Here is a 57671-nt window from a genome sequence, read left to right on the forward strand (position 1 = left end):
CACCCGCCGGAGCCATACCGACAGGAGCCGTACCAGAAGGCGCCGTAACGGAAGGCGCTGTGCCGGGCGGTCCCGCGTCGGAAGGACCCGCGTCGGAAGGCGCCATGCCAGAAGGCGCCGGGTCGGGCGCGGGCGGTGTCGCGCGTGGGCGGTCGGCCGGGACCGCCACGTTGATCAGCGCGCCCCGCCGTCCGACCGGCGACGTCGGCGTGGGCATCCGGCTGCGGAACTGCAGGTCCCTCGTGCGGTAGCCGAGCAGGACGACGTAGAGCGACAGGATCAGGAACAGTGCCGCGGGACCGATGATCCACAGGTACAGGGTCAGGTCACCGATCATTCCAACGCTCCTCTCCGCGGGGTGCAGAGGGTGAACCCGATCAGGCCGTTGATCTGAGCCGATTCCTGGAAACTCCGATGATCGGCCCGGTACCATCAGACTCTTCAAGCCGTCTGGTTCAGCTCTCTCGGCTTCGGTCCTACTAAAGGTGTAACCCATATCAGGTAGGGCAAAACCCGATCGTTGGAACCAATCGCTCTGATTGCAATGAGAGGTCGCGATGGCGGACCGGATCCCCAAGTACGTCGAGATCGCGCAGGACCTCCGTGCCCAGATCGAGGACGGGACCCTCCCGCCCGCCGCCCAACTGCCGACGGAGAAGGAACTCGTCGAGCACTGGGGCGTCTCGGCCAACACCATCAAGAAGGCCGTCAACGAGCTGCGCCAGCAGGGCCTCGTCGAGACCGTCCCCCAGAAGGGGAGCTTCGTCGCCGAGCCGACCGCGCCGTTCGTCATCACGCTGAACCACACGGACCTGGGCGAGGAGAACCCGCCCGGACGCGGCTTCGGCGGCGGCGAGGGCAGGGCGTTCACGGCCGAGGCCGAGCGCCAGAACCACGCGGCCCACTCCTCGAAACCCGAGGTCAAGGTCGAGGACGCCGAGGAGCCGCAGATGAGGGCGCTCGGCATCGCGCCGGTCGCGCCCGGCCAGCCGAGGCCGCAGGTGGTCCGGCGCTCCCAGCAGCGGTTCGTCGACGGCAAGCCGAACTCGCTCCAGCACTCGTACTTCAAGCTGGAGCTCGCCATCCAGGCGCAGGCGCTCCTCAAGTCGGCCGACATCGAGGAGGGCACCGTCGCCTACCTGCAGAGCTGCGGCCACGTCCAGACCGGCTACGAGGACGTGTTCGACGCCCGGCAGCCGACGGAGGAGGAGCTCAGGTTCTTCGGGCTCTCCCGCGGCAGCCTCGCCGTGATCGAGCACCGGCGGACCGCGTACGACCAGCACGGCGAGCCGTTCCGCCTCACCGTCACCATTTACAAGCCGGGCACCAATAGGATCCGCTTCATCGCCGGAGAGGTGCCCGTCGAGGTGTGGGAACGCGGTTCCTGACGCACCACCGTCTTCGCCATCAACGACACCATTAACCGTAAAAGGACCGAGATGTCCATTTCTCGTATGCGCGCGCACACGCCCGCGCACCACCCGGACCCCGAAGTCGACGCCGCGCACGGCTACATCACCGCCGTCGTCGAGGCGCTCGGCGACCGCGGCATCCAGGTGGACCGGAGCTGGCTCGACCCCAAGGGCCCCGTCGACGCGACCGTCGTCACCGGCGACAAGGCCCTCGTCTGGGACGAGTGGACCGGCTGCACGTTCGGCCTCTACGTCTCGGGCCGCCAGGGCGAGCGGACCGTCCTCGCGGACGAGCGGCGCCTCGGCGGCGGCGTGCTGCTCCCGCCGGCCGTCCTCGCCCGGCTGGTCGAGACCGGTTCGGCCCTGCCGCCGGCCACCCGCGAGCCCGGCGCGCGCGACGGACTGTTCGACGCCCTGCGCGACCACTGACCCACCACAATGCCCCGGTTGTGGCCGGAGACGAACGGCCACGACCGGCCCGGCGGGCGGCCGCGCGTCCTAGGCGGTCACGGCGCCACCACGTCGCGGTAGTCGGGGTGGCGCTGGATCCAGCCCTTGATGAACGGGCAGAGCGGGATGACCGTCCGGTTCTGGGCGCGCAGGTCGTCCAGGACGCCGCGGGCCAGCGTCCCGCCGACCCCCTTGCCCTCGAAGGCGGGATCGACCTCGGTGTGGGTGAGGACGAGGATGTCGTTCTCGGCGGGCTCGTAGTCGGCGAAGCCCGCCAGCTCGCCGTCCAGCCTGATCTCGTAGCGCTTGCGCTCGGCGTTGTCGGTGATCTCGGTGCTCATGCCCCCGATAATGCCCAGCGAGCCGCGCCCATTCCCCGCCGGGTCGGCCCGGCGGGGCGCCGCGCGGCAGCGGGGCGGCGGGGCGGCACGCGGCGGCGCGGCGGCGGATCAGCCCGGCTCGTGGCCCGCGCGGAGCAGGCAGTAGGAGACGGCCTCCTCCAGCGCCTGCCAGGACGCGGCGATGACGTTGTCCTCGACGCCGACCGTGCCCCACTCGCGCTCGCCGTCCCCGGACTCGACGAGCACGCGCGTCCGGGCGTCGGTGCCGTGCGAGCCCTCCAGGATGCGGACCTTGTAGTCGACGAGCTCCAGCCGCGCCAGCTCCGGGTAGAGCCGTTCGAGCGCGAGGCGCAGGGCGTTGTCCAGCGCGTTGACCGGGCCGTTGCCCTCGCCCGTCGCGATGATCCGCTCGCCCTTGGCGTGCAGCTTGACGGTCGCCTCGCTGACCATGGAGCCGTCCGGGCGGCGCTCCACGATCGACCGCCACGACTCGACCTCGAAGTGCCGCTGCCGGACGCCGGTCAGCTCCTCGCGCAGCAGCAGCTCGAACGAGGCGTCCGCGGCCTCGAACGTGTAGCCGGTGGACTCCAGCTCCTTGACCTTGTCCACGACGGCCTTGGCCTTCTCGCCGGACAGGTCGTAGCCCAGCTCGCGCCCCTTCAGCTCGACGGACGCGCGTCCCGCCATGCTCGACACCAGCATCCGCATGTCGTTGCCCACGCGGGACGGGTCGATGTGCTGGTACAGGTCGGGGTCGACCTTGACGGCGGAGGCGTGCAGGCCCGCCTTGTGCGCGAACGCCGACAGTCCGACGTACGGCTGCTGCGAGCTGGGCGCGACGTTCGTGACCTCGGACACGGCGTGGGCGATCCGGGTCATCTCGGCGAGCTGGGCGTCCGAGACGAGGCTCATCCCGCGCTTGAGCTGCAGGTTCCCGACGACCGTGAACAGGTTGGCGTTGCCGCTGCGCTCCCCGTACCCGTTCGCGCACCCCTGGACGTGGGTGGCGCCCGCCTTCACCGCGGCGAGCGAGTTCGCCACCGCGCAGCCGGAGTCGTCGTGGCAGTGGATCCCGACGCGGACGCCGAGGGACGCCACCTCGTGGACGACGTCGGCCAGCTCGTCCGGGAGCATGCCGCCGTTGGTGTCGCAGAGCGCGACGACGTCGGCGCCCGCCTCGGCGGCGGCGCGGACGGCCTCCAGCGCGTACGCGCGGTTGGCCTTGTAGCCGTCGAAGAAGTGCTCGGCGTCCAGGAAGACGCGTTGGCCCTCCGCACGCAGGTGGGAGACCGTGTCGCGGATCATCGCGAGGTTCTCCTCCAGGGTGGTGCGGAGGGCCAGCTCGACGTGCCTGTCGTGACTCTTCGCAACGAGGGTCACGACGGGCGCGCCGGATTCGCGCAGCGCGGCGACCTGGGGGTCGTCGGCCGCCCGCACACCGGCCCGGCGGGTCGCGCCGAACGCGGTGAGCTGCGCGTACTTCAGGTCGAGCTCTGTTCGGGCCCGCCTGAAGAACTCGGTGTCCTTCGGATTGGCGCCGGGCCAGCCGCCCTCGATGAAGCCGACGCCGAGATCGTCGAGGTGCCGCGCGATGGCGAGCTTGTCGGGCACGGAGAGGTTGAGCCCCTCCTGCTGCGAGCCGTCGCGCAGGGTGGTGTCGTAGACGTGGAATGCGTCGCCTTGCGTAGATGGGCCGTGCATTGGTGTAACCCCCAAGGGGCTGCGCCAGGACACAAAAAAGACCCCTCACGGACGTGAGAGGTCTGCGCGCCGGCGCTGTCCCGTTAGCTGCTGCCGGCGCGCCTGCCGATAATCACGAGGCTGTGGCGCATGACGCGGACCAGTCTGCCACATGGTCCGTAAAGTTGGGACATCCGTCTCGGATGCCGAGACGGCACCGCCCCGGCGGGCCTGCCACCGGGGCCCGGCGACGTCGCGAACCCCCTGGTCGGAAGAGTCGACCGGGTCAGACGATCTTGTGGACCCAGCCGTACGGGTCGGGGCGCGTCCCGTACTGGATGCCGACCAGCTCCTGGCGCAGCCGCATCGAGACCTCGCCGGGCTCGCCGTCGCCGATCGTCCAGGCGCGGTCGGCGCCCTTGACCGACCCGACCGGGCTGATGATCGCGGCGGTGCCGCAGCCGAACACCTCGGTGATCTCGCCGGACCGGCAGCCCTCCTCCCACTCCTCGATGCTGATCTTGCCCTCCTCGGCGGGGACGCCGAGGTCGGGGGCGAGCTTCAGCATGGAGTCGCGGGTGACGCCGGCGAGCAGCGTCCCGGTCAGCGCGGGGGTGAGCAGCCGCGCCCGGGAGCCGGACCCGTAGACGAACATCAGGTTCATCGAGCCCACCTCCTCGACCCAGCGGTGCTCGACCGCGTCGAGCCAGACGACCTGGTCGCAGCCCTCCGCGACGGCCTGCTTCTGCCCGGCGAACGAGGCCGCGTAGTTGCCGCCGAACTTGGCCTCGCCGGTGCCGCCCGGCGCGGCGCGCGTGTAGTCCTGCGACAGCCAGACCGAGACGGGCTTGATCCCGCGCGGGTAGTACAGCCCGGACGGGGACGCGATGACCATGAACAGGAACTCGCTCGCCGGGCTGTTCACGCCGAGCGCGCGGGTCGTGGCGAACATGAACGGGCGGAGGTAGAGGCTGTGGCCCTCCGTGTCGGGCACCCAGTCCTTGTCGGTGCGGACGAGGAGCTCGACGGCGTCCACGAAGAGCTGCTCGGGGATCTCCGGCATCGCCATCCGGCGGGCGGACCGGTTCATCCGGGCCGCGTTCATGAACGGGCGGAAGGTGACGACCGAGCCGTCCGGCTGCTTGTACGCCTTGAGCCCCTCGAACAGCTCCTGGGCGTAGTGGAACACCTGGCTCGCCGGGTCCATGGGCAGCGGGCCGTACGGTTCGAGCTTCGCGTCGTGCCAGCCCCGCTCCTGCGAGTACCGGATCGTGATCATGTGATCGGTGAAGTACCGTCCGAAGCCGGGGTCGGCCAGGACGCGCGCGCGGTCCGCCGCGGTCGCCGGTCGCTCGGTGCGGGTGATCTCGAAGTCCAGGGTGTCGCTCATCGCGGTTCGTCCTCTCGCCGGATCGCCGGGGCGGCCCCATCGCCGCCGCGGCTTCCCTAGTCCCTATTGTCGTACTTCGTCCAGACCTACTCCCCCGGGAGGACGCGGCGCACGCGAAAACCGGGCGCGCCGCGCGGGCACGCCCGGAGTTCCCTGTACTGGCCAGAGAGGCGTGCCCCTAGCCGGATACTCGCTTCGCGATCGCGTCGCCGACCTGGGACGTGGACCGCTCGCCGAACGCGGCGCGCTCGGCGAGGTCGTCCGAGACGGCCCGCTCGACGCGGCGGGCGGCGTCGCCCTCGCCGATGTGGTCGAGCAGCATGGCGACAGACAGGATCGTGGCGGTCGGGTCGGCCTTGCCCTGCCCGGCGATGTCGGGCGCGCTGCCGTGCACCGGCTCGAACATCGACGGGGCGGTGCGGTCGGGGTTGACGTTGCCGGACGCGGCGAGCCCGATGCCCCCGGCGATCGCCGCGCCGAGGTCGGTGATGATGTCGCCGAACAGGTTGTCGGTGACGATTACGTCGAACCGGCCGGGATTGCTGACGAAGAACATCGTGGCCGCGTCGACATGGCAGTAGGCGGTCGTGACCTGCGGGTACTCCTCGGCGACGCGCTTCAGCACGCGCTGGTAGAGGTCGCCCGCGAAGGTGAGCACGTTGTCCTTGTGGACGAGCGTCAGGTGCCTGCGCGGCCGCGACGCCGCCACCTCGAAGGCGTACCGGACGACGCGCTCGACGCCGAACGCGGTGTTCACGCTCTCCTGCGTGGCGACCTCGTGCCGGGTGCCCTTGCGCAGGACGCCGCCGACGCCCGTGTACGGCCCCTCGGTGCCCTCGCGGACGACGACCATGTCGACGTCGTCGGCCGTCACGCCCGCCAGCGCGGTCGCGACGCCGGGGAACAGCTTCACCGGGCGCAGGTTGACGTAGTGGTCGAGCTCGAAGCGGGTGCGCAGGAGGAGGCCGCGTTCGAGCGTCCCGCTCGGGACGCTCGGGTCGCCGACGGCGCCGAGCAGGATGACGTCCTGCTCGCGCAGCTCGGCGAGGACCGAGTCGGGCAGGACCTCCCCGGTGCGGTGCCAGCGGGCGGCGCCGAGGTCGTAGGACGTCCGCTCGAACGCGAGATCACCGGACACGGCGTCGAGGACCTTGAGGCCCTCGGCGACCACCTCGGGGCCGATCCCGTCACCCGGGATCACGGCCAGACGAACACTGCGCGATGCCATGCGCGCACTCTACTGCAAACGTCTCATTGGTTGGGCATTTGTCTCACGTCTCGGAACGGCCGTCTCGTTCCCGCAGGCCGCAGTCACCGCACAGCCCGCCGCCCGGCACGCGGTAGTACAGGCAACAGTTGCGCCTGCGGAAGCCGCCGGGGCCCGGCGCCCACGTCCCGGCGAGCGGCGGGCGGCCGAGCAGTTCCGCGGCGATCGCGCGCCGCGCCGGGTCGGGCGGGCCGACGTTCAGGCCCCCGGCGAGCGCGGACGCGGCGTTGCCCCACAGCAGGCCGTCCGCGAGGGGGACGAAGGTCAGCATCGTCTCGCGCAGCGGCCGGAGCCGGTCGTCCACGACCATGGGGAGGATCAGGTCGGCGGCCCGCGCGGCGTCCGTCACCCGGTGCCCGCGCGGTTCGGTGAGCCGGAGGGCGATCGGCTCGCCGGGCGCGCCGCGCCACCGCAGGCCGGACAGGTCGGGGACGATCCCCCGCGCCGCCGCCGCGACGACCGGGGACCACAGCCGCGCCGCGAGCCCCTGGAAGAGCAGCGACGCGGCCACCCTGCGCTCGCCGGTGCCGAGCCGTTCGGCGTGGTCGGCGGTCAGCGCGGCGAGCGGGGCGGTGTCGCCGGGGAACGGGCGCCATCCGCCGTCCCCGGCCGGACCGGTGCCGATCTCGAAGTACGGCCCGAGCCGGGCCGTGTCGCGCAGCAGCCCGGCCACCTCGCCGGGCGGGACGTCGGGAGGCATGCGCCCCAGTCTCGCACCGCCCGGATTCGTGGACGGGTCAGGAACGGCCGCCGTTGTCGCGGCGGTCCAGGGCGGTCTGCAGGGCGCGGGCCGCCTCTTCCTGGGCGTCGTCGGCGGGAGTGGTGTCGCGGGTGTCGTTCATGATGGTTCGCTCCGATCGCTGTTTTTCTGGCCGGTGGGGCCGCCGGAGAAGGGCGTGGTTCGCACGGTCCGGCGAGAGAGGATCGGACTAACGGCCAGGCAGAGCCTCCGCAGCGGGTGCCGGCCTGCCGATGATCAGGCCCCGCTGCGGCAGCGAAGGATTACCACGAAGCGCCGCATGACTACCTGTGAGATTACCTCTGGTCAAGAGCGATTGTCCCGACCTGTGGCGGAAAATCTCACCATATGAGATGGCAAGCGTCCGCCACGGGCCCGGCGGACAAGCGTCGCGCTCAGCCGTCCAGGTCGACGCGGCGGCCCATGTCGGCGCCCACCTCGGCGGTGATCGCGTCGACGAGCTGCGGCGGGATGGCGGAGTCGACGGTCAGCGCGATCAGCGCGCGGCCGCCCTTGGCGTCCCGGCCGACCTGCATCCCGGCGATGTTGACCTCGGCGTCGCCGAGCAGCTTGCCGACCGCGCCGACGATCCCCGGCCGGTCGACGTAGGAGAAGAACGCCATGTGCTCGGTCGGGACGAGCTCCATGTTGTAGCCGTTGATCTCGATGAGCCGCTCGGCGTGCTTCGGGCCGGTGAGCGTGCCGGACACCGACACGACCTCGCCGCCCGACATCGTCCCGCGGACCTGCACGACGTTGCGCCAGTCGGGGCTGTCCTCGCTGGTGGTGAGGGTGACCTCGACGCCGCGGTCGCGGGCCAGCAGCGGGGCGTTGACGAACGTCACGGCCTCCTCGATCACGTCCACGAACACGCCCTTGAGCGCGGCGAGCTCCAGCACCTTGACGTCGTGCTCGGCGATCTCGCCGCGGACGACGACGTCCAGCCGGACGGGGACGCCGCCCGCGAGCGCGGTGAAGATGCGGCCGAGCTTCTCGGTGAGCGGCAGGCCGGGCTTCACGTCCTCGGCGACGGCGCCGCCCTGCACGTTCACGGCGTCCGGGACGAACTCGCCGGACAGCGCGAGCTTCACCGACCGGGCGACCTGCGTGCCCGCCTTCTCCTGCGCCTCGTGCGTGCTGGCGCCGAGGTGCGGGGTGACCACGACGTTGTCGTGGTGGAACAGCGGGCTGTCGGTCATCGGCTCGGAGGTGAACACGTCGAGGCCGGCGCCGGCGACGCGGCCGTCCTTCAGCGCGAGGTCGAGCGCCTCCTCGTCGACGATCCCGCCGCGGGCGGCGTTGACGATCCGCACCTCGGGCTTGACCAGGCGGAGCTCGCGGTCGCCGAGGAGGCCGAGCGTCTCCGGCGTCTTCGGCAGGTGGACGGTGATGAAGTCGCTCTCGGCGAGCAGCTCGTCGAGCGTGACGAGCTTCACGCCGAGCTGCGCCGCGCGGGCCGCCTGCACGTACGGGTCGTAGGCGATCACGTTCATGTCGAAGGCGGCGAGGCGCTGCGCGACGAGGACGCCGATGCGCCCGAGGCCGAGCACGCCGACCGTCTTGCCCTGCAGCTCGACGCCGGTGTACTTGGACCGCTTCCACTCGCCCTTCTTGAGCGCACCGTGCCCCTGCGGCACGTTCCGGGCGGTGGCGAGCAGCAGCGCGATCGCGTGCTCGGCGGCGGTGACGATGTTCGACGTGGGCGCGTTGACGACCATGACGCCGGCCTTGGTGGCGGCCTCCACGTCGACGTTGTCGAGGCCGACGCCCGCGCGGGCGACGACCCGCAGCTTCGAGGCGTGCTGGAACACCTCGGCGGTGACCTTGGTGGCGCTGCGGACGATCAGCGCGTCGACGTCGGCCACGGCGGGCAGCAGCTGGGCTTTGTCGCTGCCGTCGACGTGGCGGACCTCGAAGTCGGCCTCCAGCACGGCGATGCCGGCCGGGGAGAGTTCTTCAGCGACGAGGACGACGGGCATGCTCAAGGAAGACAGTCCTTCGGGATGTGGATGGAATGTGATCTCTGCAGGTGAAGTCGCGGGTCACCTCGTCGTGCCCTCGCCCCTCCGCGAGTCTATCTCCCGTGGAGTGGAGCGGTTCGCGGCAGGGAGACACCCACCGGTAAGTCCTGATTCGTCCGGCTCTGGACGCCGTCAGGCCGCGTTCGGCTCCGGCACCGCCGCCAGCACGGACGCGACCCGCTCCGCGTCGGCGACGTGGACGTGCGGGACGTCCACGTACACGCGCAGCGGCCCGGCGGGCAGCCCCAGCGCCTCGGCGACCTGGACCTGCACGTCGCGCAGCGGGATGTAGGTCAGGTACCCGCGGTGGACGTCCTGAGACCGGAACATCGCCGTCATGATCAGCCGGTAGCCGCGGATGCGGAACGACAGCGCCGTCAGGCACGGCAGCCCCTCCGCCGGCTCGCCGGGGATCGTGAGCGAGATCCACGCGCTGGTCGTCCACGGGCGGGCGCGCAGCAGGTCCACGACCCAGCGGATCTGGTCGTTGCCCTGGAGGTCGTGCAGCCGCGGCCAGTACCGCCCGCGGACCGGGCGGCGGGTGCGCTCCTGCGCCCGCCGGACGAGCCGCGCGCGGTCGCCGTGCTCGTGGAGGATCGGGTCCTCCCAGCTGAGCGACGCGATCTCGAACAGCAGCGGCGGGCCCTCGATGATGGGGCCGCCGTCCTCCAGCCCGGCCTCCCCGGCGGCCCAGACGTGCCGCAGGACGCCGATCCAGGCGTGCCCGCACGTCTCGAAGCGCCGGACGTCCTTCTCCTCCGCCGCCGGCACGTCACGGCTCCCGGCCGTTTTCACGGCGGTCATGTGGATTTCGCCCGCGGCAATTGCCCGGCCGCGCGATCGCCGCGCGGGAGGCGAATTCCGCCGTGCCGCCTGCTCTCGGCTCTTCGTCGTTCCCGACCTGCATCACACCACTCATGCGCCGCGCCCCTTTGCCGCTCCGGCGGCGGTCACACGAGGTTCAGCGCGGGGAGTCCCGCGTCGGCCGCGGCCGTCACGGCTTTCTTCAAGTATCAGGCAAAGTGCGCCAGAACTACAGAGGATTTTGTTCAAATCGCGCCTTCACCCGCTTTCTGACGGTCGGCGTGATGATCGGTCACCGGCCAATCCGTCCAAAATAGGGTGATCAGGGCTTACCAGGGGTCGGGGCCGGGGCGGTACAGGACGACGTACCCCTCCCGGCGGAACACCTCGCGGTATCCCTCGGCGGCCAGCTCCTCGACCCGGCGGCGCTGGTCGGCCACGCTCGCGAAGGGGAACTCCAGCCGTCCGACGCAGGCGACGACCCAGGGGGCGCCGCGGGAGCGCTCGTCCCACAGCAGGACCCGGGCGCGGGTCGTGAGCGCGGGGCCGACGCCGTTCGCCGCCTCGACCAGTGCGCCGTCCGGGACGCGCGCCGCCGCGGCGGCCGCCGCGCGGGCCCGCTCGTTCGGCCGCCACAGCGCCGGGTCGGCCAGGTGCCGGTAGGTGAAGAACGGGACGCAGACCAGCATCGCCGCCAGGATCGCGGCCCCCGGCAGGACGGCCGGCCACCCGCGCGCCCTCCGGATCCGGCCGCGCAGCCGGGCCGCCCCGTCCACCGCCGCCAGGACGAGCACCGCGATGATGAACGCGTTGTAGTGGTAGTGCGGCTCCCACCAGTTGCTGAACCGGCTGTTCAGCATCCGTTCGGCGAGCAGCGGCAGGACCGTCAGGGTCAGCGGCGAGACCAGCGGCAGCAGGAACAGCGGCAGGACGACCAGCGCCATCGTCAGGACCTTCTGCGGCGGGGTGCCGAGGACGGCGGCGGCGTCCCACGGATGGGTCAGCGCGTGCACGGCGGCGTGCGGCAGGTCGGGGCCGAGGGACCCGTACGCCCAGTAGTAGTCCTTGTCGCCGCCGAACGCGGCGGTGACGACGCGGGAGCAGATCCAGGTCGCGACGAGGCCGACGACGGCGTAGGCGAGGCCCGCGCGGCGGTCGTCCCGCGAGCCGCGGCGGGTGGCGAGGAACATGCCGAAGCCCACGAGCAGCAGGCCCATGTCCTCCTTGACCAGGAGCAGGGCGCACGCCGCCAGGGCAGCCTGGCCGCGCCGTCCCGCGTCGTGCCGCTCGACCATCAGCGCCGACAGCAGCGGGACGAACGCCACCTCGTGGAAGTCGAACGCGAGCGCCTCCGCGACCGGCCACGACAGCGCGTAGCCGCCGGCCGCGCAGTACGCCGCCGCCGCGCCGAGCCTGCGCTCGGTGAACCGGAAGACCGGCACGATCGCGAGCGCGAGCAGCACGGCCTGCGCGAGCAGCAGCGTCGCGGGCCCGTCGTGGATCCAGTACAGCGGGGCCAGCAGCGCGAGGATCGGCGAGAAGTGGTCGCCGAGGACGGCGAACCCGGGCCCGAACCCGTTGTGCACGCCCTTCACCATCGAGACCGGCGCCTCGAACCGGCTGTAGGAGCGGATCGCCTGGTCGAAGATGACGAGGTCGTAGCTGCCCGCCCGGAACGCGCGCAGCCGCAGCAGCGAGTACCCGCCGTAGAGCGCCGCGCCGCCCGCGACCATCGCCGCGAGCGCGGCGCGCCGCCGCCGGGACGGCCGCGGGGCCGGCGCGGCGCCGGCGCGTCCCCCCACCGCCACCGCCTCAGCCACGCGCCGGACGCTACCACCGCCTCCGGCGCGCGGCTGAACCGGTATGTGAACCGGCGCGGCCGGTCCGGCGAGGCGCGCCCCCTGGCCGGACCGGCGCGTCCCTACCCCGCCGCGCGGCGGGTCATCGGCAGCCGGCCGGCGGTGAACATCCCGGCGGCGAGCGCCGCGACGAGCGGGACGACGACCCCGATGGCGATCAGCAGCAGCCACGGCACGTCCAGGATCGCCCCGTGCGGCGGCACGCTGTCGTCGGACGCCTCGAGCTGCTCGGTGAGCGGGCGCGTCACGGCGAAGCCGGGGACGAGCCCGCCCGCGATGCCGATCCAGCAGCCGAATCCCGCGACGACCACGGCCTGGGCCATTGTCAGCACCCGCCGCGTCCGGGGCCGGGCGCCGACCGCGGCGAGGGTGGCGAGGTCGGGCCTGGCGTCGGCGGCGGCCAGCCCGGTCGAGATCAGCGCGCCGCCGAGGACCAGCGCGGCGGCGACGCCGGCGAGCAGCAGCAGGACGCCGTCGAGGGACTCGGTGAAGCCCCGCTCGACGTAGACCAGTTCGGACTCCTGGGTGAACCGGGAGATCGTCTTCTTCAGCCGGGACTCCTCGGCCTTGGTGACCCGGTGGTCGGCGCGGTCGACGCCGTACGCCTCCGTGTGCAGGGGGAGGCCGGTCCGCGCGGCGACGGCGGGCGGGATGATCGTCCGCACGTGCGGGTCCCCGGCGGCGGCGACGGCCGGGACGTCCCTGATGACGCGGCCCTTCCCCTGCCCCTCCTGGAAGGAGATCCTCATGGTCGTCATCCCGCTCGCGGGCGGCCGCGACCGGAACAGCACGACCTTGCCCGCGGTCAGCGCGGCGCTGACGGCCGGGTCGTCGCGGCCGAGCAGCAGGCGCGCCTCGCGGGGCCCGCCGACGACGTTGTCCAGGAGGGAGATCCGCATGCCGTCGTCGTCCTTGCCGGCGACGTGCACCGAGGGGCACCCGGGAGTGGCCTCCTCGTTGCAGGCCCCCTCCGCGTAGGGCAGGACCTTCAGGCTCTGGACGGGCACGCCGGGCAAGTCGCCGCGCACGGCCCGCTCGACCTCGTCCGCGCGCTCCGTCGGCGCGCGGACGAGGGTCGTCCCCATCGGCAGTTCCGGCCGGTACTCGATCTCCCGCTGGCGGAAGTCGCTGGCGCCCCCGATGGCCAGCGCGGTGACGGCGGCCACGGCGGCGGTGATCGCCGCGACGGCCGGGGCGGTGCGGGCGCGGTTGCGGGCGGCGTCCCGGACGGCGAGGCGCAGCGGCAGCGGGAGCCGGGACGCGACGCGCCCGGACGCCCCGACGACCGCCGGGCAGACCATCACCAGCCCGATGATGATCGCCGCCGCGCCGAGCGCCGCGCCGAACTCGCGCATGACCCGCACGCCGACCAGCGAGATCACGATGCCGGCGGCGACCAGCAGGCCGCCGAGCAGCGGCAGGCCGCGGCGGGCCCGGCCGGGCGGGTCGCGGCGGCCGGCGAGGGCGGACACGACGTCCATCCGGGCGGCCTGCCGGGCGGGGACCAGCGCGGCGAGGACGCCGCTGCCCGCCGCGACGAGCATCGTGACGAGGACGAGCCCCCACGGCACCCGGAACGGGCCGAGTCTCTCGTCGGTCACGGCCTCGATGACCGGCTTCGCGATCGCCGAGCCGACGATCCCGAGCGCCGCCCCGCCGAGCGCGGCGGCCCCGCCGATGACCAGGCCGCCCGCGAGGACGACGGCGCGCAGGTGCCGGGCCTCCCCGCCCGCCGCGGCGACGAGCGCGAGGTCGCGGCGGCGCCTGCGGACGTCCACGACGAACGACGGCCCGGCGAGCAGCACGACCTGGAGCACGATCATCGTGACGACCAGCGCGCCGATGGCGCTCTCGGCGGCGGCAGCGGCGCCGTCCGAGACGGGCTCGCCCTCCCCCGCGACCACCGCCTGCGTGGGCTCGCCCGTCCGCATCAGGACGGCCAGCATGACGATCAGGGTGGTGGGGAACCCGATCATCGCCAGCACCAGCGCGGTGCGCCCCTTGGACCGCGCCGCGTCCCGCGCCGCCATGCGCAGCGCGCAGAGATACTCGCTCACGGAGTCCCGCCTTTCCCGGGGAAGAACCCCAGGCCCCCGGAGCGGCGGTGCCATGATCCTCGCGTCGCGCCGGTCATGGCGCCTCCTGCAGGAGGCTCTCCGGACCGGTGGCGGCGGGCGTGGTGTCGACGATCCGGCCGTCGCGCAGGAAGACGACGCGGTCGGCCCAGGCGGCGTGCCGGGACTCGTGCGTCACCATCAGGCAGGACGCGCCCGCGTCGCAGCGCCCGCGCAGGACGCGCATGATGTCCTCGCCGGTGTTGCTGTCGAGCGCGCCGGTCGGCTCGTCGGCGAGGACGAGCCGCCGGTCGCCGACGAGCGCGCGGGCGATGGCGACGCGCTGCTGCTGGCCGCCGGACATCTCGTCCGGGTAGCGGTCGGCGAGCTCCTGGACGCCGACCTCGGTGAGCGCGTGCGCCGCCTCGCGGCGGGCCTGCCGGGCGCGGACGCCGTCCAGCTCGCGGGGCAGCATGACGTTCTCGGCGGCGGTCAGGCTCGGGATGAGGTTGAGGTCCTGGAAGATGTAGCCGACGCTGCGGCGGCGCAGCGCGGACCGTCCGGCCCGGCCGAGCGCGCCGAGGTCGGCGCCGTCCACGAAGACCTGCCCGGACGACGGCGTGTCGAGCCCGCCCGCGAGCGTCAGCAGGGTCGACTTGCCGGAGCCGGACGGCCCCATCACGGCGACGAACTCGCCGGGCGCGACGTCCAGCGTCACGCTCCGGAGGGCGTGCACGAGGCCGGGGCCGCTGCCGTGGTCGCGGGAGACCTCGCGGAGCGCGAGCAGGCTCATCGCCGCGCCTCCTCGTCCGCTTCCGCCGGGGCGTCGGCCGGGCCGGGGGCGGGGGCGCTCACCGCGGGCGGCCCGGCCTGCGCGATGAACGCCTCGCAGTGATCCAGCCAGCGCACCTCGGCCTCCGCCTGGAAGACCATCGACTCCAGGACGAGCCGCCACGCGCGGTCGCCCTGCTCGGCGGGCGCGGCGGGCGCCGAGACCTTGAGCCGGGTGAGCTCCTGGAGGCTGCGGAGCGTGGCGGTGCGCTGGGCCTGGACGACCCGCGCGACGTCCACGCCCGGCGTCGTCACGGCCATCGCCAGCTTGATCGCGAGCTCGTCGCGGGGCCGGTCGGTGCGGGTGATCGGGGTGCCGAACCAGCGCCGGACCTCCGCCTCCCCCGCCGGGGTGATCCGGTAGACGAAGCGGCCCTCGTCGTCGGCGCCGACGCGGGCGACGAGGTCGTCGCGTTCGAGCCGGGACAGCGTGGAGTACACCTGCCCGATGTTGAGGGGCCAGGTCGCGCCCGTGGACGACTCGAACTCGGCGCGGAGCTGGTAGCCGTAGCGGGGCCCCTGCGACAGCAGGGCCAGCAGGCCGTGACGTATGGACATGCCTACCAAGTATGCATACCGAGTATGCACATGGCAACACCGAGCGTGCACCGGTGTCCCGAAACGGCTGCGGCGTGTCACCCCGCCGGGGTGACACGCCGCGATGACCTGCCGCGATGGGAGGGGCTCAGTCGTTGAGCCAGCTCATCATCGGGCGCAGCTCCGCGCCCGTCTTCTCGATCGGGTGCTCGGCGAGCTCCTCGCGGTACCGGCCGAACTCCTTCTGGCCGCCCTCGAACTCGTCCACCAGCTCCTTGGCGTACTGCCCGGACTGGATCTCGCCGAGGATCTTCTTCATCGCGGCCTTGGTCTCCGGCGTGATCACGCGCGGGCCGCGGGTGTAGCCGCCGTACTCGGCGTTGTCCGACACCGACCAGTACATCTTCGAGATGCCGCCCTCGTAGATCAGGTCGATGATCAGCTTCAGCTCGTGCAGCACCTCGAAGTAGGCGACCTCGGGCTGGTAGCCCGCCTCGGTCAGCACCTCGAACCCGGTCTTGATCAGCTCGGAGACGCCGCCGCACAGCACCGTCTGCTCGCCGAACAGGTCGGTCTCGGTCTCCTCGGTGAACGTCGTCCTGATGCCGCCCGCGCGGAGCCCGCCGATCGCCTTCGCGTAGGACAGGGCCAGCGGCCAGGCGTTCCCGGACGCGTCCTTCTCCACCGCCACGATCACCGGCACGCCGCGCCCGGCGACGAACTGCCGCCGCACGAGGTGCCCCGGGCCCTTCGGCGCGACCATCGCCACGTCCACGCCCTCCGGCGGCTGGACGAGGTCGTACCGGATGCTGAACCCGTGGCCGAAGAACAGCGCGTCGCCCTCGACCAGCGCGGGCTTGACGTCCTTCTCGAAGATCTCCCGGTGGTGGTGGTCCGGGGCGAGAAGCATGATCAGGTCGGCCTCCTCGGCGGCCTCCGCCGGGGTGACGACGCGCAGCCCCTCGGCCTCCGCGAGCTCCCGGCTCGCCGACCCCTCGCGGAGCCCGACCCGCACGTCGACGCCGGAGTCGCGCAGCGACAGCGCGTGCGCGTGCCCCTGGCTCCCGTAACCGATGACCGCCACGTGCCGGCCCTGGATCACGCTCAGGTCGGCGGCGTCGTCGTAGAACATCTCAGCCACAGTGCTTGTTGCCTTTCGTGATTGTCACTGAATGGAAGGCCGTCCCCGCCGGGAGGCGGGGACGGCCGGAAGTCACGCGCTGCGCTCGATGGCCCGCAGCGAGCGGTCGGTGATCGACCGGGCGCCGCGGCCGATGGCCACCAGTCCCGACTGCACCAGCTCCTTGATGCCGAAGGGCTCCAGGACCTTGATGAACGCGTCCAGCTTGTCGCGGTTGCCGGTGGCCTCGATCGTGACGGCGTCGGGCGCGACGTCGACCACCTTGGCCCGGAAGAGCTGGACGGTCTCCAGCACCTGGGACCGGGTCTCGGCGTCCGCGCGCACCTTGACCAGCACCAGCTCCCGCTGGACGGACGCCGTCCGGTCCAGCTCGACGATCTTCAGCACGTTGATCAGCTTGTTCAGCTGCTTCGTGACCTGTTCGAGCGGCAGTTCCTCGACGTTGACCACGATCGTCATCCGGGAGATGTCCGGATGCTCGGTGGTGCCGACCGCGAGCGACTCGATGTTGAAGCCGCGCCGGGAGAACAGCGCCGCGACCCGGGCCAGGATGCCGGGCTTGTTCTCCACGAGCACCGACAGGGTGTGCAGGCTCATCGGGGTCAGTCTCCGTTCTCCCACTCGGGCGCCATGTCCCGCGCGATCTTGATGTCGTCGTTGGTGGTGCCCGCCGCGACCATCGGCCAGACCATGGCGTCCTTGTGGACGACGAAGTCGATCACGACCGGAGCGTCGTTGATCTCCATGGCCTTCGCGATGACCTCGTCGACGTCCTCGGCCTTCTCGCAGCGCAGGCCGACACAACCGTACGCCTCGGCGAGCTTGACGAAGTCGGGGATCCGCTTGGCCGCGTGCCCGGCCTGCGGCTGGAGCCCGGTGTTGGAGTAGCGCTCGTTGTAGAAGAGCGTCTGCCACTGCCGGACCATGCCCAGGTTGCCGTTGTTGATGATGGCGATCTTGACGGGGACGCCCTCGATCGCGCAGGTGGCGAGCTCCTGGTTGGTCATCTGGAAGCAGCCGTCGCCGTCGATCGCCCAGACCGTCGTGTCCGGCGCGCCGACCTTCGCGCCCATCGCCGCCGGGACGGCGTAGCCCATCGTCCCCGCGCCGCCCGAGTTCAGGAACGCGCCCGGCCGCTCGTACCTGATGAACTGCGCGGCCCACATCTGGTGCTGGCCGACGCCCGCGACGTAGTAGGCGTCGGGGCCGGCGAGGCGGCCGATCCGCTCGATCACGTACTGCGGAGACAGCGAGCCGTCCGACGGCGTGTCGTAGCCCAGCGGGTACGTGTCGCGCCACGCCTGGAGCTGCCGCCACCAGTCGCTGTAGTCGCCCTTGCGCCCGGCCTCGTGCTCCTTCTGCACCGCGACGATCAGGTCGGCGAGGACCTCGCGGGCGTCGCCGACGATCGGGACGTCCGCGTGCCGGTTCTTGGAGATCTCCGCCGGGTCGATGTCGGCGTGCACGACCTTGGCGTTCGGGGCGAAGCCGTCCAGCTTGCCGGTGACCCGGTCGTCGAACCGGGCGCCGAGCGCGACCAGCAGGTCGGACCGCTGCAGCGCGCCGACCGCGCCGACCGCGCCGTGCATGCCCGGCATGCCCATGTGCAGGGGGTGGCTGTCGGGCAGGGCGCCCTTCGCCATCAGCGTGGTGACGACCGGCGCGCCGGTCAGCTCCGCCAGCACCTTCAGCTCGGCGGAGGCGTTCGCCTTCAGCACCCCGCCGCCGACGTACAGCACCGGGCGCTCCGCCGCGACGATCAGCCGTGCCGCCTCCCTGACCTGCTTGGAGTGCGGCCGGGTGACGGGCCGGTAGCCGGGCAGCTGCAGCGCGACCGGCCACTCGAACTCGACCGTGGCCTGGAGGGCGTCCTTGGCGATGTCGACGAGGACCGGTCCGGGACGCCCGGTGGAGGCGATGTGGAACGCCTCGGCGATCGTCCGGGCGATGTCCCCGGCCTTCGTCACCAGGAAGTTGTGCTTGGTGATCGGCATCGTGATGCCGGCGATGTCGGCCTCCTGGAAGCCGTCCGTCCCGATGAGGGACGAGGCCACCTGGCCGGTGATCGCCACGATCGGCACCGAGTCCATGTAGGCGTCGGAGATCGCCGTGACGAGGTTCGTCGCGCCCGGCCCGCTGGTGGCCATGCACACGCCCACCTTGCCGGTCACCATCGCGTAGCCCTGGGCCGCGTGCCCCGCGCCCTGCTCGTGCCTGACGAGGATGTGCCGCAGTTTCGCGGAGTCGAAGATCGGGTCGTAGGCCGGGAGGATCGCGCCGCCCGGAATGCCGAACACGGTGTCGACGCCGACGTTCTCCAGTGCGCGGACCAGCGCCTGGGCTCCCGTCATCTGTTCGGTCGTCATGATCTGGGTTTCCCTTGGGGAGATGTGTCTCTTGGCTCGCCGGGCAACAAAAAACCCCCGCCGCCGGCAGGCGGTCGAGGGGAGGCGCGCAGGACGAGGAGCTTGGTCAGCCTGCGCGCCGACCAAGTACTACGAGAATGGTGATGGTGCTCTGCACGGGCCCCACTTTCGCCGATGTCCGGCCCGCGGTCAAATTATTGAACACTTTGTCTCACCATTTGAGACACCATGACCGGCCCTCGGTCGCCGCGCGGCGCTCGCGCCGCCGGTCATCCCGGCAGCGGAAGCGGCACGTCGCTGGACCTGCCGTGCTCCTCCAGGTTCGTCCGGACGAGGGACTCCACCCGTCCGGCCGCCATCGGCCGCGCCACGAGGAACCCCTGCCCGCGCGGGCAGCCCATCTCGCGCAGCGCCTGGAGCTGCTCGGGCCGCTCGATGCCCTCCGCCACCACGGTCAGCCCGAGGTCGCTGCCGAGCCGGACGATCGTCCGCGTGAGGAGGGTCAGGGTCTCGTCCGAGCCGAGGCCCGCCACGAACGACGGGTCGATCTTGATGATGTCGACGGGGAGCTGCCCGAGGTAGGCGAGCGAGGCGTACCCGGTGCCGAAGTCGTCGATGGCGAGCCGGACGCCCAGCTCGCGCAGCTCCGACAGGCGCGCGACGTTCTGGCCCGCGTCCTCGACGAGGACCTCCTCGCGCACCTCCAGCGTCAGCGCGTGCGGCGGCAGGCCCGTCTCCGCGAGCACCGCCGCGACCGACTCGACGAACCGGGGCGCGGCGATCTGCCGTCCGGTGAAGTTGACCGAGAGGCCGATGTCCCACGAGTCGCGGCGCCACCGGGCGACCTCCCGGCACGCCTCGCGCAGCACCCAGCCGCCGAGCGGGATCATCAGGCCGGACTCCTCCGCCGGGCCGATGAACTCCTCCGGCGGCACCGCCTCGCCGCCCCGCCACCAGCGCAGCAGCGCCTCCACCCCGCACACCCGGGACGTCGCCAGCTCCACCACCGGCTGGAACTCGATCGCGAACTGCTCCTCGGCGAGCGCCCGCTGCAGGTCGCTGCCGAGTTCGAGCCGCCGGACGACGTCGGCGTGCATGTGCGGCGCGTACACCTCGACCCGCCCGCCGCCGAGCTCCTTCGCCCTGGCCATCGCGAGGTCGCCGTTGCGCAGCAGGTCGGCGGCGGTGCGGCGGAGGCGGCGCTCGGCGTCCGAGCCGCCGCCGTCCGGGGGGCGCTCGTCGTCGCCCGCGAACGCGATGCCGACACTCGCCGTCAGCACGATGTGCTTGTCGCCGACCTGGTAAGGGTCGACCGAAAGGACCCGGAGGAGGCGTCCGGCGAGCTCGACAGTGGCGCGTGTCTCACGGTCGTCCGGCGGGAGCTGGACGAGCACCGCGAACTCGTCCCCGCCCCAGCGCGCCACCGTGTCGTCGGACTGGACGTTGGCCCGCAGCCGCCGCGCCGCCTGCGAGAGCACCTGGTCGCCCGCCGCGTGCCCCTCGGAGTCGTTGACGGCGGTGAAGCCGTCCAGGTCGACGAAGACCACCGCGACCGCCCCGGCGGACGGCCGCCGCGACAGCACCTCGCGGGTGCGCTCCTCGAAGTAGGACCGGTTCGGCAGGCCCGTCAGGCCGTCGTGGAAGGTCAGGTGCGCGACCTGCCGCTGGAGCGCCGCCTGCTCGCTCAGGTCGCGGGTCGTGACCAGCAGGCGTGCGGGCCCGCCGTCGGAGCCGGTGAACCAGGAGACCGTGGACTCGGTGGGCAGCCACGTCCCGTCGGCGGCGCGGACCCGGCAGGAGACGCGGAGCGCGTCGCGCGGGTCGGCGAGGCGGCCCGCCGCCGTCCCGGCCTGGTCGTCGAGGAACTCGGTGAACACGTCCTGGACGCGGGGCAGGTCCTCCGGGTGGACGATCTCGTTCAGCGGGCGGCCGAGCAGCTCGTCCGGGGCGTAGTGGTAGGTGCGCAGGGCTCCCGCGCTGGCGTAACGGACGGTCGCGTCGAGGTCGCAGATGAGGACCGCGTCGTCGATGCTCTCCGTCAGCGCGCGGAAGTGCTCCTCGCCGGTCTCCACCGCGCGACGCAGCCGGTCGTTCTCCCTTAGCAGCCCGGCCAGCCGCGCGATCAGCACCAGCGCGGCCGACCCCGCGGTGATCGAAACGCCCGGTTCGAGGCCGTTCTCCCCGGTGATCGAGTGGCCCGCGATGAACAGCCCGGCCGCGGCGGCGACCGCGGCCGGGGCGAGGCCGGGGCCGATCATGCGGCCGCGCCGCTCGCCCGCCGGGTCGGCGGCGTCCGGCTCGCCGTCCGCGGCGGCGATGTCGACGGCGATGTCGGCGGGGATGTCGTCGACCGGGAGGTCGGGTTCGGGGGCCGGGCCCGTCCACGGGACGAGCAGCAGGAGCAGCAGCCCGGCGAGCCGCAGGATGTCGGACGGGTCGTCGGCCGCCCGGCCGCCGTCCAGCCGGACGAACGTCGTCACGATGTCGGCGCCCGCGACCGCCGTCAGTGCGCCGTAGCCCATCCAGGCGAGCCGCCGCCGGCCGCGCGCCGCGCCGAGGACGAACGGCAGCGCCCCGCAGATGAACACGATGTCGATCAGCGGGTACAGCAGTTCGAGCAGGAACTCCGACGGCGACTCCCCCGACTGGTGGTAGAGCCTGCCGAACAGCGCGACCCAGCCGAGCACGAACAGCGCGCACGCGCAGACGTAGGTGTCGGCGGCGTAGCGGAGCCAGGCGCCCGCGTCCCGCGGCAGCCTGATCGGCACGACCAGGCCGACCACCAGCGACGTCAGCGCCACCAGGTAGAACAGGTCGGGGACGGACAGCGACAGCGCGCTGCGCCCGCCCGGGTCGCCCGCGCTCGACAGGGCGCTGCCGAGCGCGCCCGCGAACCAGGCCGCGGCGGCGATCCCGTACCAGCGCCAGGACGCGCGCCACAGCCCGCCGGGCGCGGCGTCGGCGGGCGGCCCGGCCGGGCGCCGGGCCGACAGCAGCAGCGACACGGCGGCGGCGACCGCGGCGGCGACCTCGGTCCACGCGATGAACGCGCGGCCGCCCCAGCCGAGCAGCGAGCCGGTGGCGTACAGCGCGCCGGCGATGACGGCCATGGCGACGGGCAGCGCACGCGGCGGTATCCGCCTGGTGTGGTCGCCGCTCATCGCGCCGTGTTCCTTCCCGCCCCGGTGGAGCGTCGGTCCCTGGAGGCGCAGCGCCGCGCCAGGGGAGATGTGGGTCTTCACCACTCGTCCCGCCCGGATAACGGGCGGGAGGCCATGAATCGTGCCCCGCGCGGAGTGCGCGCGGGCCGGCCTGCGAGCGCGTCCGTCTCGCCCGCCGGAGATCAGCGACGTTGCTGCACTACGGGATCACCGTGACGCTCAATGTACGTTCGGTAGGTCACGGAGCGATTGAGGCTGGGCGTCCTCCCGGCGACGAACGCCCTAGTCGGATCCCGGTTTGGGACGACCGAAACCGAATCGTCCCTCCTGGTCCGACCTGCCGGAGATCACCCTGTGTGACCGCGTTCGGAGCGGCGCCGCCGGGCGGAACCGCCGGACGCGCACGGTCCGTGCTTCCTCCGGAGGCACCCATGCGCAAGCATACGATCATGCGACAGCAGACGATCGTCCTCGCCGCGGCCGCGCTGTTCCTCGCGGCCTCCGCGGCGGCCTGCTCCTCGGGCGGCTCCGGCGGCGGCGAGGCGAGCACCCCACCGCCCGCCACGGCCGGGGCGTCGTCCCCGTCCGCGAGCCCGGGCGGGGCGCGCGTCGTCGCGTCCGGCCTGGCGGTGCCGTGGGCCGTCGCGTTCCTGCCCGGCGGCGACGCGCTGGTCACCGAGCGCGACACCGCGAACCTACTGCGGGTGTCGCCGTCCGGGCAACGACGGCAGATCGCGAAGGTGCCAGGAGTGCAGCCGGAAGGCGAGGGAGGTCTTCTGGGCGTCGCCGTGTCGCCGTCCTACGCCACCGACCACCTCGTCTACCTGTACTTCACCGCCGCGTCCGACAACCGTGTCGTCCGCGCCACCCTCGACGGGTCGCTCGGCGCGCCGCAGCCGATCGTCACCGGCATCCCGAAGGGACCCAACCACAACGGCGGGCGGCTCCAGTTCGGGCCGGACAAAATGCTCTACATCACGACCGGCGAGACCGGCGACGGGCCCCTCGCCCAGAACAAGAACTCCCTCGGCGGGAAGATCCTGCGTGTCACGCCCGACGGGAAGCCCGCCCCCGGCAACCCGTTCGGCGACCGCGTCTGGACGTACGGGCACCGCAACGTCCAGGGCATCGCCTGGGACGACAAGGGCCGCATGTTCGCCTCCGAGTTCGGCCAGAACACCTTCGACGAGATCAACCGGATCGAGAAGGGCAAGAACTACGGCTGGCCCGAGGTGGAGGGCGTCGGCCGCCGGAAGGGCTTCACCGACCCGCTGCTGACCTGGTCGACGGACGAGGCGTCGCCGTCCGGCCTCGCCTACGCGAACGGGTCGCTGTGGGCCGCCGCGCTCGGCGGACGGCGCCTCTGGCAGGTGCCCCTCGACAACGGCAGGGCGGGACGGCCCGTCGCGCACTTCGAGGCCGTCTACGGACGCCTCCGCGCCGCCGTCGCGGCGCCCGACGGCACGCTGTGGATCACCACGAGCAACCGGGACGGACGCGGCGACCCCGCCAAGGACGACGACCGCATCATCAGCGTCCCCGTCCGCTGACGCCGCTCAGGGCGGCGTCAGCGGACGGGAGATGCTCAGGACGCGCCGAGCTTCTCCAGGATCAGCTCGCGCGCGCGCCCGGCGTCGGCCTGCCCGCGGGTCGCCTTCATGACCGCGCCGACCAGCGCGCCCGCCGCGGCGACCTTGCCCGCGCGGATCTTGTCGGCCACGGCCGCGTTGTCGGCTATCACCTGGTCGATCACCGACGCCAGCTCGCCCTCGTCGCTGACGACCTTGAGCCCGCGGGCGGCGACGACCTCGTCCGGCCCGCCCTCGCCCGCGAGGACGCCCTCGAACACCTTGCGGGCCAGCTTGTCGTTCAGCTCCCCCGCGGTGATCATCGCCTGGACGCGGGCGACCTGCTCCGGCGTGATCGGCAGGTCGGCCAGCTCGACGCCCTGCTCGGTCGCGCGGCGGGACAGCTCGTTCATCCACCACTTGCGCGCGGCCCCGGCGTCGGTGCCCTGCGCGACCGTGGCCTCGATGAGGTCGACGGCGCCCGCGTTGACGACGTCCCGCAGCTCCAGGTCGGACAGCCTCCACTCCTCCTGGATGCGGCGGCGGCGCGCGGCCGGGAGCTCCGGCAGGGACGCGCGCAGCTCGTCCACCCAGGCCCGGGACGGCGCCATCGGCACCAGGTCGGGCTCGGGGAAGTAGCGGTAGTCCTGCGCCTCTTCCTTGCTGCGCCCGCTCGTCGTGCGGCCGGTGTCCTCGTGGAAGTGCCGGGTCTCCTGGACGACGCGGCCGCCGGCGGACAGCACGCCCGCCTGCCGCTCGATCTCCGACCGGACGGCCCGCTCCACCGACCGCAGCGAGTTGACGTTCTTCGTCTCCGAGCGCGTCCCCCACTCGGACGCGCCGCGCGGCATCAGCGACACGTTCACGTCGCAGCGCATCGAGCCCTGCTCCATGCGCACGTCCGACACCCCGAGGGACCGGACGAGCTCGCGCAGCTCCGTCGCGTACGCGCGGGCCACGAGCGGCGCCTTGTCGCCGGTCGCGACGATCGGCTTCGTCACGATCTCGACCAGCGGGATGCCCGCCCGGTTGTAGTCGACCAGCGAGTACTCCGCGCCGTGGATGCGCCCGGTGGCACCGCCGACGTGCAGCGACTTGCCGGTGTCCTCCTCCATGTGGACGCGCTCGATCTCGATCCGGTACGTGTCGCCGTCGACCTCGACCTCCAGGTGGCCGTCGACGCAGAGCGGCTCGTCGTACTGCGAGATCTGGAAGTTCTTCGGCATGTCCGGATAGAAGTAGTTCTTCCGGGCGAACCGGCACCACTCGACGATCTCGCAGTTCAGCGCGAGGCCGATCTTGATGATCCCCTCGATCGCGGCGCGGTTGGTGACCGGCAGCGACCCCGGCAGCCCGAGGCACACCGGGCACACCTGCGTGTTCGGCTCGGCCCCGAAGCCCGTCGGACACCCGCAGAACATCTTGGACACGGTGCCCAGCTCGATGTGCGTCTCGATCCCGAGCACCGGCTCGAACCGCGCGAGCGCCTCGTCATAGTCCATCAGCGTTTCCACGCTCACAGGAATCCCAGTCCCTTCAACGCCTCTTCCGTCTCGGCCACCCAGGCGGCGTACGCCGGGATCTGTGCGAGCACGTCGAGGTCGACATTCTGTCCTATGTAATCGAAGTAGTCGGCCCGCGAGCGGCGTCCGCGCCGCGGGCGAACCGCGTCCAGCACCGGCTTGGGATCGTGGATCTTCTCCACGTCCCTGGGACGGACGGGCAGGTGCGACGGGTCGCTCCCCCGCAGCCCCGCCCAGACCTCGCGGTCGGCGAGCAGCCACGCCTCCGTCTCCCGCACCGGCACGAGCGGGATCACAGGCGTGGCCAGGCCCCGTTCACCCAGGGCCTCTACGACCTTCGCGGCCTTGCCGCGTTCGTTGTGGTCGTTGTGGACGCAGACCAGATGGCAGTCCTCGGCCAGCTCGACGACCGCCCGGCAGACCCGGTCGGCGTCCTTGATCGTCCAGCATTCGCCGATCTCGGTCTTGGCGACGTCCACGACGTGCCGGGTCCCCCGCTCCGTCAACGCCTTGAGCTGCCGGAAGACCACGGGGCCGAGGAACCGTTCGTCGGTGGTGTTCTCAGCCACGAGCCCGGGGACCAGCGGACGGCTCACAACTCGTCCTGCCGCACGGTCCCCAGGTACTTGCGAACCTGCCGGGGCGACACGAACGTTCCCGGTTCTCCGCCGTCGCGGACGGATTTCGCGACGGTGACGCGGGACACCCGCTCCTTGTCCGGATCCACGCGGACCGCCGTGTCCATGAAGACGAGCGCCTCGGGACGCGACCGGTACAGCTCGGACACCACCACCGGCGAATGGCTGGTGATGATGACCTGCCGCAGCGGACGATCCAACGACGCCGGGTCGTTCAGGTCCGTTACCCGCTCCTGGATCCGCCGCAGCAACTCGGCGAGCCGACCCGGATGAAGCCCGTTCTCGATCTCCTCCACCAACAGAACCCCGGCGTGGTCTGGATCGTGCAGTGCCGCGAGCAGACCGAGGATCCGCAGCGTGCCGTCCGACAGAAGGGTGCTGGGGACGCTCCCCTGCCCTTCGAGGACGAGTTCGAACGACCACTCCTGGCGCTTCTCGTCCAGTTCGGTCCTGACCTCGCGCACATCCGGCACCAGGGCGGCGAGGTCGACCATCAGATCGTCCAGCGCGGAGGACGACCCCATCCGCCCGAGCACGGCGGCCAGGTTGGCGCCGTCGGATCGCAGCGGCCGCTGATCGGCCAGACTCGCCACGGACCGCATCGCACGCGGATCGCCGGGATAGAACAGCACCTGCGTCAACGCGGCATCGATTGCGACCACCGTGTCGGAGAAGCGGGCGTCATCATTGAAAGAGTCGTGGATCTCCCGCGATTCCCGCGCACGTACGCCTTTGGGCAAACTCGTATCGGCTGCGAGATCGAGAATCCCTGTGTGGTCGTTCTGATACTGGGGTACCCCGTTCTCCAGCCGCGCGTCCGCGGCAGCCTCGATGCCGGCCAATCCGTCTGGCAGATTCAGCAGACAGCGCAAAGTGACACCGAACTCGTCCACGGGGCGGCCAGCACTGTCCATGTGGAAGAGCTCCACCGGCCTCCCCCGGCGGTCGGCCAAGATGGCGTCAGAGCGGTAGCGCCTCGAGTCCAGGCAGTAGGCGATGGCGTCGAAGAGGTTGGACTTGCCGCTGGCGTTCGGACCGACCAAGGCGAGGAACGGCGGGACGTCGAGCTTGAAGTCCAGGAAGGACTTGAAGCCGTCGATCTCGACGCGGGTGATCATTGACGTACCGCCGTTCCTTCGTCGCTCAGAGGGCCGGAGCCTTCGCCAGCAGGGGGCCGCCCCAGCGGGCTTCGAGGGCGCGTTCGACGGCGGCGCCGACGCGGTAGACGCGGTCGTCGCCGAGGACGGGCGCCATGATCTGCAGGCCGACCGGGAGGTCGTCCGCGAGGCCGCACGGGACGGAGATCGCCGCGTTGCCGGTCAGGTTCGCCGGGATCGTGCAGAGGTCGGCCAGGTACATCGCGACCGGGTCGTCGGCGCGCTCGCCGATCGGGAACGCGGTGGTCGGCGTGGTCGGCGAGACCAGCACGTCCACCTGCTCGAACGCGGACTCGAAGTCGCGCCTGATCAGCGTCCGGACCTGCTGCGCCTTGCCGTAGTAGGCGTCGTAGTAGCCGGACGAGAGCGCGTACGTGCCGAGCATGATGCGCCGCTTCACCTCGGGCCCGAAGCCCTCCGCGCGGGTCAGCGCCATGACCTCCTCGGCGCTGCGGCTGCCGTCGTCGCCTACGCGCAGGCCGTACCGCATCGCGTCGAAGCGGGCCAGGTTGGACGAGCACTCCGACGGCGCGATCAGATAGTAGGCGGGCAGCGCGTACGTGAAGTGCGGACAGGAGACCTCGACGACCTTCGCGCCGAGCGACTCCAGGACCTCGACCGCCTCGTCGAACCGCGCGGACACGCCGGGCTGGTAGCCCTCGCCCGCGAACTCCTTGACGACGCCGATCCGCAGCCCGTTCACGTCGGCGCGGCGCGCGGCCTCCACCACCGGCGGGACGGCCTCGGGGACGGACGTGGAGTCCATCGGGTCGTGGCCGCTGAACGCCTCGTGCAGCAGCGCCGCGTCGAGCACGGTCCGGGCGAACGGCCCCGGCGTGTCCAGCGACGACGCGAACGCGATCACGCCGTAGCGGGACGACCCGCCGTAGGTCGGCTTCATCCCGACGATGCCGGTGACGGCGGCGGGCTGCCGGATCGACCCGCCGGTGTCGGTCCCGGTGGACAGCGGCGCCTCGTACGCCGCGACCGCCGCCGACGAACCGCCGGACGACCCGCCGGGGACGCGCTCCAGGTCCCACGGGTTGCGCGAGGTGAAGTAGGCGCTGTTCTCCGTGGACGAGCCCATCGCGAACTCGTCCATGTTCGTCTTGCCGAGGATCACCAGCCCGGCGGCGCGCAGCCGCGCGGTCACGGTCGCGTCGTAGGGCGGCCGCCACCCCTCCAGGATCTTGGACCCGGCGGTGGTGGGCATGTCGGCGGTGGTGAACACGTCCTTGTGCGCGACGGGGACGCCGGCCAGCGGGCCGAGCTCCTCCCCCGCCGCGCGGCGCTCGTCGACCCGGCGGGCCTGCGCGAGCGTCGTCTCGCGGTCGACGTGGAGGAAGGCGTTGACCTGCCCGTCCACCTCGGCGATCCGGTCCAGGTGGGCTTCCGCGACCTCGACGGCCGACACCTCACCGGCGGCGAGCAGCTCTCCGAGCTCCGCCGCGGTCTTCTTGACCAGCACCCGTCACGCCTCCTCGTCCAGGATCCGCGGGACGCGGAACCGCTGCTCCTCGGCGGCGGGGGCGCCGGCGAGGGCCTGCTCGGGCGTGAGGCACTGTCGCAGCTCGTCCGTCCGGTAGACGTTGGTCAGCGGGAGCGCGTGCGAGGTGGGCGGGATGTCCTCCGCGGCGACCTCCTGCACCCGCGCGACCGCGGAGATGATCTGGTCGAGCTGGGCGGCGAGGTGGTCGAGCTCGTCGTCGCCGAGCGCCAGCCTGGACAGGCGGGCGAGATGCGACACCTCGTCGCGGGTGATGGCGGACATGAGAGAAACCGTTCCTGGGATGAGTTGGGTTCGACGGCCATCCTATTGGCCGCACCCGGTTCCGCCCGACCGGTTTACCCGCCCCCCGTCCGGCGCGCCGTTTCAGATCCTGGTGGCGGGAACCATTCCTCTGTTCACCCCCCGGGACGAGAGGAGGGTCGCCGTGACCATCGGCGGCAGCATCGCCCTCATCATCATCGGCGCGATCCTGGCCTACGCGGTCGACGTCGACCTCAGCGGAGTCGACATCCGGCTGGTCGGACTGATCCTGATGCTCGGCGGCCTGATCGGGCTCGTCATCGGCATCGTCCGGATCGCCTCCGCGCGCCGCGCGGTCGACCGGCGGCCGCCTCCGCCGCGCGACGAGTACTACTACGAGGACGAGTACACCCACCGCCGCCCCTACTGAGGCGGTAAATCACAACCGTCCGGTCAGGCCGCGGGCTCGGGGGCCCGCTGCATGTGGCGGCGGAGCCAGTCGGTGGCGGTCTCGGCGTCCATCGGGCGGCCGAAGTGCCAGCCCTGCGCGGCGTCGCAGCCCATCTCGCGGAGCAGCCGGGCGGTGTCCGGGTCCTCGACGCCCTCGGCCACCGAGCGCAGGCCGAGGGTGCGGACGAGGTCGACGATCGAGCGGACGATCACCGCGTCCTCGGGCGAGTCGGCGAGCCGCCCGACGAACGAGGAGTCGATCTTGATCTCCTCGACCGGGAGCCGGTTCAGTCGCACGAGCGACGAGTAGCCGGTGCCGAAGTCGTCCAGGCTGAGCGGGATGCCGAGTTCGGCGAGCGCGCCGACCGTGTCGGACGCGTAGGCGGGCTCGTTCATCAGGATGCGCTCGGTGATCTCCAGCTGGAGGGCGGCGGCGGGCAGGCCGCGGGCGAGCAGCCCCTCCTCGATCGTCTCGGTGAGGCCGGTGTCGAGTAGGTCGCGGCCGGACGCGTTCACCGCGACCTGGACGGTGAGGTCCTCCCGCCACCAGGCGGCGGCCTGGGTGAGCGCGGCGTCGACGACGTGGTGGGTGATCGAGCGCATCAGGTAGGTCTGCTCGGCGACCGACAGGAACGCCGCTGGTTCGAGGACGCCGTCCACCGGGTGCCGCCAGCGCAGCAGCGCCTCCATGCCGACGAGCTGGCCGTCCCGCAGGGACACCTTCGGCTGGTAGAACAGTTCGAGCTCGGAGCGGTCGAGGGCGCGGCGCAGGTCGCCGAGCATGCTCAGCCGGGCCGGGGAGTTGCGGTCCTTGCCGGAGGTGTAGATCTCGACGCCGGAGCGGGTCTCCTTGGCGTGGTACATCGCGACGTCGGCGCGCTGGAGCAGCAGCTCGAAGTCGGGCGCGTGGTCGGGGAACAGCGCGATGCCGACGCTCGCCTCCAGGTCGAACGACATGCCGTCCAGCCGGACGGGCTCGCTGAGCGCGGCGCGCAGCCGGGCCGCGACCTCGCGGGCGGCGGCCTCGTCCCGGACGGACGGCAGCAGCACCGCGAACTCGTCGCCGCCGAGCCGCGCGACGAGGTCGCCGGGCCGGACGCTGTGTGTCAGCCGGTGGGCGACGAGCTGGAGGAGCCGGTCGCCGGTGGGGTGCCCGAGCGTGTCGTTGACCTCCTTGAACCGGTCGAGGTCGAGGAGGAACAGCCCGGCGCGGTGCGTCGGCGGGTCGGCGGCCCTGCGGCGGCGGGCGGCGAGGCCGGCGCGCGGGCCGCGCGGCCCGCGGGTCCCGGCGCCCCGCTCCCCCGCCCAGGGTCTCCAGCGTCTCCCGGGCCGGTCGGCGCCGCGCCGCTCCGCGTCGCGCCTCTCGATGTCGCGCTTCTCGACCTCGCGCTTTTCGGCGGTGCGCGCCTCGGCGAGCGCCTCCTCCGTCCGCGTGATCAGCAGCTTGCGGTTCGGGAGCCCGGTCAGCCCGTCGTGCAGGGCCTGGTGCTCGCGCCGGACGGACACCGAGGCGTTCAGGTACACGGCGATGAACGGCAGGACGATCAGCGGCACGAACACCGCGGACCGATCCATGGCGATCACCATCAGCGGCGCGAGCCCGAGCAGCGCGAGGTGGACGAGGACCTGGTAGCCGAGGTCCCAGCGGAGGGCCTTGACCAGCGACACCCGCTCGTGCAGGGCGACGGCGGAGCCGACGAGGGTGTCGTTGCAGAGGAAGTAGACGGTTCCGGCGAGGGCGACGGCGGGGAGGTCGGCGCCGTCCGGGACCCACCGGTCGGTGGGCGTCGCGAGGTCGCCGAACAGCGCGAGGACGAGCTGCGCCGCGCCCAGGCTGAGCGTGTACTGCGCGGCGTTGAACGCGATGCGGTGCGGGCTGCGGCCGCGGAAGACGCCGCAGGTGATCACGGCGACGGCCTGCAGCCCGGCGGCGATCGGCAGCCCGGCGTACAGGAGCGCGGCGAACGAGAACGTGGTGGACATGGTCGCGCCGTTGTTCTCGGTGGACCCGGGGGTGATGATCGGGCGCAGCTCGCCGAAGATGATGAAGCAGCCGAGGATCCAGAACACCGGCGAGCGGACGAGCGCGTCGAGCTCGGGGCCGGTCACCCCGGAGAACGCGGTGGCGCAGACGCCGACGCCGAGCAGGACGACGACGAAGTAGATCCACAACGGGGAGCCCCGGCGCGGCGCCGTGTTCCGCGTGTTGTTCGGGTCCTTCATCACATCCTCGGGGGGATTCGGGGGTCGTCCCCCGGCCACCGGGCGTCCCCGACCTCGGGGGACGCCCCCCGGGTGTTACGTCCGGAGATTCAGGTGTAGGTCGTGATGAGTGGGAGGGTACGGCCTTTGCTCAACTTCGCGAAACCGTTTGGGTACGTTGCGTTATGCCCATTCCATGGCGACCACTCACCGTTCGGTAGTGGAAGTGTACCCCTGAGTAACGCAAACCTGGTGAAACCCCTCGCGACCACGCCGCGTTAGCCGTCGGCGCTCAGGGTTACACCTTTGGCCGCATCCGGCCCATCGGAGAGCAGGACGCGGAACCCCTCCTCCGCCAGGACCGGCACACCCAGTTTGACCGCTTTGTCGTACTTTGACCCTGGGCTGTCGCCGACGATCACGAAGCCCGTTTTCTTGGACACCGAGCCCGACACCTTGCCGCCGAGCCGCTGCACCGCCTCCGTCGCCGAGTCGCGGCTGAACCCCTCCAGCGACCCGGTGATCACCACGGTGACGCCCTCCAGCGGGCGCGGGCCGGCGGCGCCCTCGTCCTCCATCCGGACCCCGGCGGCCCGCCACTTGTCGACGATCTCGCGGTGCCAGCCGACCTCGAACCACGCCTTGATGGACGCCGCGATCGTCGGGCCGACGCCGTCGACCGCGGCGAGCTCCTCCTCGGTGGCGGCGGCGATCGCGTCCATCGAGCGCATCTCGCGGGCCAGGTCGCGCGCCGCGGACGGCCCGACGTGCCGGATCGACAGCGCGACCAGCACCCGCCACAGCGGCTGCCGCTTCGCCTTCTCCAGCTCCTCGAAGAGGATCTCGACGGTCTTCTTCGGCTCGCCCTCCTTGTTGGCGAAGAACGACACGACCTTCGGCTCGCCGGTCTTCGGGTCGGTCTTCGGGGTGCCGGTCCGCATGTCGAGGACCGGGCTCCTGATCGGGAGCAGCCGGTCGACGGTCAGGTGGAACAGGTCGCCCTCGTTCTTCACCGGCGGGTCGGACGGCTCCAGCGGCTGCGTCAGCGCGGTCGCGCCGACGTAGCCGAGCGCCTCGATGTCGAGCGCGTTGCGGCTGGCGACGAAGTACAGCCGCTCACGGAGCTGGCCCGGGCAGAACCGCGCGTTCGGGCAGCGGATGTCGGCGTCGCCCTCCTTCTCGTACGCCAGCTCGGTGCCGCACTCGGGGCAGTGGGAGGGCATCTCGAACTCGCGCTCGGAGCCGTCGCGCAGGTCGGCCACCGGCGCGACGATCTCGGGGATGACGTCGCCCGCCTTGCGCAGCACGACCGTGTCGCCGATCAGCACGCCCTTGCGCTTGACCTCGCCCGCGTTGTGCAGCGTGGCGCGCTCGACGGTCGACCCGGCGACCTTGACCGGCTCCATCACGCCATAGGGGGTGATGCGGCCCGTCCGGCCGACGCCGACCTTGATGTCGAGCAGCTTGGTGTTGACCTCCTCCGGCGGGTACTTCCACGCGATCGCCCAGCGCGGCGCGCGGCTCGTCGACCCGAGCCTGCGCTGCAGCGCGAACTGGTCGACCTTCACGACCACGCCGTCGATCTCGTACGCGGTGCCGTGCCGGTTCTCGCCGTACTCGGCGATGTACTCGCGGACGGCGTCCAGCCCGCCGACGACCTTGTAGCGGTCGCTGACCGGCAGCCCCCAGCCGCGCATCAGCTCGTACGCGCCGGACTGGCTCTCGGGCTGCGTCCCGCCCCGCCACGCGCCGAACCCGTGGACGAGCATGCCGAGCGGGCGGTGCGCGGTGATCCTCGGGTCCTTCTGCCGCAGCGACCCGGCCGCCGCGTTGCGCGGGTTGGCGAACGGCTCCCGGCCCGCCTCCACCTGCGCGGCGTTCACCTGCTCGAAGCCCTCGACCGGCAGGAACACCTCGCCGCGCACCTCCAGGACGTCGGGCCAGCCGTCGCCCTCCAGCCGGTGGGGGATGTCGTCGATCGTGCGGACGTTGTTCGTGACGTCCTCGCCGGTGCGCCCGTCGCCCCGGGTCACGCCGCGGACCAGCCGCCCCTGCTCGTACGTCAGCGCGATCGCCAGCCCGTCGATCTTGAGTTCGCACAGGTAGCCGGCGACCTCGCCGACCTCCTTGACGACGCGCTCGTCCCAGGCGAGCAGCTCGTCGTCGCTCATCGCGTTGTCGAGGCTCTGCATCCGCTCCAGGTGCCGGACGGTCGCGAAGTCGGTGACGATCGGCGCGCCGACCCGCTGCGTCGGCGAGTCGGGCGTGACGAGCTCGGGATGCCGCTCCTCCAGCGCGCGGATCTCCCGCATCTGCCGGTCGTAGTCGGCGTCGCTGAGCGTCGGGCGGTCGAGGACGTAGTAGCGGTAGTTGGCCTCGTCGATCTCCCGGGTCAGCTCCAGGTGCCGCTGCCTGGCCTCGCTCGGAACCGCGTCACTCATGGTCATGCCCCTATTGTCGCCGTCGCCTCCGACAATACGAGGCTCGCCGCGCCCCTGGTCAGTCCGCGGCCTCGTAGATCATCCGGGCCGTGTCGCGGCACCGTTTCAGGGCCTCCCGCACGTACCGCGGGGACGCCCCCGCCATCCCGCACGCCGGTGTGATCACGACCTGCCGGGCGAGCCGCGCGGCCGGGAAGCCGAACCGCCGCCACAGCTCCCGCACCGGCTCGCCGGTCGCCTGGAGCGGGGGCAGGAGGGCGTCGGTCGCGGGCACCGCACCGAGGAACAGGGCCGTGCCCGCGTCGATCGCCTCGCCCACCGCGTCGTCGTCGCGCTTCGGGACGCGCCGCAGGTCGACGGAGACCGCCTTCGCGCCCGCGCCGCGCAGCAGCGTGTACGGGACGTCCCTGGCGCAGCAGTGCACGACCGTGAAGGCGTGCGCCGCGTCGATTACGGTGCGGAGCGTCTCCTGCGCCACGGGCTCCTCGACCGCGCGGAGCCGGGAGAAGCCGCTCGCGGTCGGGACGGTCCCGGCGAGCGCGGCGGGCAGGCCCGGCTCGTCCAGCTGCAGGAGGATCTCCGCCGCGGGCAGCCGCCGCCGCACGTCCGCGACGTGCGCCGCGACGCCCTCGGCGAGCGAGGCGGCGAGGTCGCGGACGGCGCCCGCGTCCTTCAGGGCCCGGTCGCCGTGCCGCAGCTCGATCGTCGCGGCGAGCGTCCACGGCCCGCACACCTGGATCTTGAACGGGCCGTCGTGCCCGCCCGCGACCTCCTCCAGGACGTCCAGGTCGCGGGCGAGGTGGTCGCGGGAGCGCAGCGTGTCGCGGCCGGGCCGGTCGGAGAAACGCCACCCGGACGGTTCCAGGTGGACGGGCATGTCGACGAGCAGCCCGGCGGTCCGCCCGGTGAGGTCGGCGCCGGGGCCGCGCGCGGGCAGCTCGGGCAGGTGCGGCAGCTCGGGCGTCTCGCCGAGGACGGTCCGCAGCGCCTCGGCCGGGTCGTCGCCCGGGTACGACCCGATCCCGGCCGCCGTCCCGGGTCCCCAGGGGTAGGTCGTCGTCACGCCCGAAACCCTACCGACGCCGCTACCCCGTCAGCGCGGCGAGCCGGTCGAGGTTGCGCAGCGTGTCGGCCTCGGGCTCGGTGTCCAGGTGGAAGAGGACCTCGTCGACGCCCGCCGCCGCCAGCTCCTCGACGGCCTCCGGGCGTCCCGGCGTCGCGAACACCGTCACCGGCAGCGGGCGGCCCGCCCGCTCCCGCAGCGCGGCGATCTTCGCGCCGAGATCGTCGGTGCCGCGCCCGTAGAGCGGCATCCAGCCGTCGCCGAACTCCACGACCCGGTCGAACGTGGTCGGCCCGGCCCCGCCGAGCAGCACGGGCGGGTGCGGGTCCTGGACGGGCTTCGGGTAGGAGAACACCGGGTCGAAGTCGACGAACTCCCCGTGGAACTCGGCCTCGTCCTTCGTCCACAGCTCCTTGACGGCGAGGACGCGCTCGCGCAGCAGCCGCATCCGGGTCGCCGGGTCGGTGCCGTGGTTGCGCATCTCCTCCCGGTTCCAGCCCGCGCCGACGCCGAGCACGGCCCGCCCGCCGGACACGAGGTCGAGCGAGGCGACCTCCTTCGCCAGCGTGATCGGGTCGCGCTGGACGATCAGCACGATCCCGGTGCCGAGCCGCAGCCGCTCCGTCACGGCCGCGACGGCGGACAGGACGACGAACGGGTCGAGCGTCCGGTAGTAGATGCGCGGCAGGTCGCCGCCGCCCGGCCACGGCGACTCCCGCTTCACCGGGATGTGGGTGTGCTCGGTGACGTAGAGCGAGGCGAACCCGCGTTCCTCCAGCGCACGGCCGAGCGCGACGGGCGCGATCCCGTCGTCGGTCACGAACGTCGAGACACCGAACCGCATGCCAGCCTCCTGGAGCGTCCTAGATCGTCACGGCGGCAGCACCCTAGCCGGGCCTCACACCGGGCTCTCAAGCGGGGACGCGCGCCGCCTCCGCGATCGTGGCGGACGCGAGCACCCGGTCGCCCTCGTACAGGACGGCCGCCTGCCCCGGCGCGACGCCCCGGGCGGGCGCGGACAGCCGGACGCGCAGGACATCGCCGTCCTGCTCGGCCGTGGCCGCGTGCACCTCGCCGTGCGCGCGGAGCTGGACGCGGCACTCGAACGCCCCGGCGCGCGGCTCGCTCAGCCAGACCGGGCGCTCGCCGGTGATCTCGCGGACGTCCAGCGCCTCGCGCGGCCCGACGGTGACCGTGTTCGTCACCGGGGAGATGTCGAGGACGTAGCGCGGCCGCCCGTCCGGCGCGGGGGTGCCGAGCCGCAGGCCCTTGCGCTGCCCGATCGTGTAGGCGTACGCGCCGTCGTGCTCCCCGACCTCGTTGCCGTCGGCGTCGACGATCGGGCCGCGCACCGAGCCGAGCCGCTCGGCGAGGAAGCCGCGGGTGTCGCCGTCCGCGATGAAGCAGATGTCGTGGCTGTCGGGCTTGTCGGCGACGCGCAGCCCGCGCCGCTCGGCCTCCAGCCGGATGTCGGCCTTCGTCGTGTCGCCGAGCGGGAACAGCGCGTGCGCGAGCTGCTCGGGCGTGCACACGGCGAGGACGTACGACTGGTCCTTGCCCTGGTCGACGGCCCGGCGCAGGACGCCGCCCTCGAGCCGGGCGTAGTGCCCGGTGCAGACCGCGTCGAACCCGAGCGCCATCGCGCGGTCCAGCAGCGCGGCGAACTTGATCTTCTCGTTGCAGCGCAGGCACGGGTTCGGGGTGCGGCCCGCCGCGTACTCGCTGACGAAGTCCTCGACGACGTCCTCGTGGAAGCGCTCGGCGAGGTCCCAGACGTAGAACGGGATGCCGATCACGTCGGCGGCGCGGCGGGCGTCGCGGGAGTCCTCCAGGGTGCAGCAGCCGCGGGCGCCCGTCCGGTAGGACTTCGGGTTGCTGGACAGGGCCATGTGGACGCCGGTGACGTCGTGCCCGGCCTCGGCGGCGCGGGCGGCGGCCACGGCGGAGTCGACGCCGCCGGACATGGCGGCAAGGACGCGCAGAGTCATAATGCCTTCGAGCGTACGCGCCGCCCGCCGTCCGCCCGACATGTATTTCCCGCGCGCGACCGGCGCGGCGGCTCGCGTAGGGTCTACGGAAAGGGCACGGCCTCGGGGGATTTCCGGGGGCGCCGTGCCGGCGCTCGACCACGACAAGGAAGAGACGACTGGTGGGAATCTTCCGCCGTCCGCGCGAGACCTCAGCCGTCACGCCGCCCGCGATCGGCGAGTTCTGGGAGTGGTGGGCGCAGGCCCGCCCGACGATCGAGGCGTCCCTCGCCGCCGGACCCGACCGGCCCGAGCCGGAGACGCCCGGCGAGGGGCTGTCCGCGGACGCGATCGCCGAGCTGTCCCGCCGCGTCCACCGGATCCATTCCGCCCTGCAGTGGGAGATCGGCGGCGACGAGGCCGCGCCGGTCCTCACCGTGACCGGCGGCGGCGACCCCGAGCTGCGCGGCGTCACCGAGCGGTGGGCGCGGGCCGCGCCCACCGGGGCGGCGGCGGGCGGGTGGAGCTTCCACCCGGCGCGGCACGCCGACCCCGAGATGCTCACGCAGGACCTCCTGCTCGGCGACCACGAGTTCGACCTGGAGTACGTCCGGCTCGGCATGCGCGCCGACGCCGACCGGGCCCGCGTGCACGTGATCGCCTACCATCCCGACTTCCTGTTCGTCGCGGAGGAGCAGCGGATCCAGGTCGCGGTGAACGTCCTGCACTGGGCCCTCGGCGAGGACGACGTCGCCCGCTGGATCGGCCGGGTCTCGATCGCGACGGAGGCGCCGATCGACGCGCTGCCGCCGTCGATGCTGCCCGCCGTGGTCGAGCAGGTCGCCGAGCCGTTCGCCGAGCCCGCGTGGCTGACCGGCGAGGGCCGCACCCCGCGCGGCCACCCGAGCCGCCTCGGCGCCCGCTTCCCGCTCCACCGGCAGGACTACCCGCTCTGCGACCTGCACGTGGCGATCAGCGTCCCGTACGCCAACAGCAACCCCGACCGGCTGCCGGTCGAGCCGTCCTCGGGGGCGCTGCGCGCCTTCGAGAAGAAGCTCGCGAAGCTCGGCGCCCGCGCGGTGCTGGCCGTCCACGAGACGGGCGACGGCCTGCGGGTCTTCCACCTGTACGCCGATCCCGACTCGGGCGTCATCTCCGAGCTCGACCAGCTCGCCGCCACCTGGTCGGAAGGGAAGGCGAAAGTCGCCTCAACCAGCGACCCGGGCTGGAAAGCGCTGGCCCCTTACCAGCCCTGACGCCCGCCGGGCGGGTCGGGTCGACCTTCCGGTAGCGGGTCTCGCAGAGCGAGTACAGGCCGAACGTCACGACGCCCAAGGCGACCGCGGCGAGGCCCCACGGTCCGGCGGGCGTGTCCGCGAACTCGCGGAGGGCTCCGTCCAGGCCCTCGGCCTTGTCCGGCTGGAAGGCGAGGGCCGCGTGCGCGAGGAAGGCCCCGACGGCGGCGGTGACCAGGCCGCGGGCGGTGTTGCCGACGATCGCGAGGGGCTGGACGATCCGCCGGACGGCGGGCCCCATCCGGCCCGTCTCCAGCTCGTCCAGGAACCGGCGGCGCATCGCGCTGACGATCACCGCGATGCCCCATCCGACGAACCCGGCCCCCGCCGCGAGCACGGCCCAGCGCCCGCCCGGCTCGGCCATCAGCCGCGCGGTGGCCGACTTGGACTGCTGGTCGCTGGACGAGCCGTGGTGCCCGAGCAGGAACGCGACGCCCGTCACGAACCCGGCCGTGTAGACGGCGCCGCGGACGGCCGACGCCACCCGCTTGGTCGCCTTGTCGCCGTCCGGGACGGGGCGCCCGTACAGCGCCTCCGCGTACTGCCAGAGCGCGAGCGCGGCGAACCCGGCCACGATCAGCCAGAGGAGGACCGGCCCGCCCGGCTTGCCCGCGACCGTCTCCAGCGCGCCCTTCTTGTCGGCCTCCCGCCCGCCCTCGCCGAACGCCACCTGGAGGGCCAGCCAGCCGATCAGCAGGTAGAGGGACGCCCGCGCCGCCAGTCCAACGCGGGACATGCCGTGAAACCACGGGTGTCCGGCCGCCTGTTCGAGTCCCGTGCTCACATCCGTCGCCACGGCCCGTTCGATCCCCGCCCAAGGGACGGTCAAACCTGGACAGATCGCTACGAGCTGCCCCGGTAGGTCGTTACGAGCTCGCCCGGCGGGCGCGTTCCACGGCGGCGGGCAGGGCGTCGGCGAGGGCCTTGACGTCCGCCTCGGTGGACGTGTGGCCGAGCGTGAACCGCAGCGATCCGCGCGCGAGGTCGGCCGCCGAGCCCATCGCGGTCAGCACGTGGCTCGGCTGCGAGACCCCGGCCGAGCAGGCGGAGCCGGTGGAGCAGGCGATGCCGCGCGCGTCCAGCAGCATGAGCAGCGCGTCGCCCTCGCAGCCGGGGAAGGAGAAGTGCGCGTTGCCGGGCAGCCGGTCGACCGGGTCGCCGTTCAGGATCGCGTCCGGCACCGCCGCGCGGACGGCCTCGACCAGCCGGTCGCGCAGCTCGGCGAGGCGGCGGGCCTCGGCGTCCCGGCGGGCGGCGGTGACCTGGACGGCGGCGGCGAACCCGGCGATCGCGGGCGCGTCGAGCGTCCCGGACCGGACGTCGCGCTCCTGCCCGCCGCCGTGCAGCAGCGGCACCGGGTCGAGGAAGACGGGCTCCTTCGGCTTCGCCAGCAGCAGCGCGCCGACGCCGATCGGGCCGCCGAGCTTGTGGCCGGTGACGGTCAGCGCCTGCGCGCCGCTCGTCGCGAACGCGACGGGCAGCGTCCCGGCGGCCTGGACGGCGTCGGTGTGCAGCGGGACGCCGCGCTCGCGCGCCACCTCGGCCAGCTCCGGCACCGGCTGGACCGTCCCGACCTCGTTGTTGGCCCACATCACGCTGGCGAGCGCCACGTCGTCGCCGGAGCCGAGCGCGGCGCGCAGCGCCTCGGGGCGGACGCGGCCCGCGCCGTCGACCGGGATCCAGTCGACCCGGGCGCCCTCCTGGCCGGCGAGCCAGTGCGCCGCGTCCAGGACGGCGTGGTGCTCGACCGCGCTGACCAGCACCCGCGTGCGCGCGGGGTCGGCGGCGCGGCGGGCCCAGAACAGGCCCTTCACGGCGAGGTTGTCGGCCTCGGTGCCGCCGGAGGTGAACACGACCTCGCTCGGCCGGGCGTCGAACGCCTCCGCGATGATCTCGCGGGACTCCTCCACCACCCGGCGGGCGCGGCGGCCGACGGCGTGCAGCGAGGACGGGTTCCCGAGCTCGCGCAGCTCCGCCGTCATCGCCTCGACGGCCTCGGGGAGCATCGGGGTGGTCGCCGCATGGTCGAGGTAGGTCACCACGCCGACAACAGTAGCCGCGTCGCGGATGTTCCCCCGCGCGGGCGGGCTGGGAGGGCGCGGGAATAGCATCGCGCGGGGCCGGGTTAGCGTGTGTACCGTCCAGCCGGTACAGTGAAATGGTCATGAAACGCGAAGCACTCCTCGACGCCGCCGAGGCCGTCCTCTCCGAGCAGGGGACGCAGGCGCTGACGCTCACCGCGGTCGCGGACCGCGCGGGTGTCAGCAAGGGCGGGCTGCTCTACCACTTCCCGACCAAGGAGGCGCTCGTGCGCGCCATGGTCGCGCGGGTGATCGACGAGTTCGACGAGCTGATCGCGTCCTACATCGACTCCTACGGGGACGGCGCGCCGAGCGCCTACACCCGCGCCTACGTCGAGGCCACCTTCGAGATCCTCACCGGCGAGGCGCGCGCCTACCGGCGCTGGTCGGCGATCACGGCCGCCGCCGCCGACCCCGAGCAGGCCGAGCCGCTGAACGAGGCGATGCGGCGCTGGCACGGCCGCGACCCGGCGGACGACCCCGACCCGGACGCGGCGCTGATCGTCCGGCTGGCGGCCGAGGGGCTCTGGGAAGTGGTGAGCCACCAGCCCGAGCTGTACGACGCCGGACGCCTCGACGCGCTGAAACGCCGGCTCCTGGGCCTGCTGGAGCACTGATCCCGGGGACGCGCCGCGTCCCCCCATCCGAAGAACCACCCGAACGCTCCGGACCGAGCAGTCTGGAGCGTTCCACCACGCCTGGGGCCGCGGCCCCGCCGAGCCGAGAAAGAGGTGAACCATGCTGTTCCGCGCCCGTACGGGGACGTTCCTGACCTTCGCGCTGGCAGGGCTGCTGACCGGAGTGTGGGTGGCGCGCATGCCCGCGCTGGCCGCCAAGTTCGGGACGAACGAGGGCGAGATCGGCATCGTCGTCCTCGTCTGGGGGCTCGGCGCGATCGCCGCCATGCAGGCGCTGCGCGGCGTGATGGCCCGCGCGGGCAGCCGCGCCGCGCTGCGGGTGGCGCTGCCGCTGACCGGGGTGTCCTACGCGGCGGTGGCGCTCGCCCCCTCCTACGGCGTGCTGCTCGGCGCCGTCGTGCTGTTCGGCATGACGTTCGGGATCACCGACATCGCGATGAACGCGCAGGGCAGCGTGGTCGAGCGCGCGTACCGGCGGTCGATCATGAGCGGCATGCACGCGGGCTGGTGCGTCGGCGCGATGAGCGGCGGGCTGTTCGGCGTCGCCACCGCCGCAGCCGGGCTCGGGTTCACCGAGACCGTGCTGGCCGCCGCGCTGCTGACGCTGCCCGCGGGCCTCGCCCTCGGCCGCACCTACCTGCCGGACCCGCCCGCGCCCGCCGCGGCCGGGACGGGCCGCCGCGCCCGCCGCCTGCCGCCCGCCGTGTACCTGATCGGCGCCCTCGGGTTCATCGCGTTCATGACCGAGGGCTCGATCGCCGACTGGAGCGGGCTGCTGCTGCACGACGAGATGGGCGCGACCGAGGCCGTCGCCGCGTTCGGCTACCCGATGTTCGAGCTGGCGATGCTGCTCGGCCGGCTCATGGGCGACCGCGTCCGGATGCGGGTCGGCACCCGGCGGCTGCTGATCGGCGCGGGCCTCGGCACCGCCGTCGGGATGACGGTCGTCGTGCTGGCGCCGGCGGCGCCCGTCGCCATCGCCGGGTTCTTCTTCACGGGCCTCGTGGTGTGCACGGTCGTCCCGACGACGATCTCGCTGGCCGGAGCCGTCGCGCCGGACCGTCCGGCCGCGGCCGTGGCGCAGGTCGGCGCGATGGGCTACGGCGGGCTGCTGCTCGGCCCGGTCGTCGTCGGCTTCCTGTCGGACGCCACGTCGCTGCGGGTCGGCGTCGGGACGGTCGTCGTGCTCGCGCTGCTCATCGCGGCGGGCGCCCGGTTCGCCCCGCTGCGCGCGCCGGGCGACGTCGCCGCCGTCCCCGCCGAGGCCCCGCCGACCGACACCCGGCCCGAGCCCATCGCCGCCTAACCCGCCGCACTGCCGCTCTGATCCGGTATAACCCGTTCTGGATCACGGTGAAGGGGGCGGTGCATGGGCGGGTGGCGGGTCCCGGGGTACAGCGAGCTGCGGGTGCTCGGCGAGGGCGCGCAGGGCCGCGTCGTGCTGGCCCGGCACGACGCGACCGGGCGCCCGGCCGCGATCAAGTACCTGGCGGACGCGCTGGCCGGGGACGCGGGTTTCCGCGAGCGGTTCCGCCGCGAGGCGGACCTGCTGCGGCGGCTGCGCAACCCGTTCGTCGCGCAGATGTTCGGGCTGGTCGAGACGGCCGACGGCGCCGCCATCGTCATGGAGGCGGTGGACGGCGCGTCCCTCAAGGCGGTGCTCGCCGAGCACGGCCCGCTGCCGCCCGAGGCGGCGCTGACCCTGCTCAAGGGGTCGCTGCTCGGGCTGGCGTCCGCGCACGACGTCGGCATCGTGCACCGCGACTACAAGCCCGCGAACGTGATCGTCCGGGGCGACGGGCTGAGCAAGCTGATCGACTTCGGCATCGCCGTGGACGCGGGCGCCGCCGGCCGTTCCGGGACGCCCGTCTACATGGCGCCCGAGCAGTGGCGGGACGAGCCCGCGTCCCCGTCCACCGACGTGTACGCGGCGGCCTGCGTGTTCTTCGAGTGCGTGACCGGGCGCCGCCCGTACGCCGCCGAGGACCAGGCCGGGCTGATGGGCCGCCACCTGACCGCGCCGGTCCCGGTGGAGGACGTCCCCGAGCCGCTCCGCCCGCTGATCGAGCGGGGCATGGCGAAGAACCCGTGGGACCGTCCGCTCGGCGCGGCGGCGTTCGTCGCCGAGCTGGAGTCGGTCGCCTCCGGCGCGTACGGCGCGGACTGGGAGGGACGCGGCGTCCGGACGCTCGCCGGGGCCGCCGCCGCGCTGTCGATGCTGTTCCCGCTGACCGCGCTCGGCCTCGGCTCCGGCGGCGCCGCGTCCGGCGCGGCCGGGGCGGCGGGGGCCGCCGGGGCGGCGGGCGCGGCGGGGAGCGGCGGCGGCGCCGGAGCGGGCGCGCTCGGCGCGCTGGGCGCGAAGGGGACGGTGGCGATCGCGGGCGGGGCCGCCGCGCTCGCCGTGGGCGGCGGCGCGGCCGTCTACGTCGCGACCGCGGACGAGGCCCCGAAGCCGATCGTGGCGCGGCTCGCCGCGCTGAGCGAGCCCCAGCGGGACATCGGCGACGGGAAGACGTTCCAGGCGCAGGGCCGCGTCGTCCAGGTCGCGGGCGGCGACGCCGCGCTCAACCGGAAGATCAACCAGGCGCTGCGGGCGCCGCTCGAACAGCGCTGGGCCAAGGTCCGCAAGGGCCTCGACGGGATCGGCCGGGGCGCGTACACCGACGTCGTGACGCCGCGGATCCTGATGCGCAACGACCGCCTGCTGTCCGTCTGGTACGGCGTCGAGCTGCGCGGCGAGCGCGGGACGGGCTGGGACCAGTCGCAGGCCGCGACCGTCGACCTGCGTACCGGCGCGTCCTACCGGCCGCTCGACCTGTTCCGCGTCCCGTCCGACCAGGGCCTCAGGCCGCTGGACGGCAAGGTCAAGGCGCACCTGCCGGACGGCGTGTACTGCTACAGTGACCGGCCCTCCACGAGCGGGCCGATCCAGCCGGAGGGGACGGACGACCCGTCCAGGTTCGTCAAGACGGGCGACGTCACGATGGCGCTCACGCCGCAGGGCGTCCGCGTGGCGTTCTACGGGTCGATCCTCGGCTACGCCTCCGCGTGCGGGCTGCTCGACGTGGTCGTCCCTTACGCGGAGATCGGGACCATGCTCAAGCCGTCGCTGCTCGCGGCCGTGCCGTACCCGTCGCCCGCCCGCTCCTGAGCGGACGGGCGACGGGGCCGTCACTTGCGCTTGGCGATCTCCTCGGTGAGCTGCGGCGCGACCTGGAACAGGTCGCCCACGACGCCGAAGTCGACCAGTTCGAAGATCGGTGCCTCGGGGTCCTTGTTGATGGCGACGATGGTCTTCGAGGTCTGCATGCCGGCCCGGTGCTGGATGGCGCCGGAGATGCCGACCGCGATGTAGAGCTGCGGCGACACGGTCTTGCCGGTCTGCCCGACCTGGAACGAGTGCGGGTACCAGCCCGCGTCCGTCGCGGCCCGGGACGCGCCGACCGCCCCGCCGAGCGAGTCGGCCAGGCCCTCGATGATCGAGAAGTTGTCGGCGCCGCCGACGCCGCGCCCGCCGGAGACGACGATCGCGGCCTCGGTGAGGTCCGGGCGCTCGCCCTTCTCCTGGACGACCTTCTCCACGATCTTCGCGGCCTTGTCGGCGTCCGACAGCGCGACCGTCACCTGCTCCTCGGCGGGGGTGGCGGCGTTCGGCTCCGGCGCGACCGAGTTCGGCCGCACGGCGATGATCGGCGTGCCGGTCCTCACCTTCGCGTGCGCGATGATCCCGCCGCCGAAGATGGAGTGCTCGGCGACGAAGCCGTCGGTGACGTCCACGACGTCGGTGAGGACGCCGGAGCCGGTCTTCACCGCGAGGCGTCCGGCGATCTCCTTGCCCTCGGCCGTCGCGGCCACCAGCACCGCCGCCGGGGACCTCTCCTTCACGAGCTGCGCGAGCAGCGCGGCCTTCGGCGCGACGACGTACGAGGTCAGCTCCTCGTCGGCGGCCACGTAGACCTTGCCCGCGCCGTACTCGCCGAGCCGGTCCCTCGCGTTCTCGTAGCCCGGGCCGACCCACACCGCGGCGGCCTCACCGAGCCGGTTCGCCAGCGTCAGCAGTTCGAGCGTGACCTTCTTGACCTCACCGTCGACATGGTCGACGAGGACGAGAATCTCCGCCATTGTTCGCTAGTCCCCTTCCCCGGTCAGACGAACTTCTTCGACGCGAGGAACTCGGCGATCTTCGCGCCGCCGTCGCCCTCGTCGGTGACGATCTGACCCTTCGCGCGGGGCGGCGCCTCGGCGAAGTCGACCACCTCGGTGGCCGCGTTCGCGAGGCCCACCTGGCCCGCGTCGATGCCGGCGTCGCCCAGCCCGAGCGTCTCGACCGGCTTCTTCTTGGCCGCCATGATCCCCTTGAACGAGGGGTAGCGCGGCTCGTTGATCTTCTCGACCACGCTGACCACCGCGGGCAGCGTCGCCTCGACGCGGTCGAACCCGTAGTCGGTCTGCCGCTGGATCTTGATGGACGTCCCGTCGATCTCGACCTTGTTGGCGAGCGAGAGCTGCGGGACGCCGAGCCGCTCGGCGAGCATCGCGGCGAGCACGCCGGTGCGCGCGTCGGTGGACTCCGAGCCGAGGATCACGAGGTCGAACCCGGTCCGGCCGAGCGCCTGCTGGATCGCGTACGAGGTCTGCAGCGCGTCGGAGCCCGCGAGGCCGTCGTCGAGGAGGTGCACGGCCTTGTCGGCGCCCATGGCGAGGGACTTGCGGATCGAGTCGGCGGCCTTGTCGGGGCCCATGCTCAGAACGGTCACCTCTCCGCCCTGGGCCTCCTTGATGCGCAGCCCCTCTTCGATGGCGTACTCATCGAGCTCGTTGATGACACCGTCCGCTGCGGCACGGTCGAGCGTGCTGTCATCGGACTTCAGCTTGCGCGGGCTCTCCGTATCGGGAACCTGCTTCACCAGGACGACGATGTTCATGGCCGGTGGCCGACCTCCCCTGCACTCAGTTGGCCGCTGAGGTCAGCGGCAGAGGTGCGCGGCCCTGGCGGGCCGACGCGGACGTGCGCTTTCGAAGTCACAGCCTGCCAAACACCCGAACGGGCTTCGGAACCGGGTCCCTGATTCGGCCGTGTCGGAATAATGTTACCCGTCAGTAGCATACTCGCAAATCAGAACCTGTTCACGGCGTTCTGCAACCGGTCCATCGTGCTCTCCAGGGACCGCTGGAACCCGTACATCGGCGAGAAGCTCGGCGTGAGGGTCAGCGCGCCGAGCGCCGCCAGCAGCGCCAGCGCGCCGAGCAGCGCGCCCGCCGCCGCGATCCGCCGGGGCCGCCGCGCGACCGCCAGGAACATCCGCTCCAGCTGCCGCCTCGGGGCGCTGACGCCGGGCGCCGTCCACAGCACGGCCGCGCCCGCCCCGGCCCCGAACGCGCACGCGCCGAGCGAGTCGATCTCGCCGCCGACCGCCGTCGCCGCGACCAGCCCGAGCGGCACGGCGACCGCGACCGCCGCCGCGTACGGGACGGTCAGCAGCGTCCGGCCGAACGCCCACGCCCAGCCGCGGGCCGTCGTCCCGGCGACGCTGAGCAGCGTCACCGCGCAGAGCGACAGCACGAGCCCGGCGATCGGCGCCATCACCACGACGGCGACCGCGATCACCATCACCAGGGCCGTGAGGAGCCGCGCCCACCCGCGCGCCACGGCCAGCTCCGGCGCGGGCCCGGCCGAAGCGGAAATCGGCGGGCGCGGGACGGGCGGGTGTGAGACGGGCGGGTGTGAGACGGGCGAGGGCGCGACGGGCGCCCGGCGCGGCGGCGGCGCCAGCGGCGGCGGGGTCCCGGTCTCCGGCCCGCCGGGCAGGACCAGCCCGGACGCGGCCTCCACCAGCTCGGCCGCCGACGGGCGGACGCCCGGATCGGCGGCCGCGGCCGCCTCGACGAGGGGGCGCAGCGCTTCGGGCAGGACGGCGGCGGGCGCGTCCGGGGTCCCGGTGGCGGCGAAGGCCACGGTCGCGGCCCAGGCCCGGACGTCCCCGGCCGGGCCGCCGTCCGCGCCGTCAGGGCCGAGCGCGAAGTCGACGACGACGGGCGCGCCGTCCACGACGAGGACGGTCTCCGGGCCCAGCGCGCCGTGCGCGAGGCCCGCCCGGTGGACGGCCGCGAGCCCCTTGGCCAGCCCGGCCGCCAGGCGGCGCAGCGCGTCCCCCGACAGCGGGCCGTGCTCGGCGACGGTCTCCGCGAGCGGCCGCCCGGGGACGAACCGCGACACGACATAGGGCGGGGACGCGGCCGGGTCGCCGTCCAGGACGTCCACCACGTAGGGGCTGAGCACCTCGCGCATGCGGGCGACGTCGGGGACGGCGCCCGGCGGCAGCAGCCGGATCGCCACGTCGCGCCCGTCCGGCCCGGCCGCCCGGTGGACGGCCCCCGCGTCGCCGCCCAGCGGGGACAGCAACCGGTAGGGGCCGATGTGCGCCTGGTGGCTCGTCTCGCCGCTCATTGTGCCGCCACCCTACCGACCCCGGCGGGCCGCGCCGGGGACGTCCGATCACACGCCGGGGACGCCGGGGAGGTCGGAGAGGAAGTCGTGGACGTCGGAGCGCAGGCCCTCAAGGTCCTGGCTCATGCCGTCCAGCGGCGCCGTGTCGGGCGGCTGGTTCTGCGCGACGACGACCAGCACGATCGCGAGGACCCCGAGGATCAGCGCGCCCGCGAGCGCGACCTCGGCGCGCGGGAGCACCGCGCCCCAGATCCGGGCGAGCTGCCGGCGCGGCGCGCCGCTGCCCGGCGCGAGGCAGAGCAGTCCGATCACCGCCATGGCGGAGTAGGCGATGGCGGTCGAGGCCGTCATCTCCGACCTCGCGAAGATCAGCACGCCGAGCATGATCAGCCCGGCGGCGCAGCTCAGCGACGTCCACAGCAGCGTGGACATCAGGGCGCCCGGCAGGTGCAGCGGCGTCCGGAACGCGGCGGCGACGGCGTCGCCCGAGCGCGGGCCGCGCCGGGTCTGCCGTCCCTCCATGCCCTTGGCGGCCTTGTCGGCCATCCGCAGGACGAGCACGCCCGCGACGGTGACGCCGACCGCGAACAGCGGCGCGAGGTGGGCGAACCCGAGCAGCGCCACCAGGACGAGGAAGCTCAGCACCCGGTACCAGCCGTAGGGCTTCGGGCGGTCGCGCTCGGCGCGGGCGCGGTCCTCGACGCGGCGCTGCGCGTCCTGCGTCCGCGCGTCGTAGGGGCCGCCGCGCTGCAACTCGCCCGGCGGCTGGTGCGGGGGCTGGTGGGGCGGCGGCTGGTGCGGGGGCGGCGCGTACTGCGGCGGGTATCCGCCCTGGTCGTAGGGGTTCGGCGGGGGGTTCACCCGGGCGTAGCCGTGCTGCTGGTACCGCTCCCCCGCCCGGGTCGGGGCGGGCCCCGGCGGCGGGACGGGCGGCGGCGCGGCGGGCGGCAGCTGGCCGACGAAGTCCTTCGGCTGGGCCGGGGGCGGCGCGGGCGCGGGCGGCGGCGTCGCCGCGGCCGGGATCGCGGTCGACCCCGGCGTGGTCGGACGCGCCTGGACCTCCGACGGCGGCGGCGCGGCCAGCGGCATGGAGAACTGCCGCGAGTGGTCCGGCGCGGTCTCGTCGATCGGCTGCGACCCACTCGGCTGGGAGGTCGGCTGGGACGTGCTCGGGGACGACGTCGCGGACGGCGCCGGGTAGTGGCGGTCGATCCTGGTCTGGTCGGTGATGGTCGCTTCGATGTGGATGCGCCGGGTGAGCTGCACGAGGTTCACCGCGGTGGGGCGCTCGGCCGGATGCCGGGCCATCGCCGAGCGCAGCACGGGCAGCATCGCGTCCGGCACGCCGTCCAGGTCGGGCGTGCCCTGCATGATCTTGTAGAAGATCGACTCGAAGGTGCCGGAGCCGAACGGCGGGCGGCCGGTCGCGGCGTAGGCGACGGTCCCGGCCCAGGCGTGCACGTCGGACGGCGGCCCCGCGTCCTCGCCCTCGATGATCTCCGGCGCGAGGTAGCCGGGAGTGCCGATGACCATGCCGGTCGCGGTCAGCCGGGTCGCGTCGGCGGCCTGCGCGATGCCGAAGTCGATCACGACGGGCTCGCCGTCCACGAGCATGACGTTGCCGGGCTTCAGGTCGCGGTGGACGATCCCGGCCCCGTGGATCGCCGACAGCGCCGACGCCAGCCCGACGCCGAGCCGCTGGAGCCCCGGCCCGTAGATCGGCCCGGCCTCCTCGACGATCTCCTCAAGGGTACGGCCGGGCACGTACTGGGTGACGATGTAGGGCTGGTCGGCGGTCACGTCGGCGTCGAGGATCTCCGCGACGTGCGGGCTGTGCACCCGGCGCATCGAGTCGACCTCGCGGGCGAGGCGGCGGCGCGCCGTGGCGTCCCCCGCGACCGCGGGCCGCAGCACCTTGATGGCCACGTTGCGCCCCTCGGGGTCGGCGCCGAGGTAGACGACGCCCATGCCCCCTTCCCCCAGGGTCTGGAGCACGCTGTAGTGGCCGATTCGGTCCCCGGACGTGACAGCTCCCCTCATCGTTTCGAAAACCCTACCTTCCGTGGATCGCGTCCCCGCGGATCCGCCGCCCGTCACGCGGCGGACGCGCCGCCGCGTCCCTCGGCCAGGGCGCCCGCGAGCCGGCGCGCCGTCGGCCGCCCGGCCGGATCGCGCCGGAACGCGCTCCGCAGCAGCCCCGCGAGCGGCTCGGGGACGCCGTCGAGATCGGCCTGGCCGCGCAGGATGCGGAAGCACACGCCGTGCAGCGAGCCGCGTCCGAAAGGCGGGCGGCCGGTCGCGGCGCAGGCCACCGTCGCGGCCCACGAGAACACGTCGGAGGCGGGGGTGGCGCGCTCCCCCTCGATCAGCTCGGGGGCGAGGTAGGCGGGCGTCCCGACGACCATGCCGCGCTTGGTGAGCTGCTCGGCGCCCGCCTCGTGCGCGATGCCGAAGTCGATCAGCGTGGGCCGGTCGCCCATCACGATCACGTTGCCGGGCGCCACGTCGCGGTGCAGGACGCCCGCGTCGTGGACGTCGGCGAGCCCGAGCGCGAGCCGCCGCGCGAACCGGGCGAGCCGGTCGCGGCGCAGCGGCCCGTACGCCGAGATCAGGTCGTTCAGCGGGCAGCCGGGCACGTACTCCATGACCACGTACGGCCGTTCGGCGGTGACCTGCCCGTCGAGCAGGCGCGCCACGTAGGCGCTGCGCACCCGCCCCTGCGCGGACAGCTCCCGCGCCAGCCGCGCGATCGCCTCCGGCTCTCCCCTGAACTCCGGCCTCAGCTCCTTCACCGCGACCTCGCGGCCGCGGGGATCCATGGCGAGGTGCACCACGGCGGTGCTGCCCCGTCCGATCTCGTCCAGCAACCGATAGCCGCCCAGTCGCCGATGCGTCCCCATGAATCCTTAGACGCCGGAAACCGGGCCGACGTTCCGGACAAATCGGACCATCGGCCGGAGTCGGCGGCCAGGGCCGGTCAACCGAGGGCGTGAGCCGAGGGATCGGCCGAGAGGGTCAGCCGCGGCGGGCCGCCTGGCGGGCGCGGCGCTCCTCGCGGCGCGTCTCGAACCGGGTGGCGGCGGCGTCGAGGCCCGCCAGGAACTCGCCGAGTTCCTCAAGCGCCTTCGCCCCGTCGCCGGACAGGTCGGTGCGGTCGAACACGTTCCACTTGCGCAGCACCGGGACGAGCACGTCGTCGTGGTGGAGCCGCAGGTCGTAGATCCCGGCGTTGGCGATGATCACCGACTTGCGCATGAACCCGTCGATGCTGTGGCCCGGCATCTGGAACCCGGTGACGACGTCGGTGATCGCCCGCATCGTCGCGTTCGGCTCGGCCTCCAGCGCGGCGGCCATCAGGTTCCGGTAGAAGATCATGTGCAGGTTCTCGTCGGCCGCGATCCGCGTCATCATCTGCTCGCAGAGCGGGTCGCCGGACGCCCGGCCCGTGTTGCGGTGCGAGACGCGGGTGGCGAGCTCCTGGAACGACACGTACGCGGCGCCGTGCAGGAACGAGTCGCCGTGGTCGGCCTCGTAGCCCGCCTCCATGTGGTGCATGCGGGCGCGTTCCAACGCGACCGGGTCGACGGCGCGGGTCACGGTCAGGTAGTCGCGCAGGGCGATGCCGTGCCGGTTCTCCTCGGCCGTCCACCGGTTGACCCAGGTTCCCCAGGCGCCGTCGCGGCCGAAGACCGTGGCGATCGCGCGGTGGTAGCCGGGGAGGTTGTCCTCGGTGAGGAGGTTGACGATGAGCGACTCGCGCGCCTCGACGCTCAGCTTCGACTGCTCGATCGACCAGGGCTCGCCGTCCAGCGGACCGTCGAAGTCGCGGCCCTCGCTCCACGGCACGTACTGGTGCGGAAACCACTCCTTGGCCATCGACAGGTGCCGGTTCAGCTCCTTCTCGACCACCGGCTCGAGGTCGAGCAGGAGGCGAGTCTGGAGCTTCTCTTCGGGGGTCGCGGACATGCGTTTCCTTCGCTGGACGACGTGGACGTACCGGACGGTGCCGCCGAGCGCGCGGCACGTGTCAGGGGCTGCCAGCAGGCCGTACTCTGAACCTACTCAACCGTAGGTTCGATCGTCGCCAGTGCGCGCGACCCGCGTCAAGTCGCCTCCGCGACAATCAGCGAGCGCCGAGTTTTGTAGACCCGAGCAAAGGAGCGCGTGTGCGTTTCGTCACCGCTGTGCGTTTCGTCACCGCTGTGCGTTTCGTCACCGCTGTGCGTTTCGTCACCGCTGTGCGTTTCGTCACCGCGTGTCGGCGGCCTGCTGCCACACGCGGTTCGCCGCCGCGCGGAGCAGCGGCCTCGGGACGAGCCGCAACGCGGGGAACGCCGCCTTGTACTGCACGCCGGGGATGCAGAGGGCGCGTCCGGCGGACACGGCGTCCAGCCCGGCCCGCGCCACGTCGTCGCGCCGCAGCCAGAGGATGTTGGACGGGACGTCGTCCTCCGTCCGGGTGAAGCCGGGGCACAGCGCCGTCACGTGCACGCCCTTGCCCGCCACCTCGGAGTGCAGGCTCTCGGAGAACGACGCCACGTACGCCTTCGTCGCCCCGTACGTGGCGCTCCCCGGAGAGGGCGCGAAGCCCGACATCGAGGCGACGTTCAGCACCCCGCCCCGGCGCCGCTCGACCATTCCCGGAAGGGCCGCGTGGGTGAGCCGCACCAGCGCGGTCACGTTCAACTCGACCTGCGCGAGGTGGTCGTTCAGCGGCATCTCCGCGAACGGTCCAAACGCGCCGTGGCCCGCGTTGTTGACGAGCAGTTCGACGGGGTCGGCGCGGAGCCGTCCCTCCACCTCGGCGCGCTGGGCGAGGTCGGTCAGGTCGGCCGCGAGCACCTCGACCGCGACCCGGTACCGCTCGACCAGCTCGCGGGCCAGGTCGTCCAGCAGGCCGGTCCGGCGCGCCACGATCACGAGGTCGGTGCCCCGGGCGGCGAGGACGCGGGCGAAGCTCTCCCCGATCCCGCTGGACGCCCCCGTCACGAGCGCCGTGCGATACGCGTGCCGCATGGCGGCCGATGCTAGCGGCCCGTATCGGCGCGGCCACGCGGCTCGCCGAAGAATCGAATAACGGTTTAGGCGGTCATGTCGGACGTGCGCACCGGCTCGCCCACGGCCCGCTCCGGCGGCGGCAGCATGGCCCTCGGATCCTCGCCCGCGACCCACAGCCCGACGACGAACGCGGTGGCCGCTTCCAGCAGGCCGGCCCGCTCCAGGCCGCCGCCGTCCATGGGGACGCAGCCGAGATCGGCGACCAGCGTCCGGACGGTCGCGAGCGCGTCGGCGTCGTCCCCGCACAGCGGCACGCCGAGCGGGCGCCCGTCGAACACCGGCGGCGCCATCCGCCACACGCTCTCGTGGCACAGGTTGAACGCCTTCACGACCCGCGCCCCGGTCGCGTCGGCGATCCGCCGCGCGGCGGACGGCCCGCCGCCGGTCTTCAGCCGCTCGAACGGCGGCTCCATCGGGTTGGTGCAGTCGATCAGGACGCGCCCGGCGAGCGGCCCGGCCTGCCGCAGGACGTCCGGGACGCCCTCGTGCCACACGGCGAGCAGGACGACCTCGCCGAACTCCCCCGCCTCCCGGAGCGTGCCGCCGGTCGCCCCGGCGCCGACGCGCTTCGCGAGCGCGACCGCCTTCGCGGGCGTCCGCGCCCCGATCCGCACCTCGTGCCCCTTGCCCGCCCACTGCGTGGCGAGCGCCTCCGCCATGTCGCCCGCGCCCAGCACACCGATCCGCATGAGGTCCTCCCGTCTCGACTACCGTCGGACGGGACGCTAGGCGGTCCGTTCCGCACCGTCCGGTGCCTATCGGACGCAGCAGGATCGCGCCGGGGGGAAACCATGGACGACACCGGCTTCGTCGCCGACTGCCAGACGCGGCTCGCGCTCGACCTGCTGTCCGGCACCTGGACGGGCGTCGTGCTGTGGACGCTGCGCGACGGCCCGCTGCGGCCGGGCGAGCTGCGCGCCCGGATCGGCGGCATCAGCCACAAGGTCCTGACCGGGACGCTCCGCCGCCTCGAACACGACGGCCTCGTCACCCGCCGCCGCTACGCCGAGGCGCCGCCGCGCGTCGAGTACGCGCTGACCGCGCCGGGGCGCGGCCTGCTCGTCCCGCTCGACGCGCTCGGCCGGTGGACCGAGCGGTACGCCGACGACGTCCTCGACGCCCGGGACCTCGCGGCGGGGGTCAGCGGCCGGTGAACGTCGCCTTGCCGGGGCCCTCCTCCATGAAGCTCTTCATCCCGGCGGCCTGGTCCTCGGTGGCGAACAGCGCGGCGAACTGCGTCCGCTCGATCTCCAGGCCGGTCTCCAGGTCGACCTCAAGGCCCGCGTCGATGGCCTGCTTGGCGGCGCGCAGCGCGATCGCCGGGCCGCCGACGAACGTCGCCGCCCACTCCTTCGCCGCCGCGTAGACCTGGTCGTCCGGGACGACCCGGTCGACCAGGCCGAGCGCGAGGGCCTCGGCGGCGCCGACGTGCCGTCCGGAGAAGACCAGGTCCTTGGCCCGCGACGGGCCGATCAGCCGGGACAGCCGCTGCGTGCCGCCCGCGCCCGGGATGATGCCGAGCTGGATCTCCGGCTGCCCCACCTTCGCGCCCTCGCCCGCGACGCGGAAGTCGGCGGTCAGCGCCGTCTCGAGGCCGCCGCCGAGCGCGTACCCGGTGATCGCGGCGATGACCGGCTTCGGGATCCCGGCGAGCGCCTTCGCGAAGTCCTGCAGCAGCCGCGAGTGGCCGGCGGACATCTGCGCGTACGACATCGGGGCCATCTCCTTGATGTCCGCGCCCGCCGCGAACACCCTCTCCCCGCCGTACAGGACGACGGCGGCGACCGCGTCGTCCTGCGTGACCTGGCGCGCCGCGTCGATCAGCTCAAGCTGCATCTGGGCGTTCAGGGCGTTCATCTTCGGGCGGTCGAGCCTGATCGTCGCGATCCCGTCCTCGACCTCGACCCGTACGAACTCGCCCACGGCGACCCTCCTGGAGTGAAACGGCGGCAAACGCCACGAGCCTAACGCGACGCCCCGCGGTCACCGTGACGGCGGTCGGCCGCGCGACGCGAGGCACGAAACGGAACGTCAGAGGCTGCTGGTAGCTTCGGTGACCATGCTCGTCGCCCACGCCACCTGGCATGGCGGTGCGCTGTGCCTGTGGGCCGAGCGCACCGGCCCGGTTCCCGGAACGGAGCTCCAGCGGAGTGGAGGGACCCGAGCCGGTGCGCCACCCCGGTGGGGAGTCGTCCCCCCACAAGAAACAGGGCCTTATGGGCTTCCCTCTGACGACGTCCACCCCTTCGCTTCGCGTGATTTCGCGGGGACGTCGTACGAGCCGTTCGTCCGGGGCGCGATCCGGGTCGAGTTGGCGATGGCGCTGCCGACCTCCGGCGGGCATCCGCTGCCGTCCGCCGAGCTGGGGCCCGAGCCGGTGGCGGACGAGCCCGAGCTGCGCCTGTGGCGCGTCCCGGCCCTCGTGCTGGAGCCGTTCCCGGCGATGGCGCTGCTCCAGGCCGCCGAGCGGAGCGCCGACGTCGTCCCCGGCGGCGACCTGCGCTTCCTGTGCCTGGTCGCGGGCGAGGCCGTCCGGCTGACGGAGCGGGGGCAGGTCCTTCCCGCGCTGCTGCGCGAGGACGGCGACCTCGTCGCCCGCTGGCGTCCCGTGCTGGACGAACCGGCCCGCTTCCGGGCCCTGGCCCGCGCGATGCCCGCCGCCTGCCGCGCGGCGGACGGCGGGCGGCCCGCCGCCGAGGTGCTGCGCGAGGCGCTGTCCGGGCTGGTCGACACGGCGGTCCGCGGGGTGGTGCCGCATCCGCTGCTGGCGCCCCGGCGCGGCAAGGTCCCCGAGCGGCTGCCGCTCGCCGAGCGCTGGGCCGCCGCGCTCACCGGGCCGTCCGCCGCGGTCGCCCGCGAGCCGCGCGACGACCCGGACGACCTGATCGCCGAGCTGGACGCCTGGGCCGCCGCCGCGCGCCGCCCGTCCGGCCCGCTGCGGGTGTGCTTCCGGCTCGCCGAGCCCGGCCCGGGCGACGACGAGAAGAAGACCGCGTGGCGCGTCGAGTTCGCGCTCCAGGGCACCGACGACCCGAGCCTGTACGTGCCCGCCGCGACCGTGTGGGAGGGCGAGGCCGCCTCGATCCCGCGCGCCGAGGAGACGCTGCTCGCCGGCCTCGGCCGGGCGCTGCGGCTGTTCCCCGACCTGTCCCCGGCGCTGGACGGCCCGTCCCCGGCCGAGCTGCCGCTCGACACGGCGGGCGCGTTCCGCTTCCTGCGGCAGGCGGCGCCGATGCTGGCCGCCGCCGGGTTCGGCGTGCTGCTGCCGCAGTGGGCGGGCAAGGCGAAGCTCGGCATGAAGCTGACGACGCGGAACGACGACCCCGAGGCGTCGTCCGGGTCGGCGGCGTCGTCGGGCTTCGACCTGAAGGCCATGGTCGACTTCCGCTGGGACCTCGCCATCGGCGACGAGAGCATCGACGAGGAGGAGCTCGCGGAGCTGGCCCGGTTGAAGACGCCGCTCGTCCGGCTGCGCGGCCAGTGGGTCGAGCTGGACGAGCACCAGCTCGAAGCCGCCCTCGACTTCCTGCGCCATCCGAGGCGCGGCCGGATGACGGCCGCGGAGGCGGTCCGCGCGGTCGTCCACGCGGGCGACGACGCGCTCCCGCTGACCAGTGTCGACGCTGGCGGCGCGCTCGGCGACCTCCTCTCCGGTGAAGCCGACCGGCGACTCGTCCCCCTGCACACCCCCGAGGAGCTCGACGCCGAGCTGCGCCCCTACCAGGAGCGCGGCCTCGCCTGGCTCGCCTTCATGGACGGCCTCGGCCTCGGCGCCCTGCTCGCCGACGACATGGGGCTGGGCAAGACGATCTCCGTCCTGTCGCTGCTCGTGCACGAGCGGGAGGGCGGCGCCGCGCCCGGCCCGACGCTGGCGATCCTGCCGATGTCGCTGGTCGGGAACTGGCAGCGGGAGGCGGCGCGGTTCACGCCGAAGCTGCGCGTCTACGTCCACCACGGGACGGGACGGCACCGCGGCGACGACCTCGTCCGGGCCGCCGCGGGCGCCGACCTCGTCCTCACCACGTACGGGACGGCGACCCGCGACGCCGAGTCCCTCGCCGAGATCGCCTGGGAGCGGGTCGTCTGCGACGAGGCGCAGGCGCTCAAGAACAGCGGGACGCGCCAGGCCAGGGCGGTCCGCGGCATCCCGGCGCGCAACCGCATCGCGCTCACCGGCACCCCGGTCGAGAACCACCTCACCGAGCTGTGGTCGATCATGGAGTTCGCGAACCCGGGGCTGCTCGGGCCGCGCGCCGCGTTCCGGCGGCGGTTCGCGATCCCGATCGAGCGGGACGGCGACGAGCAGGCCGCGCTGGCGCTGAAACGGGCGACCCAGCCGTTCGTCCTGCGCCGCCTCAAGACCGACACGTCGATCATCTCCGACCTGCCGGAGAAGCAGGAGATCAAGGTCTACTGCAACCTGACCGCCGAGCAGGCGTCGCTCTACCAGGCGACCGTCGACGACATGCTCCAGCAGATCGCCGAGGCCGACGAGACGCAGCGGCGCGGGCTCGTCCTCGCGACGATGGCGAAGCTCAAGCAGGTCTGCAACCATCCGGCGCAGCTCCTCAAGGACGGCTCGCGGCTGCCCGGCCGGTCCGGCAAGCTCGAACGGCTGGAGGAGATCTGCGCCGAGGTCGTCGGGCAGGGCGAGAAGGCGCTCGTCTTCACCCAGTACGCCGAGTTCGGCTCGATGCTCCAGCCGTATCTCGCAGGACGGCTCGAACGCCCGGTGCTGTGGCTGCACGGCGGGACGTCCAAGCAGGGGCGCGACGACCTCGTCGAGCGCTTCCAGAGCGACGCCGAACCGTCGGTCTTCCTGCTGTCGCTCAAGGCCGCCGGGACGGGCCTGACGCTGACGGCCGCGAACCACGTCGTCCACGTCGACCGCTGGTGGAACCCCGCCGTCGAGGACCAGGCGACCGACCGCGCGTTCCGCATCGGGCAGACCCGCAACGTCCAGGTCCGCAAGTTCATCTGCGTCGGGACGGTGGAGGAGCGCGTCGACGAGATGATCGACCGCAAGAAGGCCCTCGCCGACTCGATCGTCGGCACCGGCGAGGACTGGCTGACCGAGCTGTCGGTCGCCGAGCTGCGCGACGTCCTGCGGCTGTCCCCCGACGCGGTGAGCGGCTGATGTCCGAGGAGCCGGAGGGCCTCAGGGCCCGCACGAAGCGCGGCTCGATCGGCGCGCAGTGGTGGTCGCGCCGCTTCATCGACCTGGTCGAGTCGTTCGCCGACACCGGCCGCCTCCAGCGCGGCCGGACGTACGCGCGCAAGGGCAACGTGTTCGACCTCAAGGTCTCCCCCTACGAGGTGACGGCGCGGGTGCGGGGCTC

General features: G+C 73.2%; 48 protein-coding genes (2 of these 48 only partly in view). 11 read left to right on the top strand and 37 right to left on the bottom strand.

All coding sequences use genetic code 11. The features are described from left to right. A protein-coding gene (locus FXF68_RS22470) for a hypothetical protein (protein ID WP_148762211.1) crosses the window boundary here: on the bottom strand, positions 1-337 show its 5' portion. Its footprint begins 20 nt before the window's first position; the window shows 337 of its 357 coding nt (coding positions 1-337); the start codon lies at positions 335-337; the stop codon falls past the left edge of the window. Positions 338-557: 220 nt separating this feature from the next. Between FXF68_RS22470 and FXF68_RS22475 the strand changes: the two genes are divergently transcribed. Together FXF68_RS22475 and FXF68_RS22480 are read left to right on the top strand one after the other, a co-directional pair. Beyond that, entirely contained in the window at positions 558-1388 is an 831-nt protein-coding gene (locus tag FXF68_RS22475) for a GntR family transcriptional regulator (protein WP_148762213.1), read from the top strand. A gap of 51 nt (positions 1389-1439) precedes the next feature. Continuing rightward, positions 1440-1841, top strand: a complete 402-nt coding sequence (locus tag FXF68_RS22480) for a DUF6292 family protein (protein WP_148762215.1) — start codon at positions 1440-1442, stop codon at positions 1839-1841. A gap of 77 nt (positions 1842-1918) precedes the next feature. Here FXF68_RS22480 and FXF68_RS22485 read toward each other — a convergent pair whose 3' ends face one another. From FXF68_RS22485 to FXF68_RS22555, 15 genes are all read right to left on the bottom strand, one after another. Then, on the bottom strand, positions 1919-2203 hold the full coding sequence (locus FXF68_RS22485) for a GNAT family N-acetyltransferase (protein ID WP_148762217.1): 285 nt from the start codon (positions 2201-2203) through the stop codon (positions 1919-1921). 108 nt (positions 2204-2311) lie between these two features. Continuing rightward, positions 2312-3904: a citramalate synthase gene (cimA, locus tag FXF68_RS22490; protein WP_148762219.1), complete on the bottom strand. Its 1593-nt coding sequence runs from the start codon at positions 3902-3904 to the stop codon at positions 2312-2314. A gap of 265 nt (positions 3905-4169) precedes the next feature. Further along, positions 4170-5273, bottom strand: coding sequence for a branched-chain amino acid aminotransferase (locus FXF68_RS22495; RefSeq protein ID WP_148762221.1), 1104 nt, complete (start codon positions 5271-5273; stop codon positions 4170-4172). 178 nt (positions 5274-5451) lie between these two features. After that, the gene (locus FXF68_RS22500) at positions 5452-6501 is read right to left on the bottom strand and encodes a 3-isopropylmalate dehydrogenase (RefSeq protein WP_148762223.1); all 1050 of its coding nucleotides are present in this window, start codon (positions 6499-6501) and stop codon (positions 5452-5454) included. A gap of 43 nt (positions 6502-6544) precedes the next feature. Further along, entirely contained in the window at positions 6545-7240 is a 696-nt protein-coding gene (locus tag FXF68_RS22505; protein WP_148762225.1) for a (2Fe-2S)-binding protein, read from the bottom strand. 434 nt (positions 7241-7674) lie between these two features. Further along, positions 7675-9264 carry a phosphoglycerate dehydrogenase gene (gene serA, locus FXF68_RS22510; protein WP_148762227.1) on the bottom strand — a complete coding sequence of 530 codons (1590 nt, stop codon included), beginning with the start codon at positions 9262-9264 and terminating at the stop codon, positions 7675-7677. Positions 9265-9432: 168 nt separating this feature from the next. Then, positions 9433-10104: a thymidylate synthase family protein gene (locus FXF68_RS22515; protein WP_148762229.1), complete on the bottom strand. Its 672-nt coding sequence runs from the start codon at positions 10102-10104 to the stop codon at positions 9433-9435. Positions 10105-10433: 329 nt separating this feature from the next. After that, complete coding sequence (locus tag FXF68_RS22520; RefSeq protein ID WP_148762230.1) at positions 10434-11924, bottom strand: DUF2079 domain-containing protein; 1491 nt, start codon at positions 11922-11924, stop codon at positions 10434-10436. Between the two features lie 101 nt (positions 11925-12025). Next, positions 12026-14020: an FtsX-like permease family protein gene (locus FXF68_RS22525; protein ID WP_187438038.1), complete on the bottom strand. Its 1995-nt coding sequence runs from the start codon at positions 14018-14020 to the stop codon at positions 12026-12028. 73 nt (positions 14021-14093) lie between these two features. Continuing rightward, positions 14094-14810: an ABC transporter ATP-binding protein gene (locus tag FXF68_RS22530; RefSeq protein WP_148762234.1), complete on the bottom strand. Its 717-nt coding sequence runs from the start codon at positions 14808-14810 to the stop codon at positions 14094-14096. After that, positions 14807-15406: a PadR family transcriptional regulator gene (locus FXF68_RS22535; RefSeq protein ID WP_148762236.1), complete on the bottom strand. Its 600-nt coding sequence runs from the start codon at positions 15404-15406 to the stop codon at positions 14807-14809. Before FXF68_RS22535 ends, FXF68_RS22530 begins: the two co-directional genes overlap by 4 nt. A gap of 127 nt (positions 15407-15533) precedes the next feature. Beyond that, complete coding sequence (gene ilvC / locus FXF68_RS22540) at positions 15534-16517, bottom strand: ketol-acid reductoisomerase (protein WP_148762238.1); 984 nt, start codon at positions 16515-16517, stop codon at positions 15534-15536. An 81-nt stretch (positions 16518-16598) separates the two neighbouring features. Further along, entirely contained in the window at positions 16599-17123 is a 525-nt protein-coding gene (gene ilvN / locus FXF68_RS22545) for an acetolactate synthase small subunit (protein ID WP_148352943.1), read from the bottom strand. A 5-nt stretch (positions 17124-17128) separates the two neighbouring features. Then, complete coding sequence (locus tag FXF68_RS22550; RefSeq protein WP_281292228.1) at positions 17129-18916, bottom strand: acetolactate synthase large subunit; 1788 nt, start codon at positions 18914-18916, stop codon at positions 17129-17131. Positions 18917-19161: 245 nt separating this feature from the next. Beyond that, positions 19162-22053, bottom strand: a complete 2892-nt coding sequence (locus tag FXF68_RS22555; RefSeq protein WP_148762442.1) for a putative bifunctional diguanylate cyclase/phosphodiesterase — start codon at positions 22051-22053, stop codon at positions 19162-19164. A gap of 449 nt (positions 22054-22502) precedes the next feature. Here FXF68_RS22555 and FXF68_RS22560 point away from each other — a divergent pair, with 449 nt between their 5' ends. Then, on the top strand, positions 22503-23603 hold the full coding sequence (locus FXF68_RS22560) for a PQQ-dependent sugar dehydrogenase (RefSeq protein WP_148762242.1): 1101 nt from the start codon (positions 22503-22505) through the stop codon (positions 23601-23603). 35 nt (positions 23604-23638) lie between these two features. Here the strand turns inward: FXF68_RS22560 and gatB are convergent, their stop codons facing one another. From gatB to gatC, 5 genes are read right to left on the bottom strand one after another with little or no spacing between them, the layout of a single operon-like run. Beyond that, entirely contained in the window at positions 23639-25123 is a 1485-nt protein-coding gene (gene gatB, locus FXF68_RS22565; protein ID WP_148762244.1) for an Asp-tRNA(Asn)/Glu-tRNA(Gln) amidotransferase subunit GatB, read from the bottom strand. 14 nt (positions 25124-25137) lie between these two features. Further along, positions 25138-25740, bottom strand: coding sequence for a DUF4276 family protein (locus FXF68_RS42485; RefSeq protein WP_187438039.1), 603 nt, complete (start codon positions 25738-25740; stop codon positions 25138-25140). Beyond that, positions 25737-26900, bottom strand: coding sequence for an AAA family ATPase (locus FXF68_RS22575; RefSeq protein ID WP_148762248.1), 1164 nt, complete (start codon positions 26898-26900; stop codon positions 25737-25739). The genes FXF68_RS42485 and FXF68_RS22575 overlap by 4 nt, the downstream gene beginning before the upstream one ends. A 25-nt stretch (positions 26901-26925) precedes the next feature. After that, a complete protein-coding gene (gene gatA / locus FXF68_RS22580) occupies positions 26926-28407 on the bottom strand; it encodes an Asp-tRNA(Asn)/Glu-tRNA(Gln) amidotransferase subunit GatA (RefSeq protein WP_148762250.1) in 1482 nt (493 codons plus the stop codon). Positions 28408-28410: 3 nt separating this feature from the next. After that, entirely contained in the window at positions 28411-28710 is a 300-nt protein-coding gene (gatC, locus tag FXF68_RS22585; RefSeq protein WP_148762252.1) for an Asp-tRNA(Asn)/Glu-tRNA(Gln) amidotransferase subunit GatC, read from the bottom strand. A 163-nt stretch (positions 28711-28873) separates the two neighbouring features. Between gatC and FXF68_RS22590 the strand changes: the two genes are divergently transcribed. After that, positions 28874-29119, top strand: coding sequence for a DUF6458 family protein (locus FXF68_RS22590; protein WP_148762254.1), 246 nt, complete (start codon positions 28874-28876; stop codon positions 29117-29119). Between the two features lie 23 nt (positions 29120-29142). Here FXF68_RS22590 and FXF68_RS43985 read toward each other — a convergent pair whose 3' ends face one another. The 5 genes from FXF68_RS43985 to mnmA form a co-directional block, all read right to left on the bottom strand. Continuing rightward, on the bottom strand, positions 29143-31362 hold the full coding sequence (locus FXF68_RS43985; protein ID WP_246178866.1) for a putative bifunctional diguanylate cyclase/phosphodiesterase: 2220 nt from the start codon (positions 31360-31362) through the stop codon (positions 29143-29145). 257 nt (positions 31363-31619) lie between these two features. Then, positions 31620-33788 (bottom strand): NAD-dependent DNA ligase LigA, encoded by a 2169-nt coding sequence (gene ligA, locus FXF68_RS22605; protein WP_148762256.1) that lies wholly within the window; start codon positions 33786-33788, stop codon positions 31620-31622. 52 nt (positions 33789-33840) lie between these two features. Beyond that, a complete protein-coding gene (locus FXF68_RS22610) occupies positions 33841-34845 on the bottom strand; it encodes a methionine synthase (RefSeq protein ID WP_148762259.1) in 1005 nt (334 codons plus the stop codon). Positions 34846-34867: 22 nt separating this feature from the next. Further along, positions 34868-35689, bottom strand: a complete 822-nt coding sequence (locus tag FXF68_RS22615; RefSeq protein ID WP_148762261.1) for an LLM class F420-dependent oxidoreductase — start codon at positions 35687-35689, stop codon at positions 34868-34870. Positions 35690-35756: 67 nt separating this feature from the next. Then, a complete protein-coding gene (gene mnmA / locus FXF68_RS22620; RefSeq protein WP_148762263.1) occupies positions 35757-36833 on the bottom strand; it encodes a tRNA 2-thiouridine(34) synthase MnmA in 1077 nt (358 codons plus the stop codon). Positions 36834-36994: 161 nt separating this feature from the next. Here mnmA and FXF68_RS22625 point away from each other — a divergent pair, with 161 nt between their 5' ends. Then, on the top strand, positions 36995-38068 hold the full coding sequence (locus FXF68_RS22625) for a DUF695 domain-containing protein (protein WP_148762265.1): 1074 nt from the start codon (positions 36995-36997) through the stop codon (positions 38066-38068). On the opposite strand, the gene FXF68_RS22630 is transcribed toward FXF68_RS22625, so the two are convergent. After that, entirely contained in the window at positions 37962-38843 is an 882-nt protein-coding gene (locus tag FXF68_RS22630; protein WP_148762266.1) for a DUF1206 domain-containing protein, read from the bottom strand. The genes FXF68_RS22625 and FXF68_RS22630 overlap by 107 nt on opposite strands. Before the next feature lie 130 nt (positions 38844-38973). Beyond that, complete coding sequence (locus tag FXF68_RS22635; RefSeq protein WP_148762444.1) at positions 38974-40146, bottom strand: cysteine desulfurase family protein; 1173 nt, start codon at positions 40144-40146, stop codon at positions 38974-38976. Between the two features lie 125 nt (positions 40147-40271). Between FXF68_RS22635 and FXF68_RS22640 the strand changes: the two genes are divergently transcribed. From FXF68_RS22640 to FXF68_RS43115, 3 genes are all read left to right on the top strand, one after another. Further along, positions 40272-40805 carry a TetR/AcrR family transcriptional regulator gene (locus FXF68_RS22640; protein WP_148762268.1) on the top strand — a complete coding sequence of 178 codons (534 nt, stop codon included), beginning with the start codon at positions 40272-40274 and terminating at the stop codon, positions 40803-40805. Between the two features lie 121 nt (positions 40806-40926). After that, the gene (locus FXF68_RS22645) at positions 40927-42132 is read left to right on the top strand and encodes an MFS transporter (RefSeq protein WP_148762270.1); all 1206 of its coding nucleotides are present in this window, start codon (positions 40927-40929) and stop codon (positions 42130-42132) included. Positions 42133-42195: 63 nt separating this feature from the next. After that, a complete protein-coding gene (locus tag FXF68_RS43115; protein WP_222870025.1) occupies positions 42196-43977 on the top strand; it encodes a serine/threonine-protein kinase in 1782 nt (593 codons plus the stop codon). 20 nt (positions 43978-43997) lie between these two features. Here FXF68_RS43115 and FXF68_RS22655 read toward each other — a convergent pair whose 3' ends face one another. The 8 genes from FXF68_RS22655 to FXF68_RS22690 form a co-directional block, all read right to left on the bottom strand. Then, positions 43998-44948, bottom strand: a complete 951-nt coding sequence (locus tag FXF68_RS22655; RefSeq protein WP_148762271.1) for an electron transfer flavoprotein subunit alpha/FixB family protein — start codon at positions 44946-44948, stop codon at positions 43998-44000. Between the two features lie 23 nt (positions 44949-44971). Next, positions 44972-45751, bottom strand: a complete 780-nt coding sequence (locus FXF68_RS22660) for an electron transfer flavoprotein subunit beta/FixA family protein (RefSeq protein ID WP_148762273.1) — start codon at positions 45749-45751, stop codon at positions 44972-44974. A 191-nt stretch (positions 45752-45942) separates the two neighbouring features. After that, positions 45943-47274, bottom strand: coding sequence for a hypothetical protein (locus tag FXF68_RS22665; RefSeq protein ID WP_148762275.1), 1332 nt, complete (start codon positions 47272-47274; stop codon positions 45943-45945). Between the two features lie 48 nt (positions 47275-47322). Next, complete coding sequence (locus FXF68_RS22670; RefSeq protein ID WP_148762277.1) at positions 47323-49314, bottom strand: serine/threonine-protein kinase; 1992 nt, start codon at positions 49312-49314, stop codon at positions 47323-47325. 53 nt (positions 49315-49367) lie between these two features. Beyond that, entirely contained in the window at positions 49368-50174 is an 807-nt protein-coding gene (locus FXF68_RS22675; protein ID WP_148762279.1) for a serine/threonine-protein kinase, read from the bottom strand. 115 nt (positions 50175-50289) lie between these two features. Further along, complete coding sequence (locus FXF68_RS22680) at positions 50290-51240, bottom strand: acyl-ACP desaturase (RefSeq protein WP_148762281.1); 951 nt, start codon at positions 51238-51240, stop codon at positions 50290-50292. 282 nt (positions 51241-51522) lie between these two features. Beyond that, positions 51523-52290, bottom strand: coding sequence for an SDR family NAD(P)-dependent oxidoreductase (locus FXF68_RS22685; RefSeq protein ID WP_148762283.1), 768 nt, complete (start codon positions 52288-52290; stop codon positions 51523-51525). A gap of 65 nt (positions 52291-52355) precedes the next feature. Then, positions 52356-53021 (bottom strand): NADPH-dependent F420 reductase, encoded by a 666-nt coding sequence (locus FXF68_RS22690; RefSeq protein ID WP_148762285.1) that lies wholly within the window; start codon positions 53019-53021, stop codon positions 52356-52358. A gap of 102 nt (positions 53022-53123) precedes the next feature. On the opposite strand from FXF68_RS22690, the gene FXF68_RS22695 reads away from it, so the two are divergent. Then, positions 53124-53486 (top strand): winged helix-turn-helix transcriptional regulator, encoded by a 363-nt coding sequence (locus FXF68_RS22695; RefSeq protein WP_148762287.1) that lies wholly within the window; start codon positions 53124-53126, stop codon positions 53484-53486. Here the strand turns inward: FXF68_RS22695 and FXF68_RS22700 are convergent. Continuing rightward, positions 53473-54255: an enoyl-CoA hydratase/isomerase family protein gene (locus tag FXF68_RS22700; RefSeq protein ID WP_148762289.1), complete on the bottom strand. Its 783-nt coding sequence runs from the start codon at positions 54253-54255 to the stop codon at positions 53473-53475. The genes FXF68_RS22695 and FXF68_RS22700 overlap by 14 nt on opposite strands. A gap of 136 nt (positions 54256-54391) precedes the next feature. Here FXF68_RS22700 and FXF68_RS22705 point away from each other — a divergent pair, with 136 nt between their 5' ends. After that, on the top strand, positions 54392-57469 hold the full coding sequence (locus FXF68_RS22705; protein WP_148762291.1) for an SNF2-related protein: 3078 nt from the start codon (positions 54392-54394) through the stop codon (positions 57467-57469). After that, positions 57469-57671, top strand: the 5' end (the start) of a protein-coding gene (locus tag FXF68_RS22710; RefSeq protein WP_148762292.1) for an SWIM zinc finger family protein. Its footprint extends 589 nt past the window's final position; 203 of the gene's 792 nt are visible here — the first part of the coding sequence; the start codon lies at positions 57469-57471; its stop codon lies off the right edge, out of view. The genes FXF68_RS22705 and FXF68_RS22710 overlap by 1 nt, the downstream gene beginning before the upstream one ends.

The sequence above is a fragment of the Actinomadura decatromicini genome (assembly GCF_008121305.1).
Classification (GTDB): Bacteria; Actinomycetota; Actinomycetes; order Streptosporangiales; family Streptosporangiaceae; genus Spirillospora; species Spirillospora syzygii.

Coding starts and splice junctions, on each gene's coding strand:
- FXF68_RS22475 (WP_148762213.1), top strand. CDS start 558: ATGGCGGACCGGATCCCCAAGTACGTCGAGATCGCGCAGGACCTCCGT.
- FXF68_RS22480 (WP_148762215.1), top strand. CDS start 1,440: ATGTCCATTTCTCGTATGCGCGCGCACACGCCCGCGCACCACCCGGAC.
- FXF68_RS22485 (WP_148762217.1), bottom strand. CDS start 2,203: ATGAGCACCGAGATCACCGACAACGCCGAGCGCAAGCGCTACGAGATC.
- cimA (WP_148762219.1), bottom strand. CDS start 3,904: ATGCACGGCCCATCTACGCAAGGCGACGCATTCCACGTCTACGACACC.
- FXF68_RS22495 (WP_148762221.1), bottom strand. CDS start 5,273: ATGAGCGACACCCTGGACTTCGAGATCACCCGCACCGAGCGACCGGCG.
- FXF68_RS22500 (WP_148762223.1), bottom strand. CDS start 6,501: ATGGCATCGCGCAGTGTTCGTCTGGCCGTGATCCCGGGTGACGGGATC.
- FXF68_RS22505 (WP_148762225.1), bottom strand. CDS start 7,240: ATGCCTCCCGACGTCCCGCCCGGCGAGGTGGCCGGGCTGCTGCGCGAC.
- FXF68_RS22515 (WP_148762229.1), bottom strand. CDS start 10,104: ATGACCGCCGTGAAAACGGCCGGGAGCCGTGACGTGCCGGCGGCGGAG.
- FXF68_RS22530 (WP_148762234.1), bottom strand. CDS start 14,810: ATGAGCCTGCTCGCGCTCCGCGAGGTCTCCCGCGACCACGGCAGCGGC.
- FXF68_RS22535 (WP_148762236.1), bottom strand. CDS start 15,406: ATGTCCATACGTCACGGCCTGCTGGCCCTGCTGTCGCAGGGGCCCCGC.
- ilvC (WP_148762238.1), bottom strand. CDS start 16,517: ATGTTCTACGACGACGCCGCCGACCTGAGCGTGATCCAGGGCCGGCAC.
- ilvN (WP_148352943.1), bottom strand. CDS start 17,123: ATGAGCCTGCACACCCTGTCGGTGCTCGTGGAGAACAAGCCCGGCATC.
- FXF68_RS22555 (WP_148762442.1), bottom strand. CDS start 22,053: ATGAGCGGCGACCACACCAGGCGGATACCGCCGCGTGCGCTGCCCGTC.
- FXF68_RS22560 (WP_148762242.1), top strand. CDS start 22,503: ATGCGACAGCAGACGATCGTCCTCGCCGCGGCCGCGCTGTTCCTCGCG.
- gatB (WP_148762244.1), bottom strand. CDS start 25,123: ATGGACTATGACGAGGCGCTCGCGCGGTTCGAGCCGGTGCTCGGGATC.
- FXF68_RS22575 (WP_148762248.1), bottom strand. CDS start 26,900: ATGATCACCCGCGTCGAGATCGACGGCTTCAAGTCCTTCCTGGACTTC.
- gatC (WP_148762252.1), bottom strand. CDS start 28,710: ATGTCCGCCATCACCCGCGACGAGGTGTCGCATCTCGCCCGCCTGTCC.
- FXF68_RS43985 (WP_246178866.1), bottom strand. CDS start 31,362: ATGAAGGACCCGAACAACACGCGGAACACGGCGCCGCGCCGGGGCTCC.
- ligA (WP_148762256.1), bottom strand. CDS start 33,788: ATGACCATGAGTGACGCGGTTCCGAGCGAGGCCAGGCAGCGGCACCTG.
- FXF68_RS22615 (WP_148762261.1), bottom strand. CDS start 35,689: ATGCGGTTCGGTGTCTCGACGTTCGTGACCGACGACGGGATCGCGCCC.
- mnmA (WP_148762263.1), bottom strand. CDS start 36,833: ATGACTCTGCGCGTCCTTGCCGCCATGTCCGGCGGCGTCGACTCCGCC.
- FXF68_RS22630 (WP_148762266.1), bottom strand. CDS start 38,843: ATGTCCCGCGTTGGACTGGCGGCGCGGGCGTCCCTCTACCTGCTGATC.
- FXF68_RS22640 (WP_148762268.1), top strand. CDS start 40,272: ATGAAACGCGAAGCACTCCTCGACGCCGCCGAGGCCGTCCTCTCCGAG.
- FXF68_RS22645 (WP_148762270.1), top strand. CDS start 40,927: ATGCTGTTCCGCGCCCGTACGGGGACGTTCCTGACCTTCGCGCTGGCA.
- FXF68_RS43115 (WP_222870025.1), top strand. CDS start 42,196: ATGGGCGGGTGGCGGGTCCCGGGGTACAGCGAGCTGCGGGTGCTCGGC.
- FXF68_RS22655 (WP_148762271.1), bottom strand. CDS start 44,948: ATGGCGGAGATTCTCGTCCTCGTCGACCATGTCGACGGTGAGGTCAAG.
- FXF68_RS22660 (WP_148762273.1), bottom strand. CDS start 45,751: ATGAACATCGTCGTCCTGGTGAAGCAGGTTCCCGATACGGAGAGCCCG.
- FXF68_RS22665 (WP_148762275.1), bottom strand. CDS start 47,274: ATGAGCGGCGAGACGAGCCACCAGGCGCACATCGGCCCCTACCGGTTG.
- FXF68_RS22670 (WP_148762277.1), bottom strand. CDS start 49,314: ATGAGGGGAGCTGTCACGTCCGGGGACCGAATCGGCCACTACAGCGTG.
- FXF68_RS22675 (WP_148762279.1), bottom strand. CDS start 50,174: ATGGGGACGCATCGGCGACTGGGCGGCTATCGGTTGCTGGACGAGATC.
- FXF68_RS22680 (WP_148762281.1), bottom strand. CDS start 51,240: ATGTCCGCGACCCCCGAAGAGAAGCTCCAGACTCGCCTCCTGCTCGAC.
- FXF68_RS22685 (WP_148762283.1), bottom strand. CDS start 52,290: ATGCGGCACGCGTATCGCACGGCGCTCGTGACGGGGGCGTCCAGCGGG.
- FXF68_RS22690 (WP_148762285.1), bottom strand. CDS start 53,021: ATGCGGATCGGTGTGCTGGGCGCGGGCGACATGGCGGAGGCGCTCGCC.
- FXF68_RS22695 (WP_148762287.1), top strand. CDS start 53,124: ATGGACGACACCGGCTTCGTCGCCGACTGCCAGACGCGGCTCGCGCTC.
- FXF68_RS22705 (WP_148762291.1), top strand. CDS start 54,392: ATGCTCGTCGCCCACGCCACCTGGCATGGCGGTGCGCTGTGCCTGTGG.